The 57,164-nt window shown below is 38.2% G+C and carries 62 protein-coding genes, 1 tRNA gene, 2 rRNA genes, 2 pseudogenes and 1 riboswitch (1 of these 68 running past the window's edge); of the genes and pseudogenes, 11 read left to right on the top strand and 56 right to left on the bottom strand.

The window, feature by feature from the left end:
* The 5 genes in view from ureC to SAZ04_RS15610 are tightly spaced (at most 24 nt apart) and all read left to right on the top strand, a layout consistent with a single transcriptional unit that may run on beyond the window.
* Positions 1-175 carry the 3' portion of an urease subunit alpha gene (gene ureC, locus SAZ04_RS15630; protein ID WP_332696864.1) on the top strand. It extends 1,541 nt beyond the left edge of the window, so only the last 175 of its 1,716 coding nucleotides appear in the window; its start codon lies beyond the left edge, outside the window; the stop codon is at positions 173-175.
* A gap of 19 nt (positions 176-194) precedes the next feature.
* Positions 195-641, top strand: a complete 447-nt coding sequence (locus SAZ04_RS15625) for an urease accessory protein UreE (protein ID WP_332696861.1) — start codon at positions 195-197, stop codon at positions 639-641.
* On the top strand, positions 580-1,323 hold the full coding sequence (locus SAZ04_RS15620) for an urease accessory protein UreF (protein ID WP_332696858.1): 744 nt from the start codon (positions 580-582) through the stop codon (positions 1,321-1,323). Before SAZ04_RS15625 ends, SAZ04_RS15620 begins: the two co-directional genes overlap by 62 nt.
* Before the next feature lie 24 nt (positions 1,324-1,347).
* Positions 1,348-1,986, top strand: coding sequence for an urease accessory protein UreG (ureG, locus tag SAZ04_RS15615; protein WP_332696856.1), 639 nt, complete (start codon positions 1,348-1,350; stop codon positions 1,984-1,986).
* Positions 1,958-2,773: an urease accessory protein UreD gene (locus tag SAZ04_RS15610; protein ID WP_332696853.1), complete on the top strand. Its 816-nt coding sequence runs from the start codon at positions 1,958-1,960 to the stop codon at positions 2,771-2,773. The genes ureG and SAZ04_RS15610 overlap by 29 nt, the downstream gene beginning before the upstream one ends.
* A 126-nt stretch (positions 2,774-2,899) precedes the next feature.
* Here the strand turns inward: SAZ04_RS15610 and SAZ04_RS15605 are convergent, their stop codons facing one another.
* From SAZ04_RS15605 to SAZ04_RS15525, 17 genes and pseudogenes are all read right to left on the bottom strand, one after another.
* Positions 2,900-3,403: a GNAT family N-acetyltransferase gene (locus SAZ04_RS15605; RefSeq protein WP_332696929.1), complete on the bottom strand. Its 504-nt coding sequence runs from the start codon at positions 3,401-3,403 to the stop codon at positions 2,900-2,902.
* 340 nt (positions 3,404-3,743) lie between these two features.
* A complete protein-coding gene (locus tag SAZ04_RS15600) occupies positions 3,744-4,862 on the bottom strand; it encodes a transposase (RefSeq protein WP_332696926.1) in 1,119 nt (372 codons plus the stop codon).
* 10 nt (positions 4,863-4,872) lie between these two features.
* The gene (tnpA, locus tag SAZ04_RS15595) at positions 4,873-5,271 is read right to left on the bottom strand and encodes an IS200/IS605 family transposase (RefSeq protein ID WP_332696850.1); all 399 of its coding nucleotides are present in this window, start codon (positions 5,269-5,271) and stop codon (positions 4,873-4,875) included.
* 273 nt (positions 5,272-5,544) lie between these two features.
* Positions 5,545-6,915, bottom strand: a complete 1,371-nt coding sequence (locus SAZ04_RS15590; RefSeq protein WP_431309017.1) for a UDP-N-acetylmuramoyl-tripeptide--D-alanyl-D-alanine ligase — start codon at positions 6,913-6,915, stop codon at positions 5,545-5,547.
* Positions 6,916-7,045: 130 nt separating this feature from the next.
* Positions 7,046-8,137 carry a D-alanine--D-alanine ligase gene (locus SAZ04_RS15585; protein WP_332696848.1) on the bottom strand — a complete coding sequence of 364 codons (1,092 nt, stop codon included), beginning with the start codon at positions 8,135-8,137 and terminating at the stop codon, positions 7,046-7,048.
* A 660-nt stretch (positions 8,138-8,797) separates the two neighbouring features.
* Positions 8,798-9,166 (bottom strand): hypothetical protein, encoded by a 369-nt coding sequence (locus tag SAZ04_RS15580; RefSeq protein WP_332696845.1) that lies wholly within the window; start codon positions 9,164-9,166, stop codon positions 8,798-8,800.
* 706 nt (positions 9,167-9,872) lie between these two features.
* On the bottom strand, positions 9,873-10,844 hold the full coding sequence (locus SAZ04_RS15575; protein ID WP_332696843.1) for an ABC transporter substrate-binding protein: 972 nt from the start codon (positions 10,842-10,844) through the stop codon (positions 9,873-9,875).
* Positions 10,845-10,863: 19 nt separating this feature from the next.
* A complete protein-coding gene (locus tag SAZ04_RS15570) occupies positions 10,864-11,892 on the bottom strand; it encodes a methyltransferase domain-containing protein (RefSeq protein ID WP_332696840.1) in 1,029 nt (342 codons plus the stop codon).
* Positions 11,893-11,905: 13 nt separating this feature from the next.
* Complete coding sequence (locus SAZ04_RS15565; RefSeq protein ID WP_332696838.1) at positions 11,906-12,721, bottom strand: ABC transporter ATP-binding protein; 816 nt, start codon at positions 12,719-12,721, stop codon at positions 11,906-11,908.
* Positions 12,718-13,791 (bottom strand): FecCD family ABC transporter permease, encoded by a 1,074-nt coding sequence (locus SAZ04_RS15560; RefSeq protein WP_332696924.1) that lies wholly within the window; start codon positions 13,789-13,791, stop codon positions 12,718-12,720. The genes SAZ04_RS15565 and SAZ04_RS15560 overlap by 4 nt, the downstream gene beginning before the upstream one ends.
* Positions 13,792-13,825: 34 nt before the next feature.
* The gene (locus SAZ04_RS15555) at positions 13,826-14,569 is read right to left on the bottom strand and encodes a class I SAM-dependent methyltransferase (protein ID WP_332696835.1); all 744 of its coding nucleotides are present in this window, start codon (positions 14,567-14,569) and stop codon (positions 13,826-13,828) included.
* Between the two features lie 130 nt (positions 14,570-14,699).
* Positions 14,700-14,819, bottom strand: a pseudogene (locus tag SAZ04_RS15550) (GTP-binding protein); the annotation flags it as partial.
* 15 nt (positions 14,820-14,834) lie between these two features.
* Entirely contained in the window at positions 14,835-15,227 is a 393-nt protein-coding gene (locus SAZ04_RS15545; RefSeq protein ID WP_332696832.1) for a (2Fe-2S) ferredoxin domain-containing protein, read from the bottom strand.
* Positions 15,228-15,631: 404 nt separating this feature from the next.
* The gene (locus tag SAZ04_RS15540; protein ID WP_332696830.1) at positions 15,632-16,969 is read right to left on the bottom strand and encodes an MATE family efflux transporter; all 1,338 of its coding nucleotides are present in this window, start codon (positions 16,967-16,969) and stop codon (positions 15,632-15,634) included.
* A gap of 33 nt (positions 16,970-17,002) precedes the next feature.
* Positions 17,003-17,593, bottom strand: coding sequence for an ABC transporter ATP-binding protein (locus tag SAZ04_RS15535; RefSeq protein ID WP_332696921.1), 591 nt, complete (start codon positions 17,591-17,593; stop codon positions 17,003-17,005).
* 41 nt (positions 17,594-17,634) lie between these two features.
* A complete protein-coding gene (locus SAZ04_RS15530; protein ID WP_332696828.1) occupies positions 17,635-17,772 on the bottom strand; it encodes an ATP-binding cassette domain-containing protein in 138 nt (45 codons plus the stop codon).
* A gap of 295 nt (positions 17,773-18,067) precedes the next feature.
* Positions 18,068-18,478: an ATP-binding cassette domain-containing protein gene (locus SAZ04_RS15525; RefSeq protein WP_332696918.1), complete on the bottom strand. Its 411-nt coding sequence runs from the start codon at positions 18,476-18,478 to the stop codon at positions 18,068-18,070.
* 67 nt (positions 18,479-18,545) lie between these two features.
* On the opposite strand from SAZ04_RS15525, the pseudogene SAZ04_RS23720 reads away from it, so the two are divergent.
* Positions 18,546-18,803 (top strand): annotated as a pseudogene (locus tag SAZ04_RS23720) (tyrosine-type recombinase/integrase); the annotation flags it as partial.
* A gap of 291 nt (positions 18,804-19,094) precedes the next feature.
* Here the strand turns inward: SAZ04_RS23720 and SAZ04_RS15520 are convergent.
* The 6 genes from SAZ04_RS15520 to groES form a co-directional block, all read right to left on the bottom strand.
* Positions 19,095-19,832 carry a Fic family protein gene (locus SAZ04_RS15520; RefSeq protein ID WP_332696826.1) on the bottom strand — a complete coding sequence of 246 codons (738 nt, stop codon included), beginning with the start codon at positions 19,830-19,832 and terminating at the stop codon, positions 19,095-19,097.
* 273 nt (positions 19,833-20,105) lie between these two features.
* A complete protein-coding gene (locus tag SAZ04_RS15515; protein ID WP_332696823.1) occupies positions 20,106-20,318 on the bottom strand; it encodes a helicase in 213 nt (70 codons plus the stop codon).
* Between the two features lie 31 nt (positions 20,319-20,349).
* Positions 20,350-20,877 carry a DEAD/DEAH box helicase gene (locus SAZ04_RS15510; protein WP_332696820.1) on the bottom strand — a complete coding sequence of 176 codons (528 nt, stop codon included), beginning with the start codon at positions 20,875-20,877 and terminating at the stop codon, positions 20,350-20,352.
* A 198-nt stretch (positions 20,878-21,075) separates the two neighbouring features.
* A complete protein-coding gene (locus SAZ04_RS15505; protein ID WP_332696818.1) occupies positions 21,076-21,354 on the bottom strand; it encodes a TOTE conflict system archaeo-eukaryotic primase domain-containing protein in 279 nt (92 codons plus the stop codon).
* A gap of 383 nt (positions 21,355-21,737) precedes the next feature.
* Entirely contained in the window at positions 21,738-23,378 is a 1,641-nt protein-coding gene (gene groL / locus SAZ04_RS15500) for a chaperonin GroEL (protein WP_332696816.1), read from the bottom strand.
* A 55-nt stretch (positions 23,379-23,433) separates the two neighbouring features.
* Positions 23,434-23,718, bottom strand: coding sequence for a co-chaperone GroES (groES, locus tag SAZ04_RS15495; RefSeq protein ID WP_332696813.1), 285 nt, complete (start codon positions 23,716-23,718; stop codon positions 23,434-23,436).
* Positions 23,719-24,137: 419 nt separating this feature from the next.
* Between groES and SAZ04_RS15490 the strand changes: the two genes are divergently transcribed.
* Entirely contained in the window at positions 24,138-24,860 is a 723-nt protein-coding gene (locus tag SAZ04_RS15490; protein ID WP_332696811.1) for a CPBP family intramembrane glutamic endopeptidase, read from the top strand.
* Complete coding sequence (locus SAZ04_RS15485) at positions 24,857-25,078, top strand: YdiK family protein (RefSeq protein WP_332696808.1); 222 nt, start codon at positions 24,857-24,859, stop codon at positions 25,076-25,078. Before SAZ04_RS15490 ends, SAZ04_RS15485 begins: the two co-directional genes overlap by 4 nt.
* A gap of 67 nt (positions 25,079-25,145) precedes the next feature.
* Here SAZ04_RS15485 and SAZ04_RS15480 read toward each other — a convergent pair whose 3' ends face one another.
* From SAZ04_RS15480 to SAZ04_RS15460, 5 genes are all read right to left on the bottom strand, one after another.
* Positions 25,146-26,540, bottom strand: coding sequence for an MDR family MFS transporter (locus tag SAZ04_RS15480; protein ID WP_332696915.1), 1,395 nt, complete (start codon positions 26,538-26,540; stop codon positions 25,146-25,148).
* A 252-nt stretch (positions 26,541-26,792) separates the two neighbouring features.
* Positions 26,793-27,155, bottom strand: a complete 363-nt coding sequence (locus SAZ04_RS15475) for a DoxX family protein (RefSeq protein WP_332696805.1) — start codon at positions 27,153-27,155, stop codon at positions 26,793-26,795.
* Between the two features lie 251 nt (positions 27,156-27,406).
* Positions 27,407-28,159, bottom strand: a complete 753-nt coding sequence (gene tatC / locus SAZ04_RS15470) for a twin-arginine translocase subunit TatC (RefSeq protein WP_332696802.1) — start codon at positions 28,157-28,159, stop codon at positions 27,407-27,409.
* Between the two features lie 17 nt (positions 28,160-28,176).
* A complete protein-coding gene (locus SAZ04_RS15465; protein ID WP_315616321.1) occupies positions 28,177-28,359 on the bottom strand; it encodes a twin-arginine translocase TatA/TatE family subunit in 183 nt (60 codons plus the stop codon).
* Positions 28,360-28,478: 119 nt separating this feature from the next.
* A complete protein-coding gene (locus tag SAZ04_RS15460; RefSeq protein WP_332696794.1) occupies positions 28,479-29,114 on the bottom strand; it encodes a redox-sensing transcriptional repressor Rex in 636 nt (211 codons plus the stop codon).
* Positions 29,115-29,452: 338 nt separating this feature from the next.
* Here SAZ04_RS15460 and SAZ04_RS15455 point away from each other — a divergent pair, with 338 nt between their 5' ends.
* A complete protein-coding gene (locus tag SAZ04_RS15455) occupies positions 29,453-31,387 on the top strand; it encodes an ABC transporter ATP-binding protein (protein WP_332696791.1) in 1,935 nt (644 codons plus the stop codon).
* Between the two features lie 131 nt (positions 31,388-31,518).
* On the opposite strand, the gene SAZ04_RS15450 is transcribed toward SAZ04_RS15455, so the two are convergent.
* The 18 genes from SAZ04_RS15450 to SAZ04_RS15365 form a co-directional block, all read right to left on the bottom strand.
* Positions 31,519-32,403 (bottom strand): ComEC/Rec2 family competence protein, encoded by an 885-nt coding sequence (locus SAZ04_RS15450; RefSeq protein WP_332696789.1) that lies wholly within the window; start codon positions 32,401-32,403, stop codon positions 31,519-31,521.
* Between the two features lie 126 nt (positions 32,404-32,529).
* Positions 32,530-32,676, bottom strand: coding sequence for a hypothetical protein (locus tag SAZ04_RS15445; RefSeq protein ID WP_332696787.1), 147 nt, complete (start codon positions 32,674-32,676; stop codon positions 32,530-32,532).
* A gap of 52 nt (positions 32,677-32,728) precedes the next feature.
* The gene (locus tag SAZ04_RS15440) at positions 32,729-32,989 is read right to left on the bottom strand and encodes a hypothetical protein (protein ID WP_332696784.1); all 261 of its coding nucleotides are present in this window, start codon (positions 32,987-32,989) and stop codon (positions 32,729-32,731) included.
* Positions 32,986-33,207 carry a glycerophosphodiester phosphodiesterase gene (locus SAZ04_RS15435; protein ID WP_332696781.1) on the bottom strand — a complete coding sequence of 74 codons (222 nt, stop codon included), beginning with the start codon at positions 33,205-33,207 and terminating at the stop codon, positions 32,986-32,988. The genes SAZ04_RS15440 and SAZ04_RS15435 overlap by 4 nt, the downstream gene beginning before the upstream one ends.
* Positions 33,208-33,236: 29 nt before the next feature.
* On the bottom strand, positions 33,237-34,061 hold the full coding sequence (locus tag SAZ04_RS15430) for a carbohydrate ABC transporter permease (protein ID WP_332696778.1): 825 nt from the start codon (positions 34,059-34,061) through the stop codon (positions 33,237-33,239).
* Between the two features lie 15 nt (positions 34,062-34,076).
* Positions 34,077-34,946: a carbohydrate ABC transporter permease gene (locus tag SAZ04_RS15425; protein WP_332696775.1), complete on the bottom strand. Its 870-nt coding sequence runs from the start codon at positions 34,944-34,946 to the stop codon at positions 34,077-34,079.
* A 4-nt stretch (positions 34,947-34,950) separates the two neighbouring features.
* On the bottom strand, positions 34,951-36,027 hold the full coding sequence (locus tag SAZ04_RS15420; RefSeq protein ID WP_332696773.1) for an ABC transporter ATP-binding protein: 1,077 nt from the start codon (positions 36,025-36,027) through the stop codon (positions 34,951-34,953).
* 166 nt (positions 36,028-36,193) lie between these two features.
* Positions 36,194-37,507 carry an ABC transporter substrate-binding protein gene (locus tag SAZ04_RS15415; RefSeq protein WP_332696770.1) on the bottom strand — a complete coding sequence of 438 codons (1,314 nt, stop codon included), beginning with the start codon at positions 37,505-37,507 and terminating at the stop codon, positions 36,194-36,196.
* A gap of 28 nt (positions 37,508-37,535) precedes the next feature.
* Positions 37,536-37,844: a hypothetical protein gene (locus SAZ04_RS15410; RefSeq protein WP_332696767.1), complete on the bottom strand. Its 309-nt coding sequence runs from the start codon at positions 37,842-37,844 to the stop codon at positions 37,536-37,538.
* Positions 37,845-38,180: 336 nt separating this feature from the next.
* Entirely contained in the window at positions 38,181-40,367 is a 2,187-nt protein-coding gene (locus SAZ04_RS15405) for a hypothetical protein (protein WP_332696765.1), read from the bottom strand.
* Between the two features lie 290 nt (positions 40,368-40,657).
* Positions 40,658-41,674, bottom strand: coding sequence for a tRNA (adenosine(37)-N6)-threonylcarbamoyltransferase complex transferase subunit TsaD (gene tsaD / locus SAZ04_RS15400; RefSeq protein WP_332696763.1), 1,017 nt, complete (start codon positions 41,672-41,674; stop codon positions 40,658-40,660).
* Entirely contained in the window at positions 41,667-42,128 is a 462-nt protein-coding gene (gene rimI, locus SAZ04_RS15395) for a ribosomal protein S18-alanine N-acetyltransferase (protein ID WP_332696760.1), read from the bottom strand. The genes tsaD and rimI overlap by 8 nt, the downstream gene beginning before the upstream one ends.
* Positions 42,121-42,837 (bottom strand): tRNA (adenosine(37)-N6)-threonylcarbamoyltransferase complex dimerization subunit type 1 TsaB, encoded by a 717-nt coding sequence (tsaB, locus tag SAZ04_RS15390; RefSeq protein WP_332696758.1) that lies wholly within the window; start codon positions 42,835-42,837, stop codon positions 42,121-42,123. Before tsaB ends, rimI begins: the two co-directional genes overlap by 8 nt.
* Entirely contained in the window at positions 42,834-43,289 is a 456-nt protein-coding gene (gene tsaE, locus SAZ04_RS15385) for a tRNA (adenosine(37)-N6)-threonylcarbamoyltransferase complex ATPase subunit type 1 TsaE (protein WP_332696755.1), read from the bottom strand. Before tsaE ends, tsaB begins: the two co-directional genes overlap by 4 nt.
* A gap of 5 nt (positions 43,290-43,294) precedes the next feature.
* A complete protein-coding gene (thiL, locus tag SAZ04_RS15380) occupies positions 43,295-44,287 on the bottom strand; it encodes a thiamine-phosphate kinase (RefSeq protein ID WP_332696751.1) in 993 nt (330 codons plus the stop codon).
* A gap of 221 nt (positions 44,288-44,508) precedes the next feature.
* Positions 44,509-44,582: transfer RNA gene (locus tag SAZ04_RS15375), tRNA-Met, on the bottom strand.
* Between the two features lie 233 nt (positions 44,583-44,815).
* Positions 44,816-44,931 (bottom strand): 5S ribosomal RNA (gene rrf, locus SAZ04_RS15370).
* Between the two features lie 253 nt (positions 44,932-45,184).
* On the bottom strand, positions 45,185-46,327 hold the full coding sequence (locus SAZ04_RS15365) for a trans-sulfuration enzyme family protein (RefSeq protein WP_332696748.1): 1,143 nt from the start codon (positions 46,325-46,327) through the stop codon (positions 45,185-45,187).
* A 580-nt stretch (positions 46,328-46,907) separates the two neighbouring features.
* Positions 46,908-47,071, top strand: a riboswitch (M-box (ykoK) riboswitch).
* Positions 47,072-47,312: 241 nt separating this feature from the next.
* On the opposite strand from SAZ04_RS15365, the gene mgtE reads away from it, so the two are divergent.
* Positions 47,313-48,674, top strand: a complete 1,362-nt coding sequence (gene mgtE, locus SAZ04_RS15360; protein ID WP_332696746.1) for a magnesium transporter — start codon at positions 47,313-47,315, stop codon at positions 48,672-48,674.
* Positions 48,675-48,811: 137 nt separating this feature from the next.
* Positions 48,812-49,420, top strand: a complete 609-nt coding sequence (locus tag SAZ04_RS15355; protein WP_332696743.1) for a DedA family protein — start codon at positions 48,812-48,814, stop codon at positions 49,418-49,420.
* Positions 49,421-49,511: 91 nt separating this feature from the next.
* On the opposite strand, the gene rpiA is transcribed toward SAZ04_RS15355, so the two are convergent.
* From rpiA to rrf (SAZ04_RS23520), 10 genes are all read right to left on the bottom strand, one after another.
* A complete protein-coding gene (rpiA, locus tag SAZ04_RS15350; RefSeq protein ID WP_332696740.1) occupies positions 49,512-50,192 on the bottom strand; it encodes a ribose-5-phosphate isomerase RpiA in 681 nt (226 codons plus the stop codon).
* Positions 50,193-50,212: 20 nt separating this feature from the next.
* Positions 50,213-50,491: a cupin domain-containing protein gene (locus SAZ04_RS15345; RefSeq protein WP_332696737.1), complete on the bottom strand. Its 279-nt coding sequence runs from the start codon at positions 50,489-50,491 to the stop codon at positions 50,213-50,215.
* 77 nt (positions 50,492-50,568) lie between these two features.
* The gene (locus SAZ04_RS15340; protein WP_332696735.1) at positions 50,569-51,855 is read right to left on the bottom strand and encodes a TRAP transporter large permease; all 1,287 of its coding nucleotides are present in this window, start codon (positions 51,853-51,855) and stop codon (positions 50,569-50,571) included.
* Complete coding sequence (locus tag SAZ04_RS15335) at positions 51,855-52,334, bottom strand: TRAP transporter small permease (RefSeq protein ID WP_332696733.1); 480 nt, start codon at positions 52,332-52,334, stop codon at positions 51,855-51,857. The genes SAZ04_RS15340 and SAZ04_RS15335 overlap by 1 nt, the downstream gene beginning before the upstream one ends.
* A 73-nt stretch (positions 52,335-52,407) precedes the next feature.
* A complete protein-coding gene (locus SAZ04_RS15330) occupies positions 52,408-53,457 on the bottom strand; it encodes a TRAP transporter substrate-binding protein (RefSeq protein ID WP_332696731.1) in 1,050 nt (349 codons plus the stop codon).
* Positions 53,458-53,518: 61 nt separating this feature from the next.
* Entirely contained in the window at positions 53,519-54,076 is a 558-nt protein-coding gene (gene hxlB / locus SAZ04_RS15325) for a 6-phospho-3-hexuloisomerase (RefSeq protein ID WP_332696728.1), read from the bottom strand.
* Positions 54,060-54,695 (bottom strand): 3-hexulose-6-phosphate synthase, encoded by a 636-nt coding sequence (hxlA, locus tag SAZ04_RS15320; protein ID WP_332696726.1) that lies wholly within the window; start codon positions 54,693-54,695, stop codon positions 54,060-54,062. Before hxlA ends, hxlB begins: the two co-directional genes overlap by 17 nt.
* A 13-nt stretch (positions 54,696-54,708) precedes the next feature.
* Complete coding sequence (locus SAZ04_RS15315; protein ID WP_332696723.1) at positions 54,709-55,659, bottom strand: sugar kinase; 951 nt, start codon at positions 55,657-55,659, stop codon at positions 54,709-54,711.
* A gap of 31 nt (positions 55,660-55,690) precedes the next feature.
* Complete coding sequence (locus tag SAZ04_RS15310) at positions 55,691-56,692, bottom strand: LacI family DNA-binding transcriptional regulator (RefSeq protein WP_332696720.1); 1,002 nt, start codon at positions 56,690-56,692, stop codon at positions 55,691-55,693.
* 398 nt (positions 56,693-57,090) lie between these two features.
* A 5S ribosomal RNA gene (gene rrf / locus SAZ04_RS23520) occupies positions 57,091-57,164 on the bottom strand; the annotation flags it as partial.

The raw sequence follows: 57,164 nt of genomic DNA, 5'->3' as shown, positions 1-57,164 counted from the left end.
AATTTCACCTGTAAGAGGCTGCAGATCGATTGGTAAAAAAGATATGAAATGGAATAGCGGTACACCACAGATTGATATCAATCCGGAAACGTATGAGGTGAAGGTTGATGGCAAAGTAGTCGAATGTGAACCATTCGAAACCGTTTCCCTTGCACAACGCTATTTTTTATTTTAATACTAGGAGGCACTAAATTATGTTGGTTCAAAACATTATAGGAAATGTAAAAAAACAAAACATAGCTTCTGAAAAAGTTGAATGGATTGAATTAGACTGGGAAGAGTTGAACAAACGTATTTTAAGAAAACAAACAAATAAAGGAAGAGAAGTAGCCATTTCACTCGATGGAGATACCCACTTACACTTTGGTGATATTATTTACCAAGATGATGAAGCGATCATTGCCGTTCGAACAAAGCTTGAGCCTGCTTTTGTCGTATCACCTAAATCGATGACAGAGATGGGCAAGGTTGGATTTGAGTTAGGAAACCGCCATACTCCCTCTCTTATTACAGAATCAGAAATTATTGTTCGCTATGACGAAACATTAGAATCAATCTTCCAAGATGCTAAAGTGACCTATGAAAAGACCGAACGCCGCTTTGAAACACCATTTAAGTACAAAGGACATCATCACCATTAAGCCTTCATTTCTACACTTTTTGCAAATTCATGACTCTGCTTTTCCAATCGGAGCCTATACGCACTCATTTGGAATGGAATCGTACATTCAATCCGAAAAAGTTAAGGATAAGCAAAGTTTATTAGATTTTTGTCATACGTACCTTTTTACAAACTTGGTTTTCGGGGACGGTCTTTTAGTGAAAGAAGCATTTATACTTGCTCGTGAACAGAATTTTGAAGAGTTAGTACAACTCGACCAATTATGTCATGCACAAAAAATAGCTTCTGAGTCAAGACAAGGTAGCATTAAAATGGGCAAACAATTTATCGAAACAGTATTGCCTCTTACGGACTCTGAGCAACTAGCGACGTGGCGTAACTTAATTAAGAACAAGAAAATCAATGGACATTATGCAATTATTTACGGAATCTATACTGCTCATTGTGGGTTCGAGCTTGATGATATTTTAAGTGCATTTTTTTATTCTTCAACAGCTTCACTTATTCATAATGCCGTTCGTGCTATTCCGCTCGGACAAAGTACTGGAGTTCAAGCAATTTACTCATTACTGAATCCGATAAATAAAGCTGTTGAGATTTTAAAAGAAAAGACGATTAGTGATCTAAGCAACTCGTCTGTGGGAATTGAACTTGCATCAATGGAGCATGAACGCCTGCATTCAAGGCTGTTCATCTCCTAATTTATATATGAAGGAGAGATTTATATGAAGAAACCTATAAGAATTGGAATTGGTGGTCCTGTTGGATCCGGAAAAACAGCCTTAACAGAGCGCTTAACAAGAGCTATGCATAAAGACTATAGCCTAGGTGTCATAACAAACGACATTTACACAAAAGAAGATGCCCAATATTTAACAACAAATGGGGTCTTACCAAAAGAACGGATTATTGGCGTTGAAACGGGCGGATGCCCACACACGGCTATTCGTGAGGATGCATCAATGAACTTCGAAGCAATTGATGAATTAAATGAACGTATTAATGATCTCGATATTATATTTATCGAAAGCGGCGGCGATAATTTATCTGCAACATTCAGTCCTGAATTAGTAGATGGCTTCATTTATGTTATTGATGTTGCAGAAGGTCAAGATATCCCTAGAAAAGGTGGACCTGGAGTCACTCGTTCTGATTTGCTTGTCATCAATAAAATTGATTTAGCCCCATATGTTGAAGTGGATTTAGACATGATGAAAGTTGATGCTACCAAAGCTCGAAATGGACGCCCATTTATCTTTACAAACCAGAAAAAAGATATCGGGATTGATGAAGTTATCAAATGGATTCAGCACCAATTATTATTAGAGGATCTCTATGCAGAATCAGCAACTAGTGAAAACTAATACGAAACTAAATAGGATGAACGGTGAGTTGAATCTATACTTTGAGAAAAAAGGAATGCGCACGAAACTGACTCGCAGTCACCATTCATCTCCCTTAAAGTCTAGTAAAGCTCTTTATATGGATGAGGACGGAACAGCAACCGTTTATCTTATGGAGACATCAGGAGGCATGGTTGAAGGAGACTCTAACTATTATGATATTTCTGTAACTTGTGATAGTCATGTCTCTCTTATCCCTCAATCCGCTACTAAAGTCTATCCTTCAAGATTAGATTTGCCTTGTCGACAATCAATTAAGCTAATTGTTGAGGATCAAGCAAGCTTAAAGTGGCTACCTGAGACGATTATACCATTTGAAAACTCAATCTTTCACGGTAATACGAAGATTAAACTTCATTCCCATTCTTCGCTACTTTATAGTGAGATATTCTCTTCAGGTCGCCAAAAGAGTGATGAGAGTTTTGAGTTTAATCATTTTTCTTCAAAAACATTGATATATGTCGATGAAAAGCTAGTTGTCTATGATCACTTAAATGTAAAAAAGGAAAGCTCTCCTATTTTCCAATTAGGAATGTTTGAGGATTACACTTATATGGGGACACTTTGGTATATAGCCCCATTAGCAACTAAAGGAACATACGAAGAGGTTTCAAGAGATTTCAACGAAGGAGAATGTCATCGTTTCGGTTTCACAAACATCGATCATTACGGAGTACATTTCCGCTGGCTATCGAATGATCTTTGTCTAGTAAAAAATCAGATGACTCACCTCATTCATTATCTATAAGAGGTTCAAAATCGACCTTTTGATAGATCTTCGAGGAATCAGCAATGGCTCCGCCGTTACGCGGTTGCTATGAGAAATCACTCATAGCAGCCTTTTAGAAACGGACTCTGTTTTTTCTTTTTATTACTAGAAGTTACCGATCTTCTGCTCCATATGTATCGTTTCTAATTCTCCTTGTTCATCTAAAGTTATTTGGAAGCCTTTCTTTTTCCAAAAGGTTAGCCCGCCTGGTAAAAAACGATGAGTATGAAGGTATATTGTAGAATATCTTGCTTGTTTACAAAAATCAATCGCAGCTTCCAAAAGTAATGTGCCAATACCTTGCTTTCTACTATCCTTGTCTACATAGCACTTTATAATCTCACAAGTTGTTTGTAAGTTATAACGATTACCTAGTGAGGTTATTCTTCCATCATACGGTCTAACAGCTATTGTTCCAACTACTTTTCCGTTTAAAAAGGCTGCAAGAATTGTAGCATCCTTACGTTTAATAAATAATGTCGCCATTTCATTAAGATCGCGCATAGAGGCTTCACTTAACGGAAAAGGATATACCTCCCCCATGGTCTTCAGTAAAAATTGCGACACAGGTTGGATCTCTTCTTTTTTCACTTCACGAACGTCAATCATAAACAACCATTTTCCTCTCCTTTAACCTTCCTATACTAAAAAATCTAAGTAACTATCAATTGGTTTTGTTGATGTTGAGATGTAACATTTTTAACTGGAATACCATTTTTTCATTTGATTACGTTAGCAAAATGTTAGCATATTGTCTCAAATACTTTGGTTATAGATTTTAGTAAATAAAGATTTAGGTGGTAATGGCAAAGTATTAACTACACGTGAACTACCCACCACTTACCACCCTTACGGGTTGCTTGAAGTGGGGGCTTCTTGGATAATCGCCACTTTTAGTAGCTGACGAAATTGACCAAGCTAACCCTCTTGTTCCAAAAGTTTTTTTGCATTAGGCAGTTGCTACTAATAAGCGGATGCCTTCGTTTTTGATATTGATTGCTGAATTATAATCTCTATCCATGTTTAGACCACAACCACATTTGTAAGTACGCTCAGACAATCTTATTTCTTTTACACTACCGCAACTCGAACACGTTTTTGTAGAAGGGAACCATTTATCTATTTTGATAAGTTGTTTTCCTTGTTCTCTTAGTTTGTACTGCAAGAAAGAAGTGAACATCCCCCAACCATTATCGGCTACACTTTTCCCGAATTTGAGTGCTTGTGACATTCCTTTCATGTCTAAGTCCTCAATGATAACGGGATCATAGGTTGTTGTTAATTCTTTTGATTGATGGTGCAGGAAGTTTTTCCGTTGATTCGCTACTTTCTCTTGCAGTTTGGCTACTCGAATGCGCTGTTTAGTCCAATTCGAAGAGCCTTTCTTTTTGCGTGAAAGTTTCCGTTGTTCGTTTGCTAATTTATCAAGCATTTGACGATAGAAGCGTGGGTAATTGGCTTTCTTACCTGTTTCGCTATCGACAAATAGCCCATCCATTGCAAAATCTAACCCTACAATAGTTTGAATTTCCTTGCTTTTTATCTCCTTTTCATATTCAGTCAGAATGGAGATATAGTATTTTCCTGATGCGGTCAACGTAATCGTACAGGACTTAACGATAGATTCAGAAGGAATCTCTCTATGTTGTTTCATCTTTACCATTTTAAGTTTAGGTAATTTGATATGATCATCCAACATTTCAATATTTCCATTTACGACATTCGTTGTGTAACTTTGTTTGTGTCGTTTGCTCTTGAATTTTGGAAACTTGGCATTTCCTCTGAAAAAGGCTTTGTAAGCCTTATCTAAATTCAATTGCGCGTTTGCTAATGCTAAAGAGTCTACCTCTTTTAACCACTCAAACTCTTTTTTATATTTAGCAGGGGTCGGATGTTTAGCCTTTTTCAGCGCTTCCCTATCTTCTTTCAGAGTTTCATAGGTTTCTTTTCGTTCAGCTAACATTTTGTTATAGACAAAACGAACACAACCGAAAGTTTTGCGGATGAGTATGGCTTGTTCATCCGTCGGGTACAGTCGAAACTTGTATGCCTTGTTTTGTTTAATCATATCAATCACCTCACTTCATCCCTTGATTTTCGATATACTTTTTCACCATTTCAATTGGAGAACCACCTGTGGTCAATAAACAAAAACTTCTTGACCAGAACATTTCTTTCCATAGTTTTTTACGGACATGAGGAAAATCCTTTTTTATTACTCTTGAACTTGCACTTTTGTATGCGTTGATAAACTTTGATAACTCACTATTAGGATGTGCTTTGAAGAGAATGTGAACATGGTCTATGTCGTGATTCCATTCAACTAATGTGATATTATACTTCTCTCCCAACGATACAAATTTTTCTTTTGCATAGTCTGAGATTGTATCGTCAATGACTTTTCTTCGATATTTCACAACGAATACAAGATGGTAGTACATTAAGAATACTGAATGATTATTACTATCTAATTTCATTACTTTATCAGTCCTTTATCTAACTAAGACTGATTATACCATAATGAGAAAAAAATAAAGCCTTTGGGCTACTTCCCAACCGAAATACATCTCCCCCTTACCGTTGGGCTACGCCCTTCACACGCTTGAAGAGGGAGACTTCTTTCGGAGAACCGTTAAATGTAAACAGTGGAGGGATCTGATGCACAGTCCAGTCTAGCTGGCTGAATCTGGAAACTGATCTCTCTAGTTTCCAATGGAGCGTAATCATTTTTCGTTTTACATACTCAGATCTTATGTTAATGCATTGACAACCTCTTCTAATTTCATGCCGCGGGAGCCTTTGACTAGGACAACGTCCCCTTCCTCCACAACTTCCTTTAGTTTAGTGATCAACGCCTGTTTGTCATCATATGCTAAAACCTGATTTTCTGAAAAATTAACTTTTGCGCCTTCTGCAACTTTTTTCCCCAGTTCGCCAAATGTGAAAACATAATTGATTTTACCTGTGTCAATTCCTTTTCCGATTTCATAGTGGAAGGTCTCTTCATTGTCGCCTAGTTCCAGCATATCCCCCAAAACGACTATTTTTTTCCCATAGTCCTTTAAGTCCTGAAGCAATTCAATCGCGGCTCGCATGGAAGTTGGGCTGGCATTATACGCGTCATTAATAATCGTCACCCCATCTTTGCCTTGGATCAATTCCGTTCGCATCCCCGTAATCTTGATCGTTTCTAGTCCTTTTTTGATGTCTGGAATCGACACACCAAACTGCTTTGCAATAGCGATGGCAGAGAGAGCATTATTGATATTGTGTTTGCCGAGAACCGGAATAAAAAACTCGTTCTCACCCTTTCCATTCATCGTAAAATAAGTGCCGTTGCTCTTCTGCTGGATCTCGATCGGATAATAGTCATTCGCCTCAGAGCTACCAAAGGTGATGACATGAAACGGAATGTTTACCACTTTTTCTGTTAATAGCGGCTCATCCCCATGGATCACGAGTGTCCCGTTTTCCTGCAGACCTGCTGTGATTTCAAATTTCGCCTCCGAAATTCCTTCCCGCGAACCCAAATCCTGTAAATGAGACTCGCCAATGTTTGTAATGATCGCAGCCTCAGGTTTTGCAATCGTGGAAAGAAGCTCGATTTCCCCCCTTGCGCTCATCCCCATTTCCAACACAGCCATTTCCGTGTCTTCCTTTAATCCGAGTATCGTGAGCGGCAGCCCGATGTGGTTATTGTAATTCCCTTCCGTTTTTTGGACCTTATAAGTCGTTGCAAGCACGGAAGTCACCATGTCCTTCGTCGTTGTTTTCCCGTTGCTGCCAGTGATTCCGACGACCTTTACGGGAATACTCGCCAAATAGTTTTTTGCTAAATCCTGCAATGCAAATAACGTGTCCTCCACGTATATAAGCGGTATGTCGGCAGGGGGATTCGGCTGATTTTTTTGCCAAAGGACTCCAGATGCTCCATTCTCGACAGCTGCTCTCACAAAATCGTGGCCATTAAAGTTCTCGCCAACAATCGGGATATACAGATTTCCTTCTTGTATCGTTCTTGTATCTGTAGAAACTCCCGCAACCTCAACAGGAGAAACGCCTAGGCCAACAGCTTCCCCGTTCACCCACACAGCAATATCCTTAAACTTTCTTTTAATCATTGTAATCGCTCCTTTTTGTTAACTATATCGTATGGGGGAAAAGACCTCGCCCTTCTCTATTCACTGATTCTATTCTATGTAAAAGGAGGCTGACTCACAACGTAGTCAACCTCATTACTATTTATACACCTTAAAAAGTGTGTTTAATCTTTTGTTTTTCCTCGTGACGCTCTACTCCAAGTTCCACTAGTTTTTCAATCAGCTTGGAGTACGACAAGCCTGATTCCTGCCACAGCATTGGGAACATACTGAATGGCGTAAAGCCCGGCATCGTGTTCACTTCGTTCATGAGGACTTCTCCCTCTTTTGTTAAGAAGAAGTCGGCACGAACTAATCCAGAGCAATCGAGAGCCTTGAAGGATTGAATCGCTACTCTCTTAATTTCTTCATATTCTTCATCGGTGATGTCAGCAGGAATAATAAGTCCCGTACTCCCATCCTCATACTTTGCTTTATAATCATAAAAGTCTGTTTCTGGAACAATTTCACCCACAACCGAGCACTCTGGATCGTCGTTTCCTAATACTCCAATTTCCACTTCTCGACCGTCGATCCCTTCTTCAATAATGATTTTCCGGTCATATTCAAAAGCTAACTCAAAGGCTTTTTCTAAGCTTTCTCGGTCCTTACATTTACTGATTCCAACACTTGAACCTAAGTTCGCCGGTTTAACAAAACAAGGGTAGCCAAGCTTTTCTTCGACGTTCTTGTATGCCGTTTCCGCATTCTGTTCCCAATCACTGCGAAGGTACCAGACATATTTGGCCTGCTTAATGCCGGCTTGCTCATAGATGTTTTTCATCATTACTTTATCCATTCCAGCAGAGGACGCTAGCACCCCATTGCCCACATAAGGGATGTTCATCAGCTCTAATAATCCTTGAACCGTTCCATCTTCCCCGTTTGGTCCGTGAAGCAACGGGAAGACCACATCGATCTTATCTTCATTCGTGTCAGCTTTTGCTGGTACTGGGAAGATTTCCGAATTTAATGCAACCGGCGAGATCGTTTCCCCTTCTTCTTTCAATTGAAGCTCCTTGACATCCTCCACCGGGCCATGAAGCTGCGCTCCTCTGGCCCACTCTCCGATTTCTGAAATATATATTGGATGGACTTCATATTTTGTTAAGTCTAATGCTTTAATAACAGCTTTTGCCGTTTGTAATGATACTTTATGTTCAGCAGATTTCCCACCATACAATAATCCAAGTTTAATCTTCATATTCACCCTCCATATTCCATTTCCCCTTATTATTGTAACACTATCGTCCCTAAATTAAATACGAATTTTTCACTAGTTTATACCCCTCGTATTGGCTCATTAGCCTATCTTTAACTAATGTATGTAAAAATATTTTCTTTGGGCATGATTATTGGAAAGTTTTTTTGGTGAGTGTTGTGTGGCATTTGGTAGGATTTGTTAGAGATCCACAACAGCGCGACAGTTTTCCTTCCGCGCCTTCCTTCCTTGAGGTTCTATCTAATACGTTTTATTTTAAACTTAATGGGGTTTCGTATCATATCATGAATACATAAAGTACCGTCATGCAAGATATGAAAAAAGAAGCTTCCCACAAGTTTGGTCAACTTATGAGAAGCTTCCGTTAAAACCTCAATGTTAGAAACATGTGAGCATTCCCTCTCACCTTACGAACAAATCCTTATCTATCAAGGGTTAGAGGGACCTGATTACATCATGCCACCCGTAAGGCGAGAGTGTGTAATATCTTTAACGGTGTGTACGAGAAGTGAGGTATATCAGGGTTTTGCTAAATTATGTCTGTAACATCTTTAACGCGATATTACCGTTTTTCATTGGATTGCGTTAGCAAAATGTTAGCATGTTGTTTTACACGTTTTAATGAAACTAAAAATAGTTTTCTTACGCCTCTATACGCGCCCTGATTTCTTGTCTCCTTTGCTCTCGTTCTTCATCATTCATTCTTGGACAACCGTAACATTTACTCGATGCCCCTTCTGTTTGATAATAAAGACAACAAGAAGGCTTCATGCGCTGATAGACACCAGGCTCCCTTGCACTTTCAATCATATGAAATTTAATATCAAATGGATTTTTGTTTGATCTATAAATGTTAGATTCTAATTCTTTTGTAAGCAGGACAAAACAATTTTTAATTTTCTTTTTTTGTTCTTCAGATGTTGCCAGCTCTAGACTATTATCATGCCCAAAATATAACCTATCGAAACTTGTCCCCAGAGATGCTTCATTCGGATATTCGTTTCTTAACAACGGCTTGCAACAGCGGTGTTACATTCTCAGCATATATAACTTCCAACATTTCTTTCTTCAATTCATTTATACAGAACTTATTAGTGAATTCATTTAGTTTAAATGCTAATCCATAGTAATCATATTCTTGATTATTCACATTGAATAAAGGCATGAATTTCAGTTCATGTCCTATTTTTATATTGGCTTCTTATAAGACAAAAGCAATTTCTAACCTTTTATTCCAGATTTGTTTTTCAGATATGATTTCAACACTTCTTGTTGCTTATGTCCTCGTTCCAAGTCTTGTTGAATTAGTTCCTCAACTCTAAAAACTAACACAGGCTTCACTTGAAAATCGGGTTTATATTCGCTAACACCTTATCTAAAACCTACCAGGCCATTAATGCACAGTTATGTCTTGCTCTTAATTTATGAACACCTTCGAGTGACATTGCAACCTGAAGATCAACTCCTATATTGGCTTACTCTCCGTTTTGAATCATCCTGCTCACACTTATGCCCCAGCTCTGAGATATCTCGACATGGCGTTTTTTTAATGAACTCTCTTAACTTGTACTCCGTCCAACACACCTGTATTGCCATGCCCCTTCGCATGATCCCTCACCATTTTGCGATTAAGATCTTGAAGCATGTGATCAACCTTTCATACTTTTTAATTCGTAATAATTACGAATTAAACTTTACAAGCATTCATTATACTTATTTAATATAAACCTTCAACTACTATCTCCAATGCTTTTGCCACTCGAACTCCTTCTGCAGCTGATGAAAGTGGCAGAACAATAAAATTCTCTTCCTTAATTGCTGTCACATCAGTTAATGCTGGATGTATTAGTAATTGATGGCGTTTCAGTTCAGCAGTTGTTTCACCGTAGTCAACAATGATGATAACCTCAGGATCTCGTTCGACAACTTCCTCCCAGCTTACCTCAGCCCAATTTTTATCTACATCAGAGAAAATATTTGCAGCTCCAGCCATCGTAATAATTTGGTTTAAGAAGTTTTGCCCAACTGTAAATGGAGCTGTGTCACCACTATCATAAACGAATACTCTTGATTCAGATTGGTCACTTGGGATTCGTTTCTTTACTTGTTCAATATCGTCATCTAACTCACTAATTAATGCCTCTCCTCTATCCCTAACATTAAAAATTTTGGCAATATTACGTATATCATCGTATATATCTTCAAGTGTCGGTCCTACTATTGTAGAAGATTGATGTAGGTATGCGTTTATACCGAAGCTCTGCAATTGCTCTATCGTACCAATTCCTTCTTCATTAAACGCGCTGCCCCACCCCGCATATGCAAAGTCCGGTTCAATGTCTAAAAAGACTTCTTGAGACGGGGAACGTTCAGCGAGAACCGGAATCGACTCATACGCTTCCTTCCATTCAGGTAGCACATCATCATCTAAATAAGCTGTTCCAACCATATGGTCCTCTAGCCCAAGAGCAAGCATCACTTCGGTCACATGCTGATTTAAAGTTACCGCACGTGTCGGTACTTCAGAAATTGTTAATGTGTGATCCCCATTTTGTATTTCTACCACTTCATTTTGTGATGTTTCTTCTGCTCCATTCACTTGTTGGTTAGTTCCATCTGCTTCTGAACAAGCGACGACAATGGCTGCCACTCCCAACCCTAATATAGCTTTTTGTAATAATTTCTTCATTCCTCTTCCTACCTTCCTCTTATGATTTTGCAATTACTGTAAACGAGTGGCCGTTTTTCTGTACGGCGTTAGATAAAGGATACCCACCACCATTCCAAGCATCTTCTTTATATGGATTCAGATATCCGTTCTTCACTTCTATTTCCTTTTCTGATAAGTTTTCTTCTCTCGCTAATTGTTGACTGCTTTGATAAATATCTACCATAGACGAATTAGCATTATCATAGCTGCCTATAACATGAAATCCTTCCATCGTTAGCAAGTAAATTAACTCTTGTACAGTTAGTAACGAGAGCTCCCTTTCCACTCGATATCTTGACTCTAATAATCCTTTTCTCTCTAGCTCAAAATAAACTGTATAATACATCATTTGCCTAGCAAACGAAACCTTTGTATTCGTATGTAGTTGAATCGTTTTGTGCTCACTAACTTGTTTTTGAGACGTTTCTTTTTGTACAGACAGCTCGTTTGGAAAAACTAGATCAATAGAAAGATAACCACCTGTCTCTAAATGTTCCTTTGCTTTTTGGATAATCATCTTTTGTTCACCAGGAGACGTACACTCTTGAAACGTACCTTCAGTTAGAATAATGTGGGTAAACTTCTTATTTAGTGAAAAATGAAGAATATCCTCTTGAAATAGTTCAATATCGTGATTAAATCTTTTGAATCTCCTTTCAGCAACCGTAAGCATGTCTTCACTCCAATCAACACCGGTGACACTTGCCCCATCTTTCAATAGCTCCACAGCCAGTCTCCCTGTTCCAATTCCTAGATCTAATACAGATACCTGATCATGATACGACGCAAGCCAATGACGGTAAAAGTTTATCCCGCGCTTCCCAACAAAAAAATCATAATACTCAGCCTCTAACGAACGATATTTAGGATTAGGCTGCTTTTGATGACGTTCTCCCTGTAATCCACACCTTGAACACAGCGTTCCTGCTAATTGATAAAAAGGAGTATTCTCAGGAATTCCGTTCTTTGGGTCACCATGCAACTCATTATAACGAAACCCACAAACAGTACATTGATAATTTCCCATAGGCTTCCTTTCCTTAGCTCTGAAGCCATCTTTTTAGCTGATGATCAAAAATCCCTTGTTTCATCCCTGGTGAGACATACATGACTTGTACTTTTTGAGTTAATGGGTGCGTCCATATGGTTGCTTCTACTTGAAAGACTTCCTCTAATAGTTGCTTTGTAAGAGTTTCTTTTGGTGACCCGTTCGCTACCAATCTACCGTCCTGCATAACAATGATCCGATCACAATAAGAGGCTGCTAGATTTAAGTCATGTAGGGCAGTAAGTACCGTCATGTTAGACTGTTGTAATACATCAAGAATATGAAGTTGGTGGTGAATATCTAGATGATTCGTAGGTTCATCTAGAATAAAGAAGCTAGGCTCTTGTGCAATCGCTCTAGCAATAATGACACGCTGCTTCTCTCCACCAGACAATGTGGCAAAACTGCGCTGTTCATAACCTTCTAGTCCAACATGTTTAAGTGCGTCTATAGCAATGTCATGATCAACCTTTGTTTCTTGGTCAAGTAATCGTTTATGCGGATTTCTTCCCATAAGGACAATATCTAGAACGGAAAAATCAAAAGGAACTGAACTTTCTTGTCCTACGACAGCTACTTTTTTAGCAAACTCTTTATGCTGATAAGAAGTAATTGCTTCATCATCCAACATAACTGCACCTTCAGCTGGTTTGAGCACTCGATATAACGTCTTTAAGAGTGTGGATTTCCCACTTCCATTTGGACCAATTACCCCAACAAATTCCCCTTCGTTCACGTAGAAACTAATATCTTGAACAATGGCTTGGTGATTTAATTCAGTGACTAACTTTTCAACAATTAATTTCATTTTTCTCCATCCCCCCCAAATGAGTACGAGCTTTTTCTTAATAGCCAAATAAAGAATGGTCCTCCACATAATGCCGTAATTATTCCGATCGGTAATTCTTGTGGCGCTACTATTGTTCTTGCGATTAAGTCAGACCAAATCAGAAAAATCGCTCCCAATAATGCACTAAGCGGAAGGACATATCGATGGTTAGACCCCACAACTAAACGAACCATGTGAGGCACCATTAGTCCTATAAATCCAATGGCACCACTAACGGAAACCAATACACCCGTTAATAGGGCGGTTAATACAATTAGCCATTTCTTTAACATTTGACTATCTATACCTAATGTTGCTGCTGCATCCTCCCCCATAAGCATCAGGTTAAGAGGTCTCGCAATAAGCTTTAATATAATAAAAGCGAGTAGTAGACTAAGTAATGGTATTGGTAGCTGTGACCACTTTGCACCTGCCACACTCCCCATCATCCAAAACATTGCATCTCTAATTCCTTCTTCACGTGGAGCAGAAATGACAATATAACTGGTAATAGCTGAAAGCATCATAGATACAGCAATTCCAGCTAGCAAAAGTCGAACAGTTGAAATGCGTCCTTGTACCTGCGATAGAATAAACACAAGTAACACAGAAAACAACGCCCCACCAAAAGCAGCTGTCGACAAGGCAAATTGTCCAAAAGTAGAAAAAGCACCGAAAATAATGACAAGTGTCGCCCCTACCGATGCACCCGAAGAAACACCTAAGATATATGGATCCGCCAAAGAATTTCTAACAAGTGCTTGGATAACAACTCCAACAAGAGCCAGTCCCGCACCAACTACAGCTGCTAATATCACTCGTGGAAATCGTATCTCCCAAATAATTTGTTGCTCGGCACGGGACCAGTCCGCTATGATATGAGGTTCTATGAACGAAAGCTTTGATAAGGATACCTTCCACACAGTAAGAGGAGAAATCGTAACGGCACCTACCATCACTGAGATGGTCATTGATATTATTAGGAAAATGAGCATCAACCATGTTAAGAAAACAGGGGCTCTCAGATAAAGACCTAAAGATAAGGTCATCTTTCGCTTAGTAACTTCTAATGTTCCCATCTCTTTACCTTTCACCGATCCTTCTCTTCTGGCAAACATAAATCAACCTAGGAGAAACATTTCTCTCATACCTACTACCGTCATAATCACCAAACGTGTGAAGAATAGTAAACCCTACTTCTTCTAACATTGCATCTAATTTCTGACGTTCATATAACTTCACTCGTTCCTCATACTCTCTTAATGCGCCGTTATCTTCCACCTTGATCTTCTTTACGACCGTATTGTTGATAATCATCCGATATTGAAGAATAGAAAGGTCATCAATGACATCCTTTGAAAAAGGCACAAGATGATTTTCTAAGAAAGATGGATTCAAATAATCAAAGACAAAATATCCATTTGTTTTCAGAGCATGATAAGCATTCGCTAACACTTTTTTATTCTGTTCATCCTCTTTAAAATATCCGAAGCTTGTAAAAAGATTAACGACTACATCAAAGTCATCTTTATAATATAGTTCTCTCATATCTGAGCGCACATAATGAATGTCTTTGGCGTACTCTTTCTTTTGGGCTTCATTTAATAATGTAGGTGACAAATCAACCCCCGTTACATGAAAACCTTGCTTAGCAAACCACCTACTATGCCTCCCATTTCCACAACATAGATCTAGTAATGACTGACCTTTCATCGTTGGCACAAACTTCATTAATTGAGTTAACTCCTTGTGAGCTAAGTCATCATTACGATGTTTATAGATTCTTAAATAGTCTTCATTAAAATGTTCTTTATACCAATTCTCCATTCGCCCCTCCGATAATCGTAATCATTACGATTTTAAAAATGTATTTGTCCTAGTTTTATAGTTTAATCTACATTAGTAGTAAGCTACTGGACGTAGCCTACTCTTAACTCACAATACATGTGGTAAATTTGACGGCTATCTTTTTATTATGTTTTTCAGTCAAAATACGATTAAGTAAGGTTGTCTTCCCAGCTCCAAGATAACCTGTCAATATCGTTACCGGAATCCTAGATTGCTTCGTAAAAAACATTTCATTACTACTCTCTCAATATTGTTTAGACACTTTCTTTACCTTTTCCAGGTCTTTAGAGATTCCTTTTGAAATTCCCTCTTCACGTGTAAACCCATCACCCGTGTATGTGTGACTTACTTTCCCTGTTAGATCTCGATTTAACACAAGTGAATTAACAAAGGTGCTCGCATCCTCTGACACCAATCCTTTATACCAATTCCCAGAAGGGTACACGACTGCAACACAACGATCATCACACCGCCCATTGCAACGAGTTCTTGTTGTATGTATAAGATCATCTAAGTTTCTTTTGGAAATCTCATGACGAAACGCTTGTGTGACATCTTCAGCTCCCCACTTGTTACAACTACTCCCGTTACAAAACAGCACATGATGCTTTGTTTGACTAAGATCCCAAGTTGCCACTATACCACTCCTTTATAATCGTAATAATTACGATTTACAAATCATTCTTATCCTTTTCTCTTTAAGATATTCATCCACCGACCACAAATCGTAATCATTATGATTATAGGCTCAAAAAATAAAAGCTGTCAATCACAGCTTTTATTTTGTTATTAATGTATCAGCAATCTTTACTAAATATCTTGTTATTCTTTATATTGTCGGTCCATATAAGCTAGTTACTTGCTTTTCTTCCAGAACCTATAAAATATTTAACTTGTGAAGCGAAAACGAAAAATCGCATATATAATATAACAATTTTGACAACCCAAATCACAGTCTTAACACTTTGGATAAAGTCATGGATTTTAATTCTCCATGACTTTTTGAACTGATGCACCCTTATATACAGTATTTCAGTATCCTTAGCTAAATACCTTTTGAAGTCGAGGCAAATAGACCCAAAGTGAAAGCGACCTTGAAAGACTAAATAATGTAAAAGCTAACCACAGCCCATGGTTACCCCAAATCGGAATAAATAGCCATACACATACTAAGAAAACGAACATCGATATAATCAATGAGTCTCTAATCGGAGCCGCTTCCGTTGCTCCTGAAAAAATCCCATTTAATTGGATCCCCCAAAAAATAGCTATAGGAAAGAGTAACATCCAAATTAAATAGAGATTTGTTTGTTGTTGAACGGAGTCAATACTCGTAAAGAGAGGAATAACTGCCTCTTTTCCTATAAATAAAACAGCTGCTAGACTGGCAGAAGCAACAAACCCCCAAAAAGCGGAAAGCTTAATAGTACGTTTATATAGTCTTTTATTCTTTTCACCTACCGCTCTTCCAACTAGAATACTTGTAGCATTTGATATTCCATCAAAAAAATATGCAATGATAAACTGAATTTGTAACAATATGGCATTTACCGCTAGTGTAATCTCCCCCATTTTTGCTCCCTGTGCCGTAAATACGGTAAACACGGTTAATAGGCAAGCGGTACGAATGAATAAATCCCTATTCATTTTTAACATTTTAATAAAAGGTGCTTTCGTAAAGATCCCTTCGCTCTTGCGAAGATCACGTAATTTGTAAATAAGTAAGAAAATTCCCACACCAATTAAGGCACCGCAAATTTCAGAAATTAAACTAGCTGCTGCGACCCCAGCCACTCCATAACTAAAAACAAGGACAAATAACACATCTAAAACAATATTTAAGACATTCATAAAAACTTGCAAAACTAATGCTAGTTTCACTCTTGATGTTCCAATTAACCATCCTAAAATGACATAATTGAGAAGGGCAAATGGCGCTCCCCAAATCCGAATATCAAAATAAAGTTCAGCCAATCTAGCCACTTGAGCAGAGGGATTAATGAGAGAAATAGCTGCTGTTTTTATTGGTACTTGAAAAAGAATAAATAAGATACCAACCACTACAGCAATCATTAACGGACGGAGAAATGTGATTTGGATTTCATTTTCGTTTTTTGTTCCATGAGCTTGGGCTGAAAAACCTGTTGTGCTCACTCTCAAAAAACCTAGCAGCCAATAGAGTGTATTAAAGATTAATGCACCAACAGCTACCCCTCCAATATAGGACGGATTATTCAGATGTCCAACAACTGCCGTATCCACGGCCCCTAACAGTGGGGTTGTAAGCGTTGAGACGATTAATGGTACAGCAAGCATTAAAAAATCTTTATGACTAACAGTTTCTTGCTGTTGCAGTTGCGGTTTTGTTTCAGGTATCATGCTTCCACCTTCATTTTTCTATAATTGTAAAGTTCATTCAAGAGATGCCGCTTGAACTAAGGCTTTTGTATATGGATGACGACTGGGATCATAAAGTTGGTCAAGGCTGAACTGATCAACAATTGAACCATGTTTTAACACAATCACGCTATCGCATAGGTACGCTACAGCTCGGATATCATGCGAGATAAATAGAATTGTCATCTTTGTTGTTTTCTGAATATCTTTTAACAATTGTAAAATTTGAACTTGAACCGTCACATCTAAGCTTGCTGTAGGCTCATCACAGATAAGCAATAATGGCTCAATGCTTATCGCCCTAGCAATACTGACTCGCTGTTTTTGTCCACCGCTTAATTCTCCTGGATAGCGGTCTACCAATTCTTTTCTTAAACCCACCATTTCTAAAAGCCTTCCTGCCATTTCTTTTTGTGATAAGCCCTTTTTTAAAAAGGAAGGACTGAACTCCTTAAAATTAGTTAACGGTTCTAGCAGGTTTTTCCAGATTGGCAGCTTCGGATTCAGTGTACTGGTCGGGTCTTGGAAGATCATTTGAACATCTTTTCGATATTGTCGAAAAAGGCTTTGTTTTTTCGGCGGGATTGGTTCCCCATTTAAAGTGATTTGACCGTCCTTGTAGACTTCTAGTCCTAAAAGGAGTCTAGCTAATGTGCTTTCCCACTGCCACTTTCCCCGACAATACCAAGGCTTTCCCCTTCATTCACATGAAAGGAAATATGATCTAATGCTTGAATACTTTTGTTGTATGTTTTGGACAAGTCATTTACTTCCAATAGACTCATATAAAATTCACTCTTTCTTTTTGAGCTAATAGATCTGCCCCAGGGGGGAGTGAAAGCAAGCAAGAACATAGTTTTTTCGTGTACGGATGCTGATGATAACAACGAATTTGTTCTGGACCCCTTCTTCTACAATTTCCCCCTCATGCATTACGTACATGCGGTCCGTCCGTTTATAGGCCTCGGCCAAATCATGTGTGATCATTAAGATCGCACAGCCTGTTTCCTTACGAATTTTGTCGATGTAATGTAAAACTTTCTCGCCATTCATGACATCCAAGGCGGTAGTTACCTCATCTCATAGTAGCAAAGACGGCTTTAGAGCTAAAGCCATGGCAATCGCCGCTCGCTGAACCTGTCCACCGCTTAATTGAAACGGATAACTCTGATACACGCGTTTTGCTTCTAGCCCCATTTCCTCAAGAACTTGTAAAGCAATGTTTTTGGCTTCTTTTTTGGGGATGAGATGGTGAGTACGAATGGTTTCTACGACCTGCTTTCCGATTTTTATAAAAGGAGTAAAACTTCCACGATAATCTTGAAAAATGATCCCTATGTCTTTCCCGAACAGTTTTCGATGTTCTTTTACAGGCATGGTTACGATATTTTTATTTTGAAATAAAATTTGTCCTTGGACCGTTATCCCAGCTGGGAGAAGGCCTAATATCGCTTTCGCTGTGATGCTTTTCCCACTGCCGCTTTCTCCAATTAGTCCGACAATCTCACCTTTTGCTACCTCTATGTTTACTCTTTTTAAAATCTGGTTCTGTCCAGCTTATCCTACTGTCAGTAAGACCATTCAAAACAGAATGGCGAGACTTCTTGCCATTACAGGTTTAAATCCAGAATTAACTCCACACTCTTTGAGGCACACACCTCCCTTCTTGCAGAAGCTGGTGTAGCTGGAACAAATCATGGACCGGCTTGGCGATACGGGTGACCAAATTACCAAAAATGTCTATCTCCATGTCACCCAAGAAATGAAAAAAGAAGCCTCTCAAAAGTTCACTGAACTCATGAGAATCCTCCATTAAAAACCTCAATATTAGCAAAATGTTAGCATTTTACTCTCATCTCACCAACAAACCCAGTCATATCAAGGGGTTGAGCAGCTATCAAATCATGCCGCCCCTAAGGTGAGAGTGTGTAATATCTTACACGTTGTTTGCAAAAAGTGCGGTATATCAAAGTGTGTTAAATTCTGGTTGTGACATCTTTAACTGTAATTTATCGTTTCACTAGCTTGCGTTAGAAAAATGTTAGCATCGCAGATAAAATGATGTAGGGATGTTTATCTTAATCTGACAACTCCACTGTATACTTTACTAAGCGTTTTTATTTATTGTACTTAAATATAGGTTTAATGAATCTTCTACTTCGCCCGCGACTAACTTAATAAAGTCATCATATTCTTTTTGTGTATGTGCTTTATCTAATGCTTCATAATAAGCTATTCGATTTTCCACTTTAATAACAATTGGTGGAAAACCATCTTTCATGAGTTCTAAATTTAACAACAAGCGTGATGTCCGGCCGTTTCCATCAATAAATGGGTGAATTCCAACAAAAATAGCATGTAACATAGCTCCACGAGCAACCGGATGCAATTTTTTCGTTTCTAATTGTTCATACCATGTCATCAACTGCTCCATCTCTTCTCTTATGAGGAAGGGAGCTGGGGGGATATGTTTAGCACCAGAAATAAAAACTTGCTGGTCCCGATATACACCTGCATATTCATCAATTCCTTTTAGTACAAGTCGATGTAGATTCTTAATTTGCCACTCTGACAAAGGTTCACCCTTTTGTACAATCTCCTCTACAAAGTGAATCGCATCCCGATGATTTAAAACCTCCAAGTGTTCACGTAGCGTTTTGCCACCAACAGTAATTCCTTCTAGAACTACCTTCGTTTCTTTGATAGTTAACGTGTTTCCTTCAATTGCATTTGTATTGTATGTCCATTCGAGTAATAACTTTTCACGTAAGCTTTTTACTGTATATTTAGGTAACGGTCGATTGGCATCTAGACGTTCTTTCTTTTGATTAATATGTTCGAACATTTGCTTCACCTCTCTCACTGAAACATATACTTAAATTGAGAATACCGTCGTTGCTCTGAAATATACCTTCTAAACCAATTTTAATCAAATATTTGTTAAAAGGTATAGATATTTCTGATTTTCACCAATCTATTTCCTTAGTTTGATAAATTTCTGAAATCTTTAAAAAAACTGCTTTTATTGCAAATGTTCACTTACTTTATAGATCGGTACCAAGAACAAACAGTAGAATACTATCTTGAATTACTTATATCATTTTGTTATTTCAAACTACTAGAATAATTGAATTTGTTGGCTTTTCTCTTTGTCACCATATAGACTATAACCAAAATTTTCATATCCCTTTAATCGCTTTTCAAACATTTTCTGTAAAACATCAACGTTCGAATCTACATAATCAAACACTTTTACTTGATTTTTATCACTATGCTTACGATGAAGTCGTCCTACATACTGTTGTAATGTTCCTTTCCAAGAGATTGGCATTGTTAGAAAGAGTGTATCTAGTCTAGAATCATCATACCAATGAAACTGATATACAAGCTATATATTCTTTGTTATCTATTAATAAAGAACGAAACGTCGTTTTCATTAATGTTTCTCTTTTAACAAGGGTTTGTTTAAACGGTCCAATATTGGCTTGCTGTTTATTATTCGTTTTATATCTTATTGGCCCACATTGCATAAATATTATTGGGTGCAACCCATCTTTCCTAACTGGGGTTGCTGTTAAACCATACACTTTTTTTGCTCGGACGGCTCTTAATACCTTTTCAAAGCTGACGGCAGAAATGTGATGACATTCATCCACGATAATTTGCCCGTAATGATGTAACTCAGGTTTTATTAAACCATTATGATTAAGCGATTGAATCGTAGATATATCTATGTTGTAGGTTGGTTTATTTTTCCCACCACCAATTTCTTTTGCTGGGATATTTAAAAAAGTTGATAATCTCTCTTTCCATTGTTCAACTAGTTGTGTTCGATGCACAATTATGAGTGTATAAGTTTCATTTCTACTAATTAATGCTGCAGCTGTCACTGTTTTTCCAAAACCAGTATCTGCTGCTAATACTCAAGTGTCATAATTTACCATAGAAGTAACATCATCCTCTTGTTGGATAGTAAGTTGACCATACAATTAGTATCTTACTAGGTAATAAAATTTTAGGAATTTGAATACCCTGATTTAATTCAATAGTAACTTCATTTGGCAAGTTAATATTCTCAACTTTCTCTTTTACCTTAACAGGGCTTTCTTCCTCGGAGAAGTTTTGTTACTATTTGTAAAATGTTTTTTTTCAGATATCTTTTTTATCGATGATAGATATTTCCATTGATTCTCAAATTCCTGAAATGAATCATTTACAAACACACTATTCCCTTTCACTTTTGCTTGTTTCTGTAATGGTAGAGCTATTAAATTACCAAAACCACCTTTAGGTAATAAATCTTGGTTAGGAAACATTCTATCAAAGGAATCCATTCCAGCTTGATTGAGCTGTTCTTGAATATCCATAAGGCTACTCCAATCATTAAAATTTTTAATTCTAGTTTAGCCAAGAAAGCACTTAGTTAACAGTATAAATCTTATAAAAATAAACATTACGAGAGAGATGTCTTAACGTCTAAATTGATGAAAAACTTTTGCATATTTACTCGCAGGAGTTAAGATAGATTATTAGAAAACTTTATCAAAAGGCAGACTCTTATTTAGAGTTACACAGCTAGTAATATTGAGATATTTATCACCAGTGACCAAAGAGATGACAAAAGAGACTTCCCAAAAGTTTTATCAACCTTTGAGAAGCCTCTAAAATAAGCACTATAATTTGGAAAATGTTAGCGTTTTGTTAGCAAATCACTTCAAATCCCTTATATACCAAGGGGATTGAGCAGCTATTACATCATGCCGCCCATGCCACCCATGCCGCCCATGCCGCCCATATCAGGCATGCCGCCACCTTCGTTTTCCTCAGGCTTATCAGCAACAACCGCTTCAGTAGTAAGGAACATAGCAGATACACTTGCTGCGTGTTGAAGTGCAGAACGTGTAACTTTCGTTGGATCAACGATACCAGCTTCAACCATGTTTACCCACTCGCCAGTTGCAGCGTTGAAACCTTGGCCAACCTTTTCGCCTTTAAGACGCTCAACGATTACAGATCCTTCAAGACCAGCGTTGTGTGCAATTTGACGAACTGGCTCTTCAAGAGCACGAAGAACGATGTTCACACCAGTTGCTTCGTCGCCATCAGCTTGAACAGCTTGAACAGCTTTGATTACATTGACAAGTGCAGTACCACCACCTGCTACGATACCTTCTTCAACAGCAGCACGAGTAGAGTTTAATGCATCTTCAATGCGTAGTTTACGCTCTTTTAATTCAGTTTCAGTTGCAGCACCAACTTTAAGAACTGCTACACCACCTGCAAGCTTAGCAAGACGCTCTTGTAGCTTTTCCTTGTCAAACTCAGATGTTGTTTCTTCAAGTTGAGCTTTGATTTGGTTAACGCGAGCAGCAATTTGATCTGCTTGGCCAGCACCTTCAACAACTGTTGTGTTTTCTTTTGTAACAACTACTTTACCAGCGCGACCAAGTTGATCGATTGTTGCAGACTTAAGGTCAAGACCTAAGTCTTCTGTGATCACTTCTCCACCTGTAAGTGTTGCAATGTCTTCAAGCATTGCTTTACGACGGTCACCAAATCCTGGAGCTTTAACCGCTACAGCGTTGAATGTACCACGTAATTTGTTCACGACAAGTGTTGCAAGTGCTTCACCTTCAACATCTTCAGCGATGATAAGGATTGGCTTACCTTGTTGAACAACTTGCTCAAGAACAGGAAGAACTTCTTGAATGTTAGAGATCTTCTTGTCAGTGATAAGAACGTAAGGATTGTCAAGAACTGCTTCCATCTTATCAGAGTCTGTTACCATGTATGGAGATGAATATCCACGGTCGAATTGCATACCTTCTACAACTTCAAGCTCAGTAGAAAATCCTTTTGATTCTTCAATTGTAATAACTCCATCGTTACCAACACGATCCATTGCTTCAGCAATGATTTGACCAACTTCGTCATCAGCAGAAGAAATAGCAGCCACTTGAGCAATGGAAGCTTTTCCTTCGATTGGCTTAGAAATCTTCTTAAGCTCTGCAACAGCAGCAGACGTTGCTTTTTCAATTCCTTTACGGATAACCATCGGATTTGCACCAGATGTAACATTTTTAAGACCTTCACGAATCATAGCTTGCGCTAGAACTGTCGCAGTTGTTGTACCGTCCCCTGCGATATCGTTCGTTTTGCTAGCTACTTCAGCAACAAGCTTTGCACCCATGTTTTCGAATGCATCTTCAAGCTCGATTTCTTTGGCGATTGTAACACCATCATTTGTAATTAACGGAGAACCAAATTTCTTTTCAAGAACGACATTACGTCCTTTTGGTCCAAGTGTTACTTTCACAGCGTTCGCAAGTGCATCTACACCACGAAGCATTGAGCGACGTGCATCTTCACTAAACTTAATATCCTTTGCCATGAGTTATACCTCCTACGATTTTTATTATTATGTAGAGACTAAGCTCTTTTGTTAATTAGCCAATAACTGCAAGAATATCACTTTCACGTAGAATTAAATATTCTTTACCTTCGTATTTCACTTCAGTACCTGCATATTTTGAAAAGATGATAGCGTCTCCTGCACTTACTTCAAGAGCAACTTTCTCACCGTTGTCAGTCACACGACCTGTTCCAACAGCTACCACTTTACCTTCTTGAGGCTTTTCCTTTGCAGAATCTGGTAACACAATCCCACTCGCAGTTTTTTCCTCTAATTCAACTAATTCAATTACAACACGATCACCTAATGGCTTTAACAAGGAAAACACCCTCCTTCAAGACCTTTGATTTTTTATTATTAGCACTCGACCAACCTGAGTGCTAACACAATTATTATAATAAGCATTACTGGGTATATTTGCAAGCATTTTGCAAAAAAAATTTATTGTTTTTTATCCGGTTTCATTATATGTAAATCTCGTGCCTCATCCATAACCATAACAAGCCATGATTATTAGAAAAACGTAATGTACACATAAACAAATGTTTAGTTACATAACGTAATATGAATGAGCTTATATTCAAACCTTCCTATCTTATCCGAATAATAAATCCTTATTCACATTACTTTCGATAGTAGGACAAGGCTTTCCTTCAGCTTTTCTAAATTACTTATGGTAAAATATGAAGATGCATTTTCAGGCTCAATCTGAAACTTTTGACAAAGGGGTATAACACATTGAATAAACGATATTGGTGGATTTTAATTACATATGCATTAATGCAATTTTCTGCTGTTCCAGGAGTATTCATCCTCAGAGAACTTGGGACTCCATTGGAACGAATCCCTGGACTGTGGAGCATGTTCAGCTTCAGTATAGGCTTACTTATTATCATTTTGTTCCTTCTTCCCGATATTCGAAATAGGCACTCCACCCGTAACCGCTCTTCTAAAGGAGAAGCGATTCGCTGGGCGATCATTGGTGTATTTCTTGTTTTTGCAGCTCAATATACGGCAGCTTTAATCGAAATGTTTGTTCTTGGAATTGAACCAGGCTCAGAAAACACAGAGACCATTGTTGAATTTGCTAAAGCATTCCCGGCGTTTATTCTTGTTATTTCTGTGATTGGACCAATCCTCGAAGAAATCGTGTTTCGCTTAGTTATTTTTGGAGCACTCTATAAACGATTTAACTTCTGGATTTCAGGTATTTTAAGTTCTTTAATTTTTGCAGCTGTTCATATGGATTTTACACACTTACTTGTTTATACAGCAATGGGGTTAGTCTTTGCCTTTCTATATGTGAAAACGAAACGAATCCTTGTACCAATTATCGCTCATGTTGCGATTAACCTTTTTGTTTCAGTCGTAAACGTCTTATTAGCGGATCAACTAGAAGATTGGATGGAACAGCTTGAGCAACTAGAACAAACATCATTCATTATTGGAGGGTTACTATGAGAGCATCTCCCATTACAATGGCGCTCCTCTACTTTTCTATAGGCGTTTTGCTCACCTTTTTTGCGATTCAAAATGTTAGCACGTCTGGTTGGAACTTCTGGAGTTATTTAATTGTTTCATTTGCTGCAGTGGATTTTATGATTGCTTATCGCTTTTATCGATTACGTAAAGTGATTAAAAAGCTCCAAAAGCAAAACAAAAAGAAAAAAGACAAATAGAGCATGGTGACTGTTTCACGATAAAAAAGAGCGACTCAAAGGTAAGTATGCCTTGAGCCACTCTTTTTTAATGTTCGCTCTTATATCGTTTGTATTCTTGTCTTGATGCTCTCTCAAGAAGAAACGCTGCTGGAATCGTGAGGACGGTTAATATAGCAATCGCCAGAAATCCTTCATTGATAGCTTGGAGGCTCGCCTCTTCTAATGAATTTGCTGTTATGGCTAGCTGTCCTCGTCTTACTTCATAATAGATTGATACGAAAACAATTCCTAAAGCGGAACTCATCTGTCTAATCACGTTGTTCATTGCTGATCCACGTGATATTAAATGACTTGGAATAGCATTCATCCCTGTTGTCGTTGAGGGCATACTACTAAGTCCCATTCCAATTCCTCTAATTGCCATCCACGCGAAAATGAAGGCTAGCGATGTGTCAATGTTCAAAAAGCCTAGAGGAATTGTCCCCACTGTCAGAACAATAAGCCCCGTTGAAATTACACCAGTAGCTCCTTTCCGATCAAGAATTCGTCCTCCTATACTCATGAAAACCCCTGTTAGTAAAGCCGATGGCAAGAAGATTAAGCCTGTCATAATAGGCCCAAGACCATATACTTGTTGAATTAACAGTGGAATTAAAAACAGTCCGGCAAACAATCCAACTGACGTCATACTCGCAATGACCATACTAAATGTATAGGGAGACACTCGAAACAAGGCTAAGTCTAATAATGGTTGTTCTTCTTTTCGCTCAATTTGTACAAATGTATACAGTAGGATAAGACCTACAAAAATGAGGGTGAGATTCATTGGCTCCGTTAAATGAGCAAGCTCTGACATTCTTCCTAGCGCATATAATATCGAACCAACGCCAAATGTAATCGTTATAAATCCATAACGGTCAAAGGTGACATTATGATCAGCGGATGTTCTTGGCAAATAACGAAAAGCAAACCATAGACCAATAAGGCCAAATGGAACATTCACGAGAAATAAGTATGTCCAATTCAACGTTTCGAGTAAGAAGCCCCCGAACGTTGGACCAATGGTGGGTGCCATCATCGCCGAGATTCCCCAAACACCTGTTGCCAGACCACGTTCTTTTCGGGGAAATGCTTCAAAAATTAAAGCCATTGATAGTGGCATCATAATTCCTCCACCAATGCCTTGCAACCCTCTAAACGCGATCAACGAACTCAAGTCCCAAGAAAAAGATCCTAGTAGTGAACCTAGAGTAAAAATAGATAAACCAAGTAAATAAAGCTTCTTTTTCCCAAACCGATCTCCTAAATACCCAGTAACTGGAACCGTCATTCCCATCGTTACCATAAAAATCGTAATGACCCATCCAGTGGCAACAGCATCACTTCCAAAAACGACCATAAGTTGAGGAATTGCCGGGTTTAACATACTATTATTTAAGATCATCGTAAAAGACCCTAATAAAACTGCTACGACAACCATCCATTTCTCTGATATATTCATCTTTTCATTCACACCATTTCGCCTTTCGAAATAATTACTTACCTATTTTATCATGAAAGTTGGCGTAGCAACAGTAACTCCGATAATTGCATCGTTTAAGCATGCCGATCCATTAACCTGCTTTTTGAACACACTCTTATATGAAAAAGATTAAGGAGTTTGACAATCGTGTACAACAAAAAAGAGCCAAACCCAATGCCCCTTTTGAGTCTACCCCTTTTTCTTTGCTATTTAAATGGCTTCTCGTAAATCTCGATTTGCTCCCATCCCTTTTTCATTGTTTCTGTTTTTAAATACTAAATTTTTTACATATGGTAATACCCATCTGTCTCCACCGTATCGTCCAGCATTTGCTCCTGCTGCTAAAATGAACATTGAGATCATTCCCATCCACGGGTTAGAAGAAACAGTTTTAGCAAACATAAATGACATATTCATCACGACTCCAAAGAATGCGGCGGCTGAAGTAAAGACTCCTACGATTAAACCTAATCCAACGAGTACTTCTCCCCATGCTACTATTACACTAAATACATCTGCATTTGGAATAGCTACATTTTCTAAGAATGCTACATAATTCGGATACTTTAACACTTCCCCATTCATTACAGGATTGGCTACAGACCCTTGTAAATATCCTCCTGCATTAAAAGTCTCCCATCACTTTTCCCCAACCTGAAGTTAACCAAGACCACCCTAGATATATGCGTAGGAACAACGATACTCCCGCGACGTATTTGTTTTCTCTGAAAAATTGACCCCTCATTGTAAGTCCTCCTTTTGTATCATTTGTTCAATATTTCACATAGTTTATCTAAAAAAGAGTGAATGCCTATACAAGACACTCACTCCTCCATATTCTGTTCGCGTTCTTTCTCCAACCTTTGTACTTTGCGATATGTGAGGTATGACACCCAGATACTAAATTCATAGAGCAATAATAACGGAAGGGTCACCATTAAATGAGATAAAATCTCTGGTGGTGTAATCAAGCCCGCTATGACAAGCAAAAGAAAATAAGCAAATTTCCGAACTTGCGTTAGTAAACTTGGTGTTAACATTCCTAACCGTGTAAAGAACATTACGACAACAGGCAATTGAAACAAAAGTCCAAATGGGATTGTTACTTGAAAGAGAAATGAGAAATATTCATTAATACCGTACTGTTCAGTAATCCCTAACCGTTCAGATAAGTTGCTCATAAACTGAACAATAAATGGAAAAAGAACGAAGTAAGAAAAAGAAAGACCAACTAAAAGTAAAATAAACGCAAACGGAATATAGGCCAGTGTTGCTTTTTGCTCCTTTTTATGCAAACCCGGACTTACAAACGCCCAAAGCTGAAACAAAATTACTGGAAAGGTAATGATAAGCGCACTTGCAAAAGCAAATGTCATAAAAATCCGAATCGGATCTGTCATTTTAAATGCATTCATCGGCAAATTCTGAGCCGTTGGTGTACTTTGTAAGTATGTGATAAGTGGTGCAGCTAAAAAGAAGCCGGCAATTAGCGCCACGACGAAGAAGACTAAAGTTATAATAATTCTTCGTCTAAGCTCCACAATGTGGTCCATTACCGACATGTCTCTTTGTTCCATTTATAGACCCTTCCTACTTAGGCTTTATCGTTTTCTTTTTTCTTGTTATCATCTTCGTCTGCTAAGCCTTTTGTTGCATTTTTAAATTCACGTAATGTATTTCCAGCCGCTTTTCCTAACTCTGGCAACTTTTTCGGACCAAATATTAGTAAAGCAACGATTGCAATTAACGCAATGCTGCCTGCTCCTAATCCACCCATAGGTAGCACCTCCTTGTCCTAATTTTGATTATAGAGTGTATTCAAATAGATGGCAATGGCTTCTCTCATTGCTTCGAACCTGTATAAACAGGGAAAGGCACTCTATTTATACAGATTTCTTATACAGGATAATGCTTTAAAAAATAAACCAATGCCTGTAATTCAACAGATAAATCGATATGGTGGACCCGTACCGTTTCTGGTACATCTAACCTAGCTGGTGTGAAGTTTAGTATTCCTTGTATGCCTGCATCAATTAATTGATCCGCGATCTTTTGTGCAGGGGCTTGAGGTACAGTTAAAATTGCAACAGTAGCTTCCGGATCGATAACATCTTGCAAGTCTTTTAAATGATGCACAGTGACTCCACCAACTTCATCACCAATCTTGCTTTCATCTACATCGAAGGCCATGACAATTTGCGTACTATTATTTTTTGAGAAATTGTAGTGTAAGAAAGCCGTACCTAAATTTCCGACACCTACAAGAATAACTTTAGTCAATTCATCTTGATCTAATGTTTTACGAAAAAAAGAAAGTAAATAATTCACATTGTAACCATACCCTTTTTTTCCGAGCGCACCAAAATAAGAAAAATCACGCCTAATGGTTGCTGAGTCAACTTTTACTGCCTCACTCAATTCCGTTGAAGATACCCGTTGCTTCCCCGAGGCAGAAAGATTTTCCAAGAATCGATAGTATAGTGGTAAACGCTTTGCTGTAGCCTGTGGAATCTTGGTTTGATCAATTTTCATCCATTGCCTCCTTTACTGCTTTCCTGTAAGACGTATGGTTATTGTACACTATTTCACACAGTTTGTAATCGGTTTAATCCGTTGTTCATGAAGTTGTTGAAAGATAGATTCTACGATACACTAGAGGTAACCAAAAAAGGGCGCTCTTTACCTTTTTTTGGTTACCTCTAAGCAATGAGCGGAGCCGCTGCTAGGTTTTAAGCCTTTAGGAGTGGTCTTCTCCTCAAATCGTGCAGCGTGTGGAGCCATTGCTACATTCATAAATAAAAAGGGCCTCTTTACCTTTTTTGGTTACCTCTATTAGAGATTTAATTATAGTAAATAAGGAATGAAAATCCATGATTGTCTTACAATGTATAAACATCTCAAAATCATTTGGCATTGATCCAATTTTAACAAATATTAAGCTAGATATCCAAACAGGTGAACGTGTTGCACTTGTTGGACGAAATGGTGCTGGAAAATCAACATTGCTTAAAATTATTGCAGGCCATCTTTCTTATGATAGTGGACAAGTAATGATGCCAAAAGGAACAGAACTTGGTTACCTTGCTCAAAACACCGGACTTGAATCCGAATTATCTATTTGGGAAGAAATGCTAACGGTATTTGCGCCACTACGAAAAATGGAAAAACAAATACGAAATATGGAACTGCAAATGTCTGATCCCGATTTACTAGCAGACCAAGCACGTTATGAAAAACTTTTGAAAGAGTACGATCAACTTCAACTTACCTTTAAAGACAAAGGCGGTTATCAGTACGAAGCTGACATTCGCGGGATTCTCTCAGGTATGAACTTCGCAGACTTTGATTACGAAACAAAAATTTCTACTTTAAGTGGCGGTCAGAAAACAAGACTCGCTTTAGCAAAGTTATTATTAACCAAGCCAGATTTGCTTATTCTTGATGAACCGACCAACCACCTTGATATCTCAACGTTAACATGGCTTGAGCAATATTTGATTGGCTATCGTGGTGCTATTCTTATCGTTTCTCACGACCGCTATTTTCTAGATAAAATCGTCACTGAAGTTGTTGAAATTTCAAGAACAAAGTCCACTAAATTCACCGGGAACTACAGTGCTTATCTTGAGGAAAAAGCAAAGCGTTATGAGCTTGAGTTAAAACAATATGAAAAACAACAAGATGAGGTAGCTAAGCTGGAGGATTTTGTCCAACGAAATATTGCGAGAGCCTCAACGACAAAACGAGCGCAAAGTAGACGGAAACAACTCGAGCGAATGACTTTACTCGATCGTCCAGCTGGATCTGAGAAATCAGCCTCCTTCTCCTTTACAATTGAGCGTCAAAGCGGAAATGAAGTTTTGCGCACGACAGACCTTCATGTTGCTTATGGTGAGGAAACAATTTTTCAAAGTTTAGATTTAGCCATCGATCGGGGCGAAAGTGTTGCGTTAATCGGCCCAAATGGAGCAGGCAAGTCGACTCTATTAAAAGCTTTGATGAATGACATTCCTGTCAAAAATGGCACGGTTCGAATTGGGAGCAACGTGACTATTGGGTATTACGATCAAGAACAAGCTAATTTAAAATCTAATAAATTGGTTCTTCATGAACTTTGGGATGATCATTCACTGCTTCCTGAAAAAGAAATCAGAACTGTCCTTGGAAACTTTCTTTTCAGTGGCGATGACGTCTTAAAACCTGTTTCTACCCTAAGTGGCGGAGAAAAAGCACGACTTGCTCTTGCAAAGTTAATGATGAAAAAGGCCAACCTTTTAATTCTCGATGAGCCGACCAACCATTTGGATCTAGATGCGAAAGAAATTCTTGAGAATGCGTTAATCGATTATCCCGGGACATTATTATTTGTCTCACACGATCGTTATTTCTTAAACAGAATTGCCACAAGAATGGCCGAACTTGTTGACGGACAGATCACGAATTATCTTGGTGACTACGATTATTATGTTGAGAAGAAAGATGAGATGGAACAACGAGAATTGTTGAGCCAACAAGAAAAGGGGCAGACAAACGCTTCCTCTTCTGAAGCAAACCAAGCGGATAAACGCTCTTATGAACAAGATAAAGAAGCAAAAAAAGCAGAACGACAACGTCTAAGGAGAATTGAAGAAATCGAAGGTCAAATCGACACACTTGAATCTTCTTTAGTGGAAAAAGAAGAAGACCTTTGTAACCCATCTATCTATTCAGATCACGAAAAGGCGCAAACGCTTCAAGCAGAAATTGACAATGCAAAAACAACGATTGAAACTCTCATGGAAGAATGGGAAAATCTGCAAGAATAGCTATTTTGGGGTCAGACCCCTCTGCACGTCTTCACCGCGTTAAACTGCTGTGGAAATAGCGAGGGGACTGACTTTTTCTGTTTAATAGAACTGTTTTTGAGTGAAAAACAAAAGTGCTAGTGGTAGGCGGGTCAACCCCCACCTACGTCTCTTACATGTATCTCACAGCCATCAGAAGTGATTAGAATGTTTTTATGTTTACTTGTTGCGTATACGTGGCTGCCACTTTTTTTGTAGCGTTCAACAATCTTTTTACTTTGTAGGATATTGGCACTTATGATCGTGTATTGCGGGTTTACAGCGTTAATAAATTGCTTTGATGATGAAGTAGCATCACCATGATGAGGAGCATCTAGCAAATCAACGTTAAGCAGTTCTTTTTTTGCTTCTACTAATGCTTTTTCTTGTTTCTTGTATAGGTCTCCTGTAAATAAAAACGTATTATCTTGATAGGTTACTTTTAAAACAAGCGATAAGTTATTGATATCAGCAGTAGATAAGTCTTCAGCTTTTTCTGCCTTGTTTAAAGCTTCCTTAGAAGGACTAATCACTTCCACCTTAACACCCTCACCCAAAACAAACTGATCTCCTTCCTTCACATATTTATAGTTAATTTTTTTTTGCATAAGCATGTTCTTAAAATCTAAATAGATTTTGGTCGAATGTTGAATATCTGGCATCAACAGTACTCCTATTTCTCGTGAATCTAAAATAGTTAAAAAGCCACCAATATGATCATGATGTGGATGCGTTGAAATTACATAATCGATCTGATCAATTTGTAATTGTTTTAAATACTCGTCCAATTGTGATCCTGTTTTTTCCATCCCAGCATCAATGAGCATCGTTTTTCCGTCCGGGCTCTCTATTAGGATCGCATCTCCTGATTTTTGATCTGCCTCTAAGTAGAAATACCTTATTTCTAACTCCTTTTTTTGCGCAAATCCCTCATTTGGCAAAATAGAAGAAACAACAAGTAGCAATAGGAAAACAAACCATATTTTCTGATTGTTCATAATATCATTCCTCTTTCTAACAAGTCTATTAAAAAACGTGTTAGTAAAGTTTTCTCAAATACATTCATAATTATTTAGGATAACCAATAATAAGCTTGGCTCATCTAGATGGAATTTGTTCCTCTACTACTCGTTATCTTCCTCATTAAGCAAGCATTCAAACAGCTTAGGTTTATTTCTCGCTTTTTCTAATGCCGAAAAGCTAGGACTTAAGATCTCTACTTCCACTTCTTCCTCCAGCATAAACTTATCGTTCGCTAGTACTATGTCCAAAAGGTGCATATTCCCCTTTTTTGGACAACCCTGAAAAATGAGTCAGACCCCTTTATCCTTTTGTTATAGTAGGAAGTGCTACTTTTAGAAATTGTTCTGGATCGTTCGTTGTTATTTGCATATGTTTAGAATACTGACGTAGTTTCTCAATTACTTTAGCATCATCAACCGTCCATGCTCCGACTCGTATGCCTTTCTCAATAAGTGACTGCACTAATTCCTCTGTGATAAAAGCATAGTGCATCGAAATACTGCTTGCACCTGTATGTATCAACTGTTCCAGAACTAAAGTAGGACGGCCCAAAATAATCAAACCAGTTTCTCGTCATACGTAGAATCCTTTACAAGACCAGATCCATTTGTTGTCCGTTCTAAAGAGTGGTCATGGATGACAACGGGAATGCTGTCCTTTGATAAATGAACATCTAGTTCGACTGCGTACATGGGTGGTTCCTGCAGAGCTAATTGAAACGCTGCTAGTGTATTTTCCGGTGCTTTTGATGACCAACCTCGATGGGCAATACATTTCATAGTGATTTCTCTCCTTTATTATATGTTGCTTATTTAACCCCTGTGTAAACAAACGCCCGAATAATTTGACGTTGAGCAAAGAAGAAGGCAACTAAAATGGGAATAACAAGAATCATATTTCCAGCCATCAATATATTCCATGCGACTCCACCTTCGACTTGGCGAATTTTCGTAATCCCAATTGGCAGTGTTCTAGCTGCATCTGACGTCGTCATGACCAAAGGCCAAAAATAATCATTCCAATGAGTAATAAAACTAAAGAGAGCAAACGTGATAAGGACCGGCTTGGCTATTGGAACCATGATTTTCAAGATGATTTTCCATTCACTCGCATCATCAAGCCGTGCTGCTTCAAGTAACTCCTCTGGCACTTGCTTAAATGACTGACGCAATAAAAATATTCCGAAAGCACTCGATGAAAATGGAAGTATTAAGGCCCATAATGTATCAAGCAATCCCCATGCACTCATCTGTAAATAAACCGGTAAAAAGATAAGCTGAGCTGGAATCATTAACGTGATCATTGTAAGACCAAAAAAGAATGAATCACCTTTAAATTTATAACGAGCAAAGGCATAAGCTGCCGGAATAATCGTACACATTTGCAAAAGGAGAATCCCGATCGATACGATTGAACTGTTTATGAAATACGTCAGAAACGGACCTGAATTCCACGCCTTACTGAAATTGTCCCAGTTCAATTGTTCCGGTATCCATTTAGGAGGAAAGATAATCGTTTCCCCTAATGATTTAAACGATGTGGAAATCATCCATACAAAAGGCATCGCAAACATGCATACGAGAATGACAAGCCCAATTAGATTTAACACTTTAAAACTAACATGTCTCTTCATACGTTTTCTCCTTTTTTAACGATAATGAACTCGGCTTGCTAGAAGTTTAAAATAAATGATTGTTAATAAACTAATCACAAGCAAAAGAACGACGCCTGCAGCTGATGCATATCCGATCTTAAAAAAACGGAATCCATTTTCGTAAATGTAATAGACAAATGTATTCGTTGAATTGATCGGTCCACCTTGAGTCATAATAGCAATTGTGTCAAACACTTGAAACGATCCAATCATACTGATGACCGCTAAGAAGAAGAGCGTTGGCGATAGCATTGGCAATGTAATTTTATAAAGTATGCGAAATGGACTGGCTTCATCTAATTGCGCTGCTTCATACATATCTTTTGGGATGCTTTGCAGCCCAGCAATGAAAACAAGTGTATTAAATCCAATCCCTTTCCACACCGCCACTAGAACTAAAGAAAACAAAGCTGTGTCTGGATGCGTTAACCATTCTATTTTCGCTATTCCTACCAATCCCAAAAACCAGTTTAATAGACCATAATCAGAGTCCATTAACCACATCCAAAGCATCGAAATTGAGACGAGTGAAATAATGTGCGGACTAAAAATCGCTCCTTGGATGAAACTGTATAAACCACCTTGCTTGTTAAGCCATAAAGCCAAAAACAATGAAATGGATAACGTAAAAAACACAGTAAGAAACGTATATACTGCAGAATTCCTCATAACCTCTATAAATTCTCGCTCTCCTATTAAGGATATAAAGTTTTCAAAGCCGACAAAATCCATTGTTGGACTGACAAAATTCCAATCAAAAACGCTGAGATAAATCATATAAAAGATCGGATAGATGAAAAACAAACAAAAGATAATAACAGACGGAGCTATCATGGTATAAGGACGAACTTTGATCCACGACATAAATCTAGACCCCCTCTAGTACTAATGGCTTCTTCTTTCCCACTGCCACATCCCTCATACGTTCCCCATTTTTATTGAAGAAATATAGATCATCATATGAAATAGACATATACACTTTATTGGAACGTTCAACAGTTGACAGAAAGCTTTTAACATTACAAGTTCCAACTTTACTATTCACTTGGTAAATAACTTCTGACCCTAACGTTTCTCTTGTAATAATTTCACCAGGAATCACTAAGCGATTATCGCTATCAATGACGGTTGAATGAATGTTTGTATGTTCTGGTCGAAATCCTATGAAACCAGCATTTGTTTGAATATCAGGCAAGAGTGAACAAACACGCTCATAACTAACGACGTTCATTGCTGGAGTTCCAATAAATTCAGCTGTAAACGTGTTGCTAGGATCTTGATAAATATCCATCGGACTATCGACTTGTTTAATTTCTCCTTTGTTCAAAATGATAATCTCATCACCCATTGACATTGCCTCAACTTGATCATGGGTCACATAGACAAACGTCGTACCTAGCCGTTTATGTAATTGAATTAATTCTGTTCTCATTTGACTACGGAGCTTCGCATCTAGGTTCGATAACGGCTCATCTAGAATAAACACTTTTGGTTTTTTCACCATGGCTCGTGCCAAAGCAACACGTTGACGCTGACCTCCAGAAAGGTATTGTGGCTTTTTATTAAAAAACTCTGTTAAACCAACAATTTCTGAAATTTCACTAACAAGCTTTTTTCTTTCTTCCTTCGGTATTTTTTTATTAACTAAACCAAATTCAATATTTTCTTTCACAGTCATCGTTGGATAAAGCGCATAATTTTGAAACACCATAGCGATGTTTCGTTTCCCTGGTGGTACGTCATTGACGCGCTGATCATCAATCCATATATCGCCACTTGTCTGCGTTTCAAGTCCTGCAATCATTCGCAAGGTTGTCGACTTTCCACAACCTGAAGGGCCTACTAAAACAGTAAATGACCCATCTTTTATCGTAACATTTAGATTCTTTACTACTTCTTCATCTTTAAATATTTTCGTCACATTCTGTAAGACAATTTGAGCCATAAATGTGATACCTCTTTTCAGAAAAATTTGTTAGAGATGATCCGTTAAACAAACGTTTATTTAAACCTATTTTTCACACTTACTAAGTAACAGAATCTATTTTGACTAGATCAGGTAGAGAAGAAGGCAAAGTGCCTTCCCCTTCTCTACCTGCACTTTTTCTCCCTTACTTCAATAAATCATTTGCCTTTTCCGCAGCTGCATCTAGTGCTTCCTCAGGCATCACCTCATCATGAATAATCGCTCTCGTAATTTCATCACCAACTATTTTTTCAATTTCTGGATAAGCATCTTCCATTGGACGCGGTCTCGCATACTCTAACTGATCTACTGCAACTTTAAATTGTGGGTGTTCCTCATATAATGCTTGCATTTCATCACTATTTACAGCTGACATTCTACTTGGTAAATACCCTGTATATGTACTTGCATATACGGTTTGCTCCATCGACGTCATCCATTTTATCAATTCCCATGCCGCTTCCTGTTTTTTGGGGTCTAGTCCTGACGTCATGACAAGGTTACATCCTCCTGTAGGTACACCATAAGTTGAATTAGCTGGCATAAACGAAGTAGTAAGTTCAAATCCTTGTTCTTCTCCCATAGCTAACCAGTAAGATAAATCGGCAGTTGAACTAAACGTCATTGCAGAACGTCCATTTGCAAAATCTTGCTTGGCTGTAGCTCCAGCTTCATCACCAGTTGGTATTTTAATAATTCCTTCATTTGCAAGCTCTTTCCAAAACTCAACAGGAGCTACACCAGAAGGAGAATTGAATGCCGCTTCCGTTCCATCATCCGCTAGCATTTGTCCACCACTTTGAGCAATAAAAGCTTCATAAAACCAAATATTAACGGGCATTGTCATTCCAACTCGTTCACCTTCTACTGTTAATGCACTTGCATACTCCTTAAATTCGTCCCAATTTTTCGGACCAGCTGGATCAAGACCCGCATCCTCTAGTAAAGTCTTATTTAAGTAAAGAATAGGTGTACTACGTAGATACGGAAGTGCATATAGCTGATCGTTAACATACGAGTTCCCCATTAAGCCTGGAACAAAATCATTGATGTCTACATCATCTTTTTCAATAAAAGGAGTTAGATTTTCGGTCATTCCTGAATTTGCAAAAATCCCTACAGATGCAATTTCATTTTGTGTCACTTCTGGTGCATTTCCGGCTGCAAATGCTGCTTGCGTTTTGGCATGTAAGTCATCGTAGGAACCTTGATATTCAGCCGTAACATGAATACGATCCTGTGATTCGTTAAACATCTTTACTAGATTTTCATTATTTTCTTGGATTTTATCTCCCCATGCATACCAGTATGTAATATCAATTTTTTCATCGCTTTCTGCCGATGCCTGCCCCGAACTTCCTGCTTGAGTTTCAGATGAAGTTTGATTACTAGATTGATTACAACCAACCATAAGAGTTAGCACAAATAGTGAAACGATCCAAAATATTGTTTTTTTCATTTGAAATTCTCCTTATTATTCGAATTTTTCATTTTTTGCAGCAATTGTCTACGATAATGAAACATTCCACCTCCAAAAATATAAACACAAAGACCCCAATACCCCAATTTAAACGTCCAATTTTCTTGCTTAACGATTGAGTCATGATGAGTATGTCCATTGAAATAAAATCTTGAAATTCTAGAGAAAGACCGTAGTTAGTTAAATCACCTAGTGAAATGTTTGCATCTGCGTCAATTTCTAAAAACCTTCCTAGAAATGTCTCATAAAATGACGTTCTAGCATCATACAAACCTTCAATCGTGTCATCAATCGCTGAATAGGGTAAATCACCCATTAGGACAAGTTCATTTACATACTCCTCTCAAATTCACCTTGTTTTCTTTCTCCTTTATTCTATTGGAGCAATATTAAGCTCTGGTTTTGCTAGGATTAACTATTTGTTAATATGAATAGGGATAAATTTACAAATGTATCGTTATATTACTATTTTTCCGTATAAAAGGGGCGTTTTTCACCCTTTTTGAACAACCTCTACAAACAAAAAAACGCACAGTCCACTAACTGACTGTGCGTTACTCCTGTTCTTCTTTGCTTGCTTTCTCTCAAGGTTCCATTTTATGAATGCATATACGACAAAAATTCAGAGAACTAGGTGAGCTAAACAAGAACGCTAATCCTCAACTGCCTGGCTAGGATTAATCGTTTTTTCAACTGCAAATTCTTTCTCCTCCTTTTTGACAGACAACCAGTAATAATGGGCTGATACAACACAAAACATAGACGTAGCTGCTGCGACAACTCCTGAATCATTCAACAGAAGTAGCGCAAATGATGCAACTACCCCCGTTTGCAAAAAGAGTTGCTTATCGTACTCAATGAGTTGCAAACGTCTACGCCAAAGAATAATCGCTCCTAACAAATAACTTGTCACAAACAATTGTGTCCAATTTGAATGTCGAAAAATCTTCATATTCATTGCCAGTTTTCGTTGAATAGTATCTAAAATATACCGAAGATCACCGTTCAATATTCGTTCAAATGCCATCCCAATATGAGTCTGTTCGCCAGTAAACTGTAGCATATAGAGGAGAAAGAACAACCCAAGCATTGCCAGGCCAAAAAGGAGAATTACAAAACGCCAAGACCACGTTGCAAAAAAAGTTCGATAAAGCAAAAAAGCAAAAGCAAGACCAGCCGATAAGGTAGCACCAGCGTTTGTACCAAGTGTATTTTTACCAAGAATGACAACAACACCTACAAACATTATGATCGTACAGAGAATGGAGATTTTTTTCTGTTGGTTGGATAAGAGCGGACTTAACACCATGATAGCTGATATTAAATATACTCCAGCAAATTCATTTCCAATTCCGTAGTACCTAGCACCAATGATAGGATCATACCCTAAATAGGATCTCTGCATTAGTGGCGTACCAAGTATGACGTCCACAGTAATTAATAGAAATGTCATCACTCCAATCCAGAAGATTGGTCCATCCCCTATTTTTTCCACAACATATCCACATAAAAATGAACTAGCAATAAGCGCCAACACAAAGCCTGTTACACCCATTGTTTTCACCACTGTTGATAAAGCAAGAAACCAAAAAGGTGACCACAGGGCAGAAAGCAAAATGAGCCTAGTCAGATAACGCCAAGTCTGTCTTTTCTTCGTTCCAAACAAGCCATAAAGCGCTGCCCCTATTAACGCTAGAACAAGACAAGAAATGTAAATGGACAGGACACTCGCACGACTTTTGTATATTAACACAATCTCATTTACCTTTTGAAACACAGGTGATTTATCAACATCCCCTACATCCGTTTGCATGATAGAGTTTCCTGTAAATTGATCACTGGATAGGTTATATGTCTCAAGCAACGTTGGAACAACATCGACACTGCTTATGATATACTCCTGTCTTGTTGTACTCGAAGTCAAATACCCTCCCTTTTCTTCCCCCCAATAGAAAATGGGTGCCAATTGTTGCTTTTCTTCATATGCTTGCTTGTGCATCATCGGTGCAATCAGCCACACTTCATCAACTTCATTTTTAGCACGATCGATAAATGAACTGAGACGTAACAACTGCCTAGCTTTCTCTTCGATAAAATGAGAACCCTCCATGTAATACATTTGATCGTATAAACGGTACAAGTCTCCCCACTCTATTACAATAAATCGCTTATTCTTATCCACCTCTGTTGATAATTTGTTGATAAGATAATCAGAATCCATTTCGACCCCATTCGGAGCACCCGGTTTTCTTTTCACAGCTTGGTGTAAATCGCCATTCACATTTCCACTTTGATCCAGAGCAAGAAGAGAACCATAACGAATTTGTTCTTCTATTGTATCACTATGACCGTAAACCTCCCGAACAACTTCAACCTGTTTCAATTTTTCCCCAACATCTCCTACTTGTCCACGATGAGTGCCTTCTTCATTCTTTTTATTCAAACGATGGAAGTCAGGATGTAACAATCCAGTCGTTCTTTTCGTTCCGGTTAGTTGATGAAACCATTCACTTGCTTCCACCCCTTTAATTTTTTCACCTAGTTCATAGCTATTCCAACCTTGTATACCTACAGCCTTTGCACTAGCCGCTATCGTCACCATATTATTCAAATACGAATAAGGACCATCTGGGCGTACATTCATCGCCCCGATAGCTGCTTCTTGCCAAAGCATCGCATTCTCGTCATTGTCGATAAGCCACTCTGCTTCTATAAAAGACATTCCAGGAACTAAGATTACCAGTAATTCTTCCGTGTCATCCTTTGCTAGTGCATTACTATCCACACTTAACGGCAACAACAAGCAAATCACAATTAACAAAATTATCTTTCTCCACATAGCCCTCAACCTTTTTAATCTAATTTTCTGACATATCCACACTATCCACATAGTTACTAACAGGCAAAACCCCTGTTTTTAAAGCTTTTCTTTATTTATTAACATTACCCACAGACTTATCCACATTTAAGTTAATAACAAATTTTTTCGCGTCAATTCTAACCTTTTTCTATTTATCCACATTGTTAACAATGTTGTTGATAAAAATTGTTAACAACTATTTTTGACGAATTACGACAAAAAAACCACCTAATGATAGCATTCGCTCCAATAAGTGGTTTTAAACATATTTACTGTTGTTCTAAGTCAAGTCCAGGGTTTCCGTTCAAATTAAAAGATGCAAACTTATTTCTTTGTAACTTAATACTAGCTGCAGCACCAATCATAGCCGCATTATCTGTACATAACGATAGTGGAGGAATAAGAAGTTCTACACCAGATGACCCGAACTCAACTTCTAACGCATTTCGCAAGCCTTTATTCGCCGCTACTCCACCAGCTAAAAGCAATTGTTTCACCTCATACTGCTCAACTGCTCGTTTTGTTTTTCCAACAAGAACGTCAATGACGCTCGCTTGAAAACTCGCTGCAACATCTTCTATTTTTACTTCCTCATCACGTTGCTTCATATTATGTAGTTTGTTAATAACCGCTGATTTTAATCCACTAAAACTAAAGTCGTATGAATCTACTTCTAACCACGACCTAGGAAATGCAATGGATTCCTGACCTTCTGACGCGAGACGGTCAATATGCGGTCCTCCGGGGTAAGGTAAGCCAAGTGTTCGCGCTACTTTGTCATAAGCCTCACCTACTGCATCATCCCTAGTTTCACCAATAATCTCAAAGTCTCCGTCTTCCTTCATATATACTAATTCCGTATGACCACCGGATACAACAAGTGCTAACAAAGGGAAAGAGAGTTCAGATATTAGTTGATTTGCGTAAATATGTCCTGCAATATGATGAACCCCAATCAGTGGAATATCATGCGCAAAGGCAATCGCTTTTGCTGCATTAACCCCAATCAGTAATGCACCTACTAGACCAGGGCCTTCCGTAACAGCAACAGCACTTAGATCTGCAAATGTAACATTTGCTTCCTCCATTGCTTGTTCAATAATGACCGTAATCTGCTCAACATGATGACGCGAAGCCACTTCTGGCACCACCCCACCAAACCGTTTATGGCTTTCAATTTGCGAAGCGACGATATTACTCAAAATGACCGTTCCGTTTTCAATGATTGCTGCCGATGTCTCATCACAGCTTGTTTCAATCGCTAAAATTAATTCGTTTTCATTCATCTACATTCACCCACATTACTAAAGCGTCTTCTAAATTGTCTGCATAATATTTCTTTCGTATGCCACCTTCAACAAAGCCCATTTTCCGATATAATTTTTGGGCAACTGTATTGGATACCCGTACTTCTAATGAGAGTTTTGACACACCCATTTGCACTAAAAACGCCTTGACATAACGTAGCAAGCGTTCACCATGACCTTGACCTCTAGACCTCGAATGAATGGCAATATTGGTGACTTGAGCCTCATCCATAACAACCCATAACCCGCAATACCCGATTATGTTATCTTCTACTTCATAGACTAGATATTGAGCAAACTGGTTAGATGTTAGCTCATTAATAAAAATAGCTGGATCCCATGGTATTGAAAATGCATCACGTTCTACATCCACTACGGCTTCTACATCCTCTAGCGTCATAAACCGGATCGTTTCTTTCTCTTGTTCAATCATTGGCCGAGTCCTTTTCTTGCTGCGCTTTTTGCCAATTGACTTCCGCTTCTGCTAACTGCAAATAATTCGGGACAATAGTATGCGTTACATTCTCGTCTGTCATCTTTTGACCTAATCTTGCAAGTTCAGTCGGTCTAGGCAACATCATCGAACCTGTAGCAAAATGTGCCTGCTCTTTCAGTCCTTCCATAATCATTGCACGATGTAACTCAATATCCTGACCAATAAACAAAACAGGTTCATTCAATTCTTTTAAATAGACGAGCCAGTCTTCTAACATAATTAAACAATCACTCGCCACTTCTTTAACTAACATCTCTTTTGTTTGATAATGCCCTGTATACACTTGCCCGCGTCTAGCATCCATAATCGGCGAAATTATTCCTTGAAAGAAACGACCTGTTTGAGCCATTACCGCTAAACTAGATACGCCAATAACCGGGATACCTAATGACCATGCAAGTGTTTTAGCAGTCGTGACTCCAATGCGTACACCTGTATAGGAACCCGGTCCATTTGCGACAACAATCTCGTCCAGCTCCTTCGGTCGAACTCCTACTTCCTTCATTAGATTATCAATTGCTGGCATTAAACGAATAGAATGATTCTTTTTAATATTGGTAGTGATTTCCCCGAGTGTCCGTTCTCCATCTGTAACAGCAATTCCCATCACAAAAGACGACGTATCAATGGCTAATGTCTTACTCATGATTGCAACTCCTTACATAATTCTAGAGAGCGGTTTCCCGTCGATCCGAAGGTAATCTTTCGACTCATCTCCGCTAAATGGAATAATGAAATAACTAGACGATCTTCAGGCAACTGCGCGGAGATCATACTTGGCCACTCAATCACAGATACTCCTTCTCCGTAGAAGTATTCCTCTAATCCTAAATCTTCTGTTTCATCTTCCATACGGTACACATCCATATGATAAAGCGGCAACCGCCCCTTGTATTCTTTTATAATCGTAAACGTTGGGCTATTGACGACTCGCTTCACGCCCAGTCCTTTCGCTAACCCTTTTGTAAAACTGGTCTTGCCAGCTCCCAAGTCACCTTCTAATGTGATAACATCACCCGGCTGAACGAGCGTGCCTAGTTTTTCTGAAAGCTTCATTGTCTCATCAGGTGATTGGGTTATCATCGTCCATTTTTCCATGTATTTCACCCACGCTTTTGAAAATGATTGTATCCGTGCTTTTCTATCTTTTTCAATTGTTTTTCTTCTTTTAAAAATACACTAGGTTCGCCTTCTTCAACAAATCCAATGATCTGAAACTGTAAACCTTGTTTATGAAATATAGCTTGTAATTCCTTGATACTACTTTCTGGAGCGGTCCCAATCAAGACAAAATCTTCTCCTCCAAAAAGAGCCCAATCCAATTGCTTTTGACGTGAATACTTCCTCATTGCCTCATGAATGGGCAGAGATCCAGCCTCAATGACTAAACGTACGCCACTTGCTTCAGCGAGTTCATACGCTTCACTTGCCACTCCATCACTCACATCATTTAACGCAATTCGTTTAGACGCAGTCGCCAACAATCGTCCTTCATTGACATGTGGCAATGGTTCTTGATGAGCTGTAACAAGAAGTTGTTCTTGCTCAGTAAATGGCCCACATAGGGTTTTTTCAAACAATAGATCTAACCCCGCTGCAGATGCCCCAACATATCCAGTAACAAATAACTTGTCTCCAGCTTCAGCTTGATCTCGGAACCTCGCCCTGCCTTTTTCGACGATACCAATTGCTGTAACGGTTAAAACAAGAGCATCTTTCGTTGAAACTGTATCCCCACCAATCAAATCCATCCGATACAATCGAGCTAACTCATCCATCCCTTTATATAGATCAGTAAGTTCATCCTCTGTCCAAGCAGGAGGAACAGCAATCGAAACAAGGTAATAGGAAGGAATAGCTCCCATTGCAGCTAAATCGCTTATATTAATGGCTAGCCCCTTTTTTCCTATTTGAACAGGCGAAAGCGTATCGCGCCGAAAATGCACTCCTTCTACCATGGTATCCACACAAACAACCTCGTCCATGTTCTCTGTTCTTGAATAGACAGCAGCATCATCGCCTATCCCACGCACAAGTGTTGTCTGATACGTACGTTTAGGAGTGATGTTAGAAATAAACACAAACTCATCTTCCATTGTAACCGATCCTCCAACCATCGCATCTCTTCTGCAAAAAACCTTAGGATTGTTTTACCCCTAAGGAACGTCTCTTCTAGTTTATCCGATTTTTATAAAAAAGCCTAATGTAAAAAGTATTTTCAACGTTATGAATATGTTCATACGGCTATTAGCGAACAGGGTGTTAACCACTCTAGAACAAAAAAGCCGAAACATAAGTTTCGGCTTTTTTACTGGTATTGCGGGGGACGGATTTGAACCGCCGACCTTCGGGTTATGAGCCCGACGAGCTACCAGACTGCTCCACCCCGCGTCGTTAAAAAGTAAATAGATGATGTTATTTCAATGAAGAAGACATTTTCCTCTTCTAGTATTTCAGTGACGTCTATGCGTCAATGTTACTCGTAGTAATTTCGACGATGAAATGCTCGTTGCTCCACCCCGCGTCGTTATAAATTCATTGATGATGTTAATTTGTAGCAATTGTTATTTCCTCTACAAAATATATTATAACCGTCAAAAACTTAATTTATACAAAGAAATTCAGCCCGGCAACGTCCTACTCTCACAGGGGGAAGCCCCCAACTACCATCGGCGCTGAAGAGCTTAACGACCGTGTTCGGCATGGGAACGGGTGTGACCTCTTCGCTATCGCCACCAGACTGTTTCTCTCTGACACAAAATATATCATACCATGTAGATTTAAAGAACGCAAGCGTTTTTAATTTTTTAAAATAAATACTTATATTATCTTTTACTTTTAGAGCGTGTTCAAGAAGTTGGCAATGGCTTCGCTCATTGCTTCGAGGTTGTTCAAAAAGCGAAAAAACACCCCTTTTTGAACAACCTCTTTTAAAAACAATAAAAAAGAAGCACACTAAAGGTTGCTCATCCACTATGTGCTCCTTTTTTCTCTTATTCCGCCTTTTCAATCGCTTGAGTAAATGCGTCAATAATATCGTTTTCGTCTTCAATTCCAACAGAGATGCGAACCAATTGTGTCCCTATTCCAAGCTCTGTTCTCAATTCATCTGGAACAGTGCGGTGTGATGTGCGAAGTGGATACGAAACCGTTGTTTCAACACCTGCTAATGTTGGCGCAATTTTCACCCAACCAAGTGAGCAGAAAAACTGCTCCACATTAATATGATTAGCTAAGTCAACACTGACCATGGCACCATTACCTTTTTCTGATACAAATTGAGGATAGAAAACTCTCTCGACACCCGCATGAGCTTTAAGTGCTTCAGAAAGCCTTTTTGCGTTATGGCTTTGTCTTTCCATCCGAACACTTAGCGTTTTAAGTCCTCTACAAGCAAGCCACGCTTCAAATGGACTCAAGTTACATCCTAACGTGCTGACTTTTCCTTTTGCGGCATCAATTAATGATTGCTCTCCCACAAGAACACCAGCCGTTACGTCACTATGACCACCGATATATTTCGTTGCACTGTGGACAACAAGATCAGCACCGAGGGTTGCTGGTTGTAGTAAATAAGGCGTTGCAAACGTGTTATCAATCATTGTCTTAACACCTTTTTCATGCGCAAGAGCGATGACTTCTTCTAATTTTTCAACACGAAGAAGTGGGTTTGTGACAGATTCTGTGTAAAGTAAAACCGTTTTATCTGTGAAAGCCTCTTTGACAATCGTTAAATCTTGAAATGAAACAAAGCTTACGTCTATTCCAAAATTAGGGAGCTCCTCCGCAAACAGCTGATACGTTCCTCCGTATAAATCATCAGACGCTATAACATGATCTCCAGTACTTGCCACAGCAAGTACTCCAGTTAAAATGGCAGCCATTCCAGAAGATGCCGCAACTCCGTCATCTGTTTCCTCTAGTAGAGCGACACCCTTCCCAAGATCATCAGTATTTGGGTTGCTATATCTTGAGTATAAATATTCTTTATCTCCTTCATAGAAGCTTTCCATATCATCTAAATCCTTAAAAACAAACGCTGACGTTTGATAGATTGGCTTTGCCTTACTTGCATTTCTTGCAGGTTCTTTTGTTTGAAAATGTACCGTCTTTGTATTGAAATTTGTTTCTTTCATTTCTTTTCATCCCCTACCCTATAATTCTTTCATGATCGCAAATCCAAGAACAAACACCACCACTGAACCAAGAATATTCACAACAAGCATGGCAATGAAAACGATAGCAAAGGAAATCGCTTCATTAGAGCTGTTCCTAGCAAGTAACGACTATCGCACCAGTGACTCCGCCCAAGCTTACAAAAGGAAGATAAATTCCCACTATGATTCTCTATAATGGTTCCTATCGGATAGCCCTTTCATAATGTGTAGAGATTTAAATAATAACGGAGGCTTGTCCCGACAACTGCACCAATAGCAATTGCACCTAGATTTTTCAATAATACTTGCTTCAAAATGGATGCTCCTTAATTCGTACGAATAGTTAGATTTTATCTCACTAAAGAAAAGGTCGCAAGGTTGGTATGTTCGATTCGATTAAAATTCTTCTTCATATCACTCTGTAAATGACTATCAAATACTAGATTCTTTCATTTTTTTCTATTGTCCATGCTCGATTCAATGCATAACTATTTGCCTAGCAATCTAGAACGATTGACAGAGTCTTGCATATGTTATAGGGTAGAGGATGTGAAAAAAGTGAATACCTCGTTAGGTGAGGCTCCTGTGCAGGAGATACGCTACTGCCCAAAAATGTCCAAAGACGCCAATGGGTCAACAGGAACTATCGACATAAGGTGGTTCTTAATGTAGCTGGCTATGCCTATGCCGCACAGTGCTAAAGCTCTACGAATGGAGGACTAACTTCTAAGCAAAACCGGAAGGATTATTTGTGTTTTTTCAAGGACACCTCACATTCGTCGAGGTGTCCTTTTATTTTGTTAGAGTGGCGTAACCACTAATAGTATTTACTTTGTTAAGGAGGTGCATGTACAAATATGAGTTCTGAACCCGAACCCAATAGGACAAATTTAATCAAACATTTATTTGAAATCCGCATGCAACCGATGCCTGTGGTGACTAAAGCTTAGAAAGAGGTCATATCATGGTGAAACTTAACAAAGAAACTAGAGAAGAGTATTGCAAGCATTTATTTCAACTGTTAACTATTGAGGAACTTGATCAGTTTCATGAAGACTTTTTACAACTTCACCCAACCGATCAAGCCGAATTTTATATCACATTAGAAAGAGAATATCGTCAAAAACTTTATGGAATCATCACTGCGGATACAATGGCTGATATTTTTCAAGCGCTAGAACTTTCAGAACAAAAAGAGTTAATTATTGAATTTGACCAAAAATATGCAGCAGACATGATCAATCACCTTTATGCAGATGATGCCGCTACCTTTTTATCTGAACTCGATCCGACCGAAGCTCAGGCTATTTTAAAGGCGATGAATACAGATGATGCAGATGATGTAATAGAATTAATGGCTTATCCTCCCAAAACAGCTGGATCGATTATGACGAAAGAGTTTATTTCCCTCTCATCTATGAACACAGCTCAAGAAGTGATAGAACAGTTACGTAGGGAAGCACCTAATGCTGAAACGATTTATTACCTTTATGTTGTTGATGAACAGGAACAGCTAGTCGGGGTTGTTTCCTTACGAGATTTGATTACGGCACAATCAAATGAACTTGTAGAAAGCCTAATGAGTACACGTGTTGTATCAGTAGTATCTACGACTAATCAAGAAGAGGTCGCAAAGCTTATAAAAAAATATGATTTCCTAGCTGCTCCAGTAGTTAGTCCTAATGGGCTTTTACTCGGCATTGTAACAGTCGATGATGTCATTGATGTCATTGATGATGAAGCAACAGAGGATTTAGGCGAATTCACTGCTTCTCGAGGGGCTACAGATGTCAACGTTACATCATTTACAGCAGCCAAAAAGCGCGCTCCCTGGATTGTTCTCTTAATGTTTTTTGGCCTCATTACTGCCGGTGTTATTGATCAATTTGAAGAAACGCTTAGCCAAATTGTCCTACTAGCTGCGTTTATTCCACTTCTTATGGGATCAGCTGGAAATGCAGGTACCCAATCCCTTGCCGTTGTCGTTCGCGGCCTCGCACTTGGTACACTTGAGAAAAAAGGGTTAGCTCGTACACTTTTGCGGGAATTTAGCACTGGGATGATGATCGGTTTAATATGTGCACTTGCTTTACTTATTATAATCCCTGTTTTTTACGGCAGCTTTATACTAGCTGTTATTGTCGGAATATCCATTTTTTGTTCCTTAAGTGTTGCAACAGTCATTGGAGCTACCGTTCCGCTTATTATCAATAAATTAAAAATAGATCCAGCATTTGCATCAGGACCTTTTATCACAACCGTCAATGACATTCTTGGATTATTAATCTACTTTACAATTGCAACTAGTTTACTAGAGTTTATATAAAAGAGCCGTTGCAAGGTATTACTAAGAGTTTACTCATTAGTTGGGTACTCTTTTTTTTATTCCATCATTTATCAACTCGTTTCCTACGCCAAAATTAGCTATAATAAGACATAGCCTCTATAGAACAGGAAGATATTATGGAAATCGTAAAACACTTAATCTTTGAGTATGGTTATTTTGGTATTTTTATTGCACTTGTTGGTGGGATCGTTGGACTTCCCATACCTGATGAAGTGCTACTCCTAACGATTGGATATTACTCCTATCTTGGCAGGGTGAATTTGCTAACCGCATTAATTAGTTCCTACCTAGGTTCTGTTATTGGTATAACGATTAGCTACATACTAGGTGCGAAATTAGGACTTCCTTTTCTATTAAAATACGGTAATAAGATTTACTTAACGAAAACCAAAATCTCAAATGCACAACAGCTCTTTTCTAAGCATGGTGCTTGGCTACTATTACTCGGATACTTTATACCTGGTATTAGGCATTTAACAGGTTACTTAGCAGGTATCTCTCGCATGAGGATAGGAACATTTATTCTCTATTCGTATATAGGCGCTCTCTTTTGGGTTACTGTATTTGTTTTATCCGGATATGAGCTAGGGATAAAGTGGTATTTCGTTAAGCAGTCATTTGAAACTTATAAATTCATCATTTACTTTTCCTTTTCAGCTGTTCTTACGATCATTGCTATTATTTATTTTTTTAGATTTATAACAAAAAAAACTAAACCACTCTAAGTGTGTGAGTGGTTTTTCCTTCATGTCTCACCTTTTTGAAATAAACAAGGTCTCTTAAACGAACCATCATAAAACATTCTGCAGCTTATGTTTATTTCTCCTTTATAGTAGCACCAGCATTTGTTCCAACAATAATTAGGTCGGTCATTCCAATAAACAGACCGGTTTCCACTACTCCTACCATCTTCTTGATCGTTTCATGTAACACACTTGCATCCTCTATTACTTCAAACGGACAATCGAGTATATAGTTCCCATTGTTTGATACAAAAACTTGATTCTCCTTCTTTCTAAGAATTGGTTCACAGCCGAGTTGGGAGATGCGTGAAGCCGTTACTTCCCACCCAAAAGGTACGACCTCAACGGGTAGAGCAAACTTCCCTAATGTTGCAACGATTTTGCTCTCATCGACAACAATAATCAATTTATCGGATGCTGCATTTACTACCTTTTCTCTAACAAGAGACCCGCCCCCACCTTTTATCAAATTAAAGTGAGGATCAACTTCGTCTGCACCATCAATCGCTAGGTCTAATTGTTTCACCTTTGAAAAATCGGTTAATGGAACTCCAAATTTCTGTGCCCACCCTTCTGTGCGAAGAGAAGATGGTACTCCTTTTATATCCATCCCTTCCTTTACAAGTGCACCAAGCTTTTGAAGCGTCCAATAAACCGTTGAACCTGAACCTAGCCCTACTGTCATACCATCCTCAATATATTCAATTGCTTTTTCTCCTGCTAGCTTTTTTCTCAGATCTGCTTGCCCTATCATTATCCATACTCCTTTCCTAGTTATTTTCCTAACTCTTTTCGAAGTGGTGTAAACACATCAAGAAGTACACAATCCTGAATGACCTTAACACGATGCTCTACATTTGAAGGGATGTATTGAACATCTCCTTTTTCAAGGATCGTTCTTACTCCTCCTACTTCAAACTCAACAGATCCACTTTCAATATAGCTTATCTGCTCTTCAACATGCTGATCAACGTCTCCATGAAAGTCTTTTTTCAATTCAACCTTTACAAACATTAAAGAACCTTGATTATTTAATATTTCTCTTTTTACCATTGTAATATTTTCCTTTCTATTTACCTTCGCTAAAGGTGGTGAGTTCTAAATGGTAAAACCAACCTTTCTTAACCCCTCTAAAAGAAGCTTGGACTGATTAGTTTCGGGATATAAAATGCGACATTTGGGAAGAATGCAACAAATATCAATACTGCTAGAATAACCGCAATAAATGGGATTACCGCTCTAAATGATTTTTCAATAGATAATTCCCCTATTTTCGCTGCCAATAATAAACATAATCCATATGGTGGTGTAACCAACCCAACAGCTAACGTCATGATTGTGATCAAACCAAGTAATACAGGACTAATTTCAAAATGCAGAGCTACTGGTAAAATGACAGGGATAAATAATATCATCGCTGGAATTGCATCCATAAACGTCCCAATGAACAAGAAGAACAAAATGATAATCAAAAGAAAGACAAACTTACTATCGATATTGTTAGCAAAAAACTCTTGCACCCACGAAGCTAGTTGATAATAACTTAGCAATTCGCCTAATGCACTAGCAGCTGCTAATGCAAACAAGGATAACGAACTTAACGTTAACGTATCTACTAAGATTTTCGGTAAATCCTTCACCTTTAATGTTTTGTAGTAGAACATACTTACAAACAATGTGTAAAGAGACGCAAAAGCGGCTGCTTCAGTTGCTGTGAAAACACCTGAGATAATCCCACCGATTAAAATAACTGGTGTTAATAGCGCCGGAAGCGTTTCCATAAGTAACTTTGAAAACTTAGCTAACGAAGTCCTTTCATATCTGGGATAGCCTCGTTTTATTGAATAAAAATAGATTAAAACCATCATCCCTAGTCCCACTAAAACTCCTGGAACTATTCCAGCTAAAAACAAGGCTCCGACTGATGCATTTGTTAAACCAGCAAAAATAATCATTGGAATACTTGGAGGAATGATAACACCAATAGTTGAAGAGGCTGCCGTAACACTTACTGCTGTTGCGGTATCATACCCCTGTTTTTTCATATTTGGAATTAAAATTTTACCGACTCCTGCTGTATCAGCTTGAGATGCACCTGAAACTCCAGCAAAAATCATTGAAACTAATATATTAGCATGCGCTAACCCACCACGGATATGGCCAACAATTGAAAGAGCTAAATTAATCAACTTCTGTGAAATTTGACCATGATTCATGAGATTAGCAGCAAGGATAAACAACGGAACTGCTAATAAGACAAAAGAATTAAGACCATTTAGCATTTTCACTGGAACTGAAACTTCTGGAATATATGGTATACCTAAAATCCCTAATAAAGCGACTATCCCGATAACAAACGCAATAGGAATTCCAATAAACATAAGGACAAGAAAGATGGCAACTAGTAAGAGTCCCATTATTTAATCGCCTCCCTTACTGCTAATTTTCTGATGCCACCAGCTATATGTGCAAATAAGTAGATAACCATTGTTATTGTCATCACCGGAAATGACAGCCAAACATACCCCATCTTAATTGACGGTAACGTTACCCAATTATAATTCCAGAAGCTTGTTAGGGCGGTGAAGCTATAAAAACATAAAGCCGCGCAAAACAGTAAAAGTATACTGTCAATGACAAGACTTAGCGTAACTCTTGCTTTACCCTTTAACTTCTTTTCTAATAAATCAAAGTTAAAATGGTCCTTTCTATTAACCATAACCGCTGCACCCATAAATATCGCCCAAATGAATGAGTAGTTTGCTACCTCTTCTGTCCAAATAACTGAGATCCCAAAATATCGAGTAATAACTTGGATGATAATTGCAATAAAGAAAATAATTAAAAAGATAACTCCTACTGTTAATTGAATTTTTTCAAGAAATCGAATAAACATGTTTTCACCGTCTTATTCTAGAAGATAAAAGGAGGAACACCCCAGCATGCCCTCCCTTTTCATTTTTTACCTCTTACTTCAACTCATTGATTTTCTGTAATAACTCTTCTATTCCCATTTCTTTTGCAGCTTTCTCATGAATAGGTTGAGCAATCTCAATAAACGGTACTCTATCAATTTCATTCACTTCTGCTCCACCAGAAACTGCTAACTCTTTATACTCATCTTCTTGTGCATATAAGGCTTCACGTTCAGCTTCAACAGAAGCTTCTGCTGCCTTTAAAAGAATTTCCTTCTGTTCATCGGTAAAAGAATCAAACTTGTTACCACTTACTAATAAAAGTCTTGTAGTATAGTCATGTGCCGTTTCTGTTGTATATTTACCATTTGGTGTTTTGTGGTGATTTTGTTGAATGTAGTAAGGATAAGCATTCTCTGCAGAATCGACTACATTTTGCTGTAACGCTTGATATAGCTCACCCCATGCAACAGAAGTTGGGATAGCACCTACTTGCTGCCAGTAATCGGAAACTACACCAGAAGTTTGCGTTCTTATCGTCATACCTTTTAAATCTTCAATGGATTCTAATGGCTGTTTACCGTAGTAATGTCTAACACCGGCCGTCCAGTATCCAATAATTTTAAAGTCGTTGTTTGATTTCTCGTTTACCAATTGAGCCAATTCTTCTCCTACTTCGCCATCAACGACACTTTCCCAATGCGCGTAACTTTCGAATAAATAAGGAAGAGCAAGTAAGTCTACTTCCTTAATACCAGTAGATGACATAAAACCTGGAGATACTAATACAACATCAGCTCCTCCTAACTTAAGTCTTTCTACTAGCTCTGATTCTTCTGTTCCTAACGTTCCTGCGTGTACTTCAACTTCAATTGCCCCATCAGATTCGCTTTCAGCTACTTCCTTAAATTTCATTAATCCATCTTGGTAAGGATTCTCAGGAGAAGTTTGATTATGAGCCGCAATAATTTTAAGGCTATCAACAACCTCTGTATCACCAGCACTAGGTTCTCCTCCACTTGTTTCTTGACCATTTCCACATCCTGCCAAAATAATTAAGAATGCTAAGGCTGATAACATTGACGTTAAAAATGATTTCTTCATGTTATTTCCTCCTTCGATAAATTCGAATTTTTATTGATTCGTTAGAATAAGCTGACTAAAATTATTCGAGATTTGCATGTCGTTTCGTCATTTCAGCAAAATCAGTGTTCGATTCAGATTTTTTTAACGTTCCCATGATAATCGAATCCAGCACTAGATGTACCGCTTGATCAAATTGATTGCCAAGAGGTTGGATCGTTCTTGGTTCATCTGGACGACGATATTTCGTCGCAGCCGGAATGATTAATGTTCCATCACTAATTGCCGCAATTTTTGACTCTTTGTTTGTAGTTACCAGTAGCACTCTAGCACCTGCCTCTTTAGCTTTAGATGCAAATTGATACATAGCACCCGTTGACCCAGATCCAGAAATGGCTACTAATAGATCATCTGCTTCAATACTCGGTGTAATCGTTTCACCAATCACATAGACAGTAAATCCCCCATGCATCAGTCTCATAGCAAAGGCTTTCCCCATTAACCCAGAGCGACCTTCACCTGATACAAAAATTCGTTTTGCGCTGCTTAGCTCTTTACTTAGTTGCAACGCTTCTTCTTCATTTATATTTGCTAGCACTGTACTCATTTCATTCGCAACTGTTTCAATGATTGATCTCATACTTTTTAACCATTCCTTTCATCTTTTCAGCTACAAGCTTACTATCCGCCTTAGTTATAGCGCTTCCAACAATAATAGTGTTCGGTTTTTTTTCTAAGATCGCTGGTAACGATTCTAAATTAATTCCGCCAGCTACCGCTACTTCAAATGACGAATGACCATCTAATAGTGAAAATAAATCGGTATGAATTTCCCCATCAACTTGCATGTCTTTCCCATAATGTAAGCTGACTAAATCGACACCAAGCTCTTTTAACTCGCTTATTCGGTTAGGATCAATCACACCAAGGAGATCAATCATAATCCGTTTTTCATACTGCTTGGCGACTTTTAATGTGTCTATAATCGTTTTGTTAGCTGAAAAAGCCATTACCGTAGTAATATCAGCTCCCGCTTCAAATGCTTGCGCAGCTTCAAATTTTCCAGCATCACATGTTTTCATATCAGCAACGACTATTTTATCTGGAAACTGCTTCTTTACTTCTCGTACAATTGACATGCCATAGTCTTTGATGACACCGGTACCAATTTCAATCCAATCAATAGATTCTTTTGTGTCTGTAATGATCTGTAAACAATCCTCTCTAGTTAAACGATCAAGAGCTAATTGAATCTTCATCTCTCTACTCACCTTACCTTTCTATAAATTCCTTTTCACCTAGTTGCATAAGAATATCATCTAAGTAAGGCAATCCCTCATTATCACCTGACACACTTACAACCATTGAACCGATTGTATTCGCAAAATGTAAAGTTTTCAGTAATGGCCATTGTTGCAACACTCCATAAATGAATCCTGCATCAAAACCATCACCTGCTCCAACCGTATCAACAACTTTCTTCGGTTTAACTGGTGGAGAATCAATGTATTCTCCATTATGATAGCCTATCGATCCTTTCTCTCCTTGCTTAATTGCAATATAGGAAATTCCTAATTCCGTGCTTGCCTCGATGATTTGCTCTGGATCATTTGTTCCAAATATCATTTCAGCTTCCTCAAGTCCAGTTAATAAAATATCGACAAACGGCAGGAACTCACATAGAGCAGCTTTTGCATCTTCCTTACTCCATAGCTTTAATCGAATATTTGGATCACAGGATATGAGCATTCCCTGTTCCTTAGCAAGCATGATTGCTTTTTTAATGACCTCGACATTTTTGTCTTTGTCGACTGCTGGGAACACACCGGTTATATGAAGAAGCTTAGCTCCTTGAAACTGGGAATCAATCAATTTATCTTCTGTTAACGTGGAAGTCGGTGAGTTTGCTCGATAGTAAAAAGTTCTCCCACTTCCATCCTCTAATACTTCTTTAAAATGAACTGATGTTGGATAACCTTCAACCAACTTTACTTCTGAAACATCTATGCCCTCTCCACGAACAAAATTATAAATATATCTTCCGAATTCATCATTTCCTAACCGACTAATCCACCTCGTTTGTAACCCCAGCCTAGAGCAACCAATTGCAACATTTAACTCAGCCCCGCCAACTTTACGATCAAATGCTGATACAAATCTTAGTGGCCCTTTTGTTTGAGGATTCAGTGATACCATCGCATCTCCTATTGTAATTACATCCATTTTAGTAGCTCCTCTCTTACATCCTACGATGTTAACAAGACTCTCGATTTATTAATTCTGGCTCAAACCGATAGATGTGTTCACTGTTTTTCTCTTTATTTTGAACCTTTTCAAGTATTAACGCAGCCGCCTGTTTCCCCATTTCAAAGGTCGGTTGAGCAATGGTTGTTAGTGAAGGATTATAGAGTCCTGCAAATGAGACTTCATCAATACCAATCACCGCTAGATCTTCTGGTATTTTTATAGAATTAGCTTTTGCATATTTTAAAATTTCCATAAGAGAAAGATCATTACCAGCTATAATTGCCTTGGGCCGTTCAGTTAGTTGAAGCATTTCTTCAAGGCCCTTTTGAATCTCTTGAACTTCTAAACTCTTAATGTAGTCATCAACTACAGGAAGTTCATGTTTTTCTAGTGAATTTTTAAAACCGTTTATTCTTTCTACCCTTGAAGTAATATTTCGACTAATTGATGTGGTGATGATCCCGATTTCTCGATATCCCTTCTTAACTAAGTGTGACACCGCCAAACTAGATGCCTTTTCATTGTCTAACATGATTGACGGAATATTGACAATGTCAATAGAACGGTCAACAAAGACAAGTGGATAATTGTCTTTGTTCATTTTTTGATAAAGGTCCACATTTCCACCAGTCGGAAAAATAATCAATCCATCTACTTGTTTAGCCTGTAACATCTCAATGTATTTCTTTTCTTTATCAGGATTGTCATCGGCATTGCAGACAATAATATGAAAGTCTGACTCGTGACAATAATCTTCAATAGCTCTAATAACTTGTGTTGAGAAAGAATGCAAGATATTAGCGACAATCACACCAATTGTTGAGGTCGATTTTTGCTTTAAGCTTCGCGCAACTATATTTGGTTGATAGCCTAAATCCTTAATAGCTTGCTCAATTCTTTCTTTTGTCTTTTCTCCCATGTAATCAAATCGTTTATTTAAATATTGAGAGACTGTGCTCTTAGATACATTTGCTTGTTTCGCAACATCTGTTATTGTGATTGTTTTCATTTTCCAACTCCATGTTTTGTAACATATTTGAGCTTCGACTTTCACTAAATCGGTTTAGTAAATCGGTTTAGTTAGAGTATAAATTAAATGAAAGCGTTTTACAATATGTTTCTGATAATTTTATTTTAATGTTTCTGTGTGGCAATTGCAGATAATCTAGTACTATAAGGTTTTTAGTTATTCGTTATCAGTAGTTTGATTTAATGATATATTGTCTGTTAGGGGCGGTTTATTGTCCAGTGGGAGGATTTGTTGTCCGAACTAGCTTATTTATTGTCGACTAGATTGATTTTATTATCCGCTGGCTTTTTCTTCTACTATAAAAGGTGCATCTAGCGCCTAGGAGATGATATTCATATATATTAAAAAAGACAACCCTATTGGATTGTCTTTTATTTGCCTGGCAACGTCCTACTCTTGCAGGGGGAAGCCCCCAACTACCATCGGCGCAAAAGAGCTTAACGACCGTGTT

The sequence above is a fragment of the Halalkalibacter lacteus genome, assembly GCF_036663595.1.
Taxonomy (GTDB): Bacteria; Bacillota; Bacilli; order Bacillales; family Bacillaceae_D; genus Halalkalibacter; species Halalkalibacter lacteus.
The sequence above is the reverse complement of the archived record's forward strand: the minus strand, read 5'-3'. Positions and strand labels throughout refer to the sequence as shown.

What these genes read in the sequence shown, in the direction of transcription:
- SAZ04_RS15625 (WP_332696861.1), top strand. Translation starts at nt 195, where the DNA reads ATGTTGGTTCAAAACATTATAGGAAATGTAAAAAAACAAAACATAGCT.
- SAZ04_RS15620 (WP_332696858.1), top strand. Translation starts at nt 580, where the DNA reads ATGAAAAGACCGAACGCCGCTTTGAAACACCATTTAAGTACAAAGGAC.
- ureG (WP_332696856.1), top strand. Translation starts at nt 1,348, where the DNA reads ATGAAGAAACCTATAAGAATTGGAATTGGTGGTCCTGTTGGATCCGGA.
- SAZ04_RS15610 (WP_332696853.1), top strand. Translation starts at nt 1,958, where the DNA reads ATGCAGAATCAGCAACTAGTGAAAACTAATACGAAACTAAATAGGATG.
- SAZ04_RS15605 (WP_332696929.1), bottom strand. Translation starts at nt 3,403, where the DNA reads ATGATTGACGTTCGTGAAGTGAAAAAAGAAGAGATCCAACCTGTGTCG.
- SAZ04_RS15600 (WP_332696926.1), bottom strand. Translation starts at nt 4,862, where the DNA reads ATGATTAAACAAAACAAGGCATACAAGTTTCGACTGTACCCGACGGAT.
- tnpA (WP_332696850.1), bottom strand. Translation starts at nt 5,271, where the DNA reads ATGAAATTAGATAGTAATAATCATTCAGTATTCTTAATGTACTACCAT.
- SAZ04_RS15590 (WP_431309017.1), bottom strand. Translation starts at nt 6,915, where the DNA reads ATGATTAAAAGAAAGTTTAAGGATATTGCTGTGTGGGTGAACGGGGAA.
- SAZ04_RS15585 (WP_332696848.1), bottom strand. Translation starts at nt 8,137, where the DNA reads ATGAAGATTAAACTTGGATTATTGTATGGTGGGAAATCTGCTGAACAT.
- SAZ04_RS15575 (WP_332696843.1), bottom strand. Translation starts at nt 10,844, where the DNA reads ATGAAGAAATTATTACAAAAAGCTATATTAGGGTTGGGAGTGGCAGCC.
- SAZ04_RS15570 (WP_332696840.1), bottom strand. Translation starts at nt 11,892, where the DNA reads ATGGGAAATTATCAATGTACTGTTTGTGGGTTTCGTTATAATGAGTTG.
- SAZ04_RS15565 (WP_332696838.1), bottom strand. Translation starts at nt 12,721, where the DNA reads ATGAAATTAATTGTTGAAAAGTTAGTCACTGAATTAAATCACCAAGCC.
- SAZ04_RS15560 (WP_332696924.1), bottom strand. Translation starts at nt 13,791, where the DNA reads ATGACCTTATCTTTAGGTCTTTATCTGAGAGCCCCTGTTTTCTTAACA.
- SAZ04_RS15555 (WP_332696835.1), bottom strand. Translation starts at nt 14,569, where the DNA reads ATGGAGAATTGGTATAAAGAACATTTTAATGAAGACTATTTAAGAATC.
- SAZ04_RS15540 (WP_332696830.1), bottom strand. Translation starts at nt 16,969, where the DNA reads ATGATACCTGAAACAAAACCGCAACTGCAACAGCAAGAAACTGTTAGT.
- SAZ04_RS15530 (WP_332696828.1), bottom strand. Translation starts at nt 17,772, where the DNA reads ATGAGTCTATTGGAAGTAAATGACTTGTCCAAAACATACAACAAAAGT.
- SAZ04_RS15520 (WP_332696826.1), bottom strand. Translation starts at nt 19,832, where the DNA reads ATGTTCGAACATATTAATCAAAAGAAAGAACGTCTAGATGCCAATCGA.
- SAZ04_RS15515 (WP_332696823.1), bottom strand. Translation starts at nt 20,318, where the DNA reads ATGCCAATCTCTTGGAAAGGAACATTACAACAGTATGTAGGACGACTT.
- SAZ04_RS15505 (WP_332696818.1), bottom strand. Translation starts at nt 21,354, where the DNA reads ATGGATATTCAAGAACAGCTCAATCAAGCTGGAATGGATTCCTTTGAT.
- groL (WP_332696816.1), bottom strand. Translation starts at nt 23,378, where the DNA reads ATGGCAAAGGATATTAAGTTTAGTGAAGATGCACGTCGCTCAATGCTT.
- SAZ04_RS15485 (WP_332696808.1), top strand. Translation starts at nt 24,857, where the DNA reads ATGAGAGCATCTCCCATTACAATGGCGCTCCTCTACTTTTCTATAGGC.
- SAZ04_RS15480 (WP_332696915.1), bottom strand. Translation starts at nt 26,540, where the DNA reads ATGGTTGTCGTAGCAGTTTTATTAGGGTCTTTTACGATGATCTTAAAT.
- tatC (WP_332696802.1), bottom strand. Translation starts at nt 28,159, where the DNA reads ATGGAACAAAGAGACATGTCGGTAATGGACCACATTGTGGAGCTTAGA.
- SAZ04_RS15465 (WP_315616321.1), bottom strand. Translation starts at nt 28,359, where the DNA reads ATGGGTGGATTAGGAGCAGGCAGCATTGCGTTAATTGCAATCGTTGCT.
- SAZ04_RS15460 (WP_332696794.1), bottom strand. Translation starts at nt 29,114, where the DNA reads ATGAAAATTGATCAAACCAAGATTCCACAGGCTACAGCAAAGCGTTTA.
- SAZ04_RS15455 (WP_332696791.1), top strand. Translation starts at nt 29,453, where the DNA reads ATGATTGTCTTACAATGTATAAACATCTCAAAATCATTTGGCATTGAT.
- SAZ04_RS15450 (WP_332696789.1), bottom strand. Translation starts at nt 32,403, where the DNA reads ATGAACAATCAGAAAATATGGTTTGTTTTCCTATTGCTACTTGTTGTT.
- SAZ04_RS15435 (WP_332696781.1), bottom strand. Translation starts at nt 33,207, where the DNA reads ATGAAATGTATTGCCCATCGAGGTTGGTCATCAAAAGCACCGGAAAAT.
- SAZ04_RS15430 (WP_332696778.1), bottom strand. Translation starts at nt 34,061, where the DNA reads ATGAAGAGACATGTTAGTTTTAAAGTGTTAAATCTAATTGGGCTTGTC.
- SAZ04_RS15425 (WP_332696775.1), bottom strand. Translation starts at nt 34,946, where the DNA reads ATGTCGTGGATCAAAGTTCGTCCTTATACCATGATAGCTCCGTCTGTT.
- SAZ04_RS15420 (WP_332696773.1), bottom strand. Translation starts at nt 36,027, where the DNA reads ATGGCTCAAATTGTCTTACAGAATGTGACGAAAATATTTAAAGATGAA.
- SAZ04_RS15415 (WP_332696770.1), bottom strand. Translation starts at nt 37,507, where the DNA reads ATGAAAAAAACAATATTTTGGATCGTTTCACTATTTGTGCTAACTCTT.
- SAZ04_RS15410 (WP_332696767.1), bottom strand. Translation starts at nt 37,844, where the DNA reads ATGGGTGATTTACCCTATTCAGCGATTGATGACACGATTGAAGGTTTG.
- SAZ04_RS15405 (WP_332696765.1), bottom strand. Translation starts at nt 40,367, where the DNA reads ATGTGGAGAAAGATAATTTTGTTAATTGTGATTTGCTTGTTGTTGCCG.
- tsaD (WP_332696763.1), bottom strand. Translation starts at nt 41,674, where the DNA reads ATGAATGAAAACGAATTAATTTTAGCGATTGAAACAAGCTGTGATGAG.
- rimI (WP_332696760.1), bottom strand. Translation starts at nt 42,128, where the DNA reads ATGATTGAACAAGAGAAAGAAACGATCCGGTTTATGACGCTAGAGGAT.
- tsaB (WP_332696758.1), bottom strand. Translation starts at nt 42,837, where the DNA reads ATGAGTAAGACATTAGCCATTGATACGTCGTCTTTTGTGATGGGAATT.
- tsaE (WP_332696755.1), bottom strand. Translation starts at nt 43,289, where the DNA reads ATGGAAAAATGGACGATGATAACCCAATCACCTGATGAGACAATGAAG.
- thiL (WP_332696751.1), bottom strand. Translation starts at nt 44,287, where the DNA reads ATGGAAGATGAGTTTGTGTTTATTTCTAACATCACTCCTAAACGTACG.
- SAZ04_RS15365 (WP_332696748.1), bottom strand. Translation starts at nt 46,327, where the DNA reads ATGAAAGAAACAAATTTCAATACAAAGACGGTACATTTTCAAACAAAA.
- mgtE (WP_332696746.1), top strand. Translation starts at nt 47,313, where the DNA reads ATGGTGAAACTTAACAAAGAAACTAGAGAAGAGTATTGCAAGCATTTA.
- SAZ04_RS15355 (WP_332696743.1), top strand. Translation starts at nt 48,812, where the DNA reads ATGGAAATCGTAAAACACTTAATCTTTGAGTATGGTTATTTTGGTATT.
- rpiA (WP_332696740.1), bottom strand. Translation starts at nt 50,192, where the DNA reads ATGATAGGGCAAGCAGATCTGAGAAAAAAGCTAGCAGGAGAAAAAGCA.
- SAZ04_RS15345 (WP_332696737.1), bottom strand. Translation starts at nt 50,491, where the DNA reads ATGGTAAAAAGAGAAATATTAAATAATCAAGGTTCTTTAATGTTTGTA.
- SAZ04_RS15340 (WP_332696735.1), bottom strand. Translation starts at nt 51,855, where the DNA reads ATGGGACTCTTACTAGTTGCCATCTTTCTTGTCCTTATGTTTATTGGA.
- SAZ04_RS15335 (WP_332696733.1), bottom strand. Translation starts at nt 52,334, where the DNA reads ATGTTTATTCGATTTCTTGAAAAAATTCAATTAACAGTAGGAGTTATC.
- SAZ04_RS15330 (WP_332696731.1), bottom strand. Translation starts at nt 53,457, where the DNA reads ATGAAGAAATCATTTTTAACGTCAATGTTATCAGCCTTAGCATTCTTA.
- hxlB (WP_332696728.1), bottom strand. Translation starts at nt 54,076, where the DNA reads ATGAGATCAATCATTGAAACAGTTGCGAATGAAATGAGTACAGTGCTA.
- hxlA (WP_332696726.1), bottom strand. Translation starts at nt 54,695, where the DNA reads ATGAAGATTCAATTAGCTCTTGATCGTTTAACTAGAGAGGATTGTTTA.
- SAZ04_RS15315 (WP_332696723.1), bottom strand. Translation starts at nt 55,659, where the DNA reads ATGGATGTAATTACAATAGGAGATGCGATGGTATCACTGAATCCTCAA.
- SAZ04_RS15310 (WP_332696720.1), bottom strand. Translation starts at nt 56,692, where the DNA reads ATGAAAACAATCACAATAACAGATGTTGCGAAACAAGCAAATGTATCT.